Genomic DNA, 57,671 nt, shown 5'->3' on the forward strand with positions numbered 1-57,671 from the left:
GAAAGACCGTCGTCGTGACGGGAGCCGCGCGCGGGGTCGGCCGGGCCTGCGCGCTGGCGTTCAGCCGGGAGGGCGCCGACCTCGCCCTGCTCGACGTGTGCGGTGACGTGGACGGCGTGCCCTACCCGCTCGGCACCGTCAGCCAGTTGGACCACACCGCGCGGCTCTGCCGCGAGCAGGGTTCCGCGGTGCTCACGGCCACGGCCGACGTCCGCGACGGCGCCGCCCTGCGCGCGGCCGTCGACGAGACGCTCGACCGGTTCGGCGCCGTGGACGTGCTCCTCAACAACGCGGGCATCGTGGCGCCGTCGGGCCGTACGACGCACGAGATCACCGAGGACGAGTGGCAGGTGATGATCGACGTCAACCTGTCCGGCGCCTGGCGCATGATCTCGCTGGTCGGTCCCCACATGGTGGCCCGCCGCTCCGGCAGCATCGTCAACGTCGCCTCCACCGCCGGACTGGTGGGCTACCGCCACTTCGCCGGATACACCGCCTCCAAGCACGGACTGATCGGGCTGACCAGGGCGACCGCCCTGGACTACGCCCCGCTCAAGGTCCGCGTCAACGCCCTGTGCCCGGGATCCATCCGGGACGACAGCGCGGCCGAGGGCCGGATGCTCGCCGAGATCGCCAGGTCGCTGAGGCTGCCGGTCGGCGAGCACGAGCAGGCCTTCGTCCAGTCGCAGCCGATGAACGCGCTGATCGAGCCGGAGGACGTGGCGGGCGCCGCGCTCTGGCTGGCCTCCGACGAGTCCCGGCAGGTGACCGGCTCCGTCCTGACCGTCGACGGCGGCTTCACCATCCGCTGAGCCATCACAACCATGCCTAAGGGACCAGTCGTGTCGATCTCTGAACAGGACGCCGCCGTGGCGGTGTTCACGCCCGAGCGGGCCGCCGCCCCGGCGGGCGCGGCCTGCCACGCACTGCGCGTACGCCTCACCGCCGCCCCCGCGGCGGACGGACCGGACGCGTACGCCGCCCGGTTCACCGCCCTGGCCGCCGCGCTGCCCGCGGCCGGCGGCTCGGGGGCCGCCTTCCCCGGCACCGCGCGGCTGTGGACCGAGCGGGTGCCGTGCGGCGCCGACGCGCCCGCCGCCGCCCGGTGGCGGGCCCGCGAACTCGCCCGCCCGCTCCTCGCCCACCGGGACGCCCCGGTGCGTGCGGTGCGGCTGCGGTACGCCGACGGTGTCACGGACCTGATCGTGGTGGCCCACCGTGCCGTCCTGGACACGACGGCGCTGCACGCGTTCACGGCCCGACTGCTGGGATCCGCCGTCGACTTCGCGCCCACCGCCGCCGAGCCGCCGCGCGACGACCGGGGGCAGGGCGGGTCCGCGGCGCGGCCCGACTGGGGGCTGGGCCGGCCGCACGGCCCGGACACCCCCGTGAGCCGTGTGCTGCCGCTGCCCGCCGGGCACCCCGCGACGGACGCCGAGAGCTGGGCCACCGCGCTCGGCGTCGTCCTCGCCCGCTACGAGGGCGTCGTGCGGCCCGCACTCGCCCTGCTCGTCCCCGACTCGGGCGCCTCGTCCCAGCCGGTCGTCACGGCGCCGGTCGTGGCGGACGGCGGGTGCACGCTCGGCACCGTCGACAAGGAACTGCGCACGGCCGTCGCCGCCCGCCGGGACGGGGCCGGGCGGACGGCCGCCGCCGTGGACCGGGACGGGGCCGGGCCGACGGCCGCCGCCGTCGGACTGGTCTTCGCCGACCGCGACCCGGCCGCCGGGCTGCCCGGCGCGGACCACGCCGAGTACCTGCCGTACCAGACGCCGCCCTTCCCGGTGACCGTCACCGTGATCCGGGACGACGCCGGTGCGCGGGTACTGCGCTGCGACAGTTCCCTGCGCACGCTCTCGCCCGAGATCGCAGAACAGCTCCTGCGGCACGTCCGCCGGGTGCACCACACGCTCGCCGAGACCCCGGACACCCTGGTCGCCGACGCACGCCCGTGGGACGAGGAGGAGACCGCACGCCTCGCCGCGCACCGGCGCTCCGCGCCGCTGCCGTCCTTCGTGCCGCGCCGCATCGACACCGCCGTGGCGGAGGTCGCCGCCGCTCGGCCGGACGCCGTCGCCGTCCGCTGCGAGGACACCCGGCTGACGTACGGCGAACTCGACCACCGCGCCGACCGGCTGGCGCACGCGCTGCACGCCCTCGGCGTGACCGGCGGCGACCGGGTCGGGGTGTGCCTGGAGCGCTCCGCCGAGCTGGTCGTCGTCCTGCTCGCGGTCCTCAAGGCGGGCGCCACCTACGTACCGATGGACCCCGCCCACCCCGACGACCGACTCGCCCACACGACCTCGGACGCCGGACTGGTCGCGGTCCTCACCGACCGCGCCGACTTCCCCGGCGGTGACACCGTCCGGGTCCTGACTCCGGCCGGACTCGAGGAGCTGGCCCCCGAGCGCTGCGACGGGCCTCCGCCGTCGGAAGCCGGCGCGGACGACCCGGCGTACGTCATCTACACCTCCGGCTCCACCGGCCGTCCCAAGGGCTGTGTCATCCCGCACGTCAACGTGCTCAGCCTGATGGCCGCCACCACCGGCGACTTCGGGCTCGGTCCCGACGACACCTGGACGCTGTTCCACTCCAGCGCGTTCGACTTCTCGGTGTGGGAGATCTGGGGGTGCCTGCTCACCGGGGGGCGGCTCGTGGTCGTGCCGTACTGGGTGACGCGCTCCCCGGAGGACTTCCACCGGCTGCTGTGCGAGGAGCGGGTGTCGGTGCTCAGCCAGACCCCGTCGGCCTTCGCCCACCTGGTGGAGGTCGAGCGGGACGGCGCCGGCCCCGCGCCGGTCCGGCTGGTCGTCTTCGGCGGCGAGGGGCTGGACCCGCGGATGCTCCTGCCCTGGTTCGACCGGCACCCCGAGAGCGGGTGCCGGGTGGTCAACATGTACGGCATCACCGAGACCACGGTGCACGTGACCGCGCAGACGGTCACCCGGGCCGAGGCGCTCGCCGGGTCCAGGTCGGTCGGACACGCCCTGCCCGGCTGGTGGGTGAGGGTCGCCGACCCCGAGGGAAGGGCGCTGCCCGCCGGTGTCGCCGGTGAGATCTACGTCGGCGGCGCCGGTGTCGCCGCGCACTACCTGAACAGGCCCGAGCTCACCGCGCAGCGGTTCCTGACCGACGCGCACACGGGGGAGCGGCTGTACCGCAGCGGCGACAAGGGCCGGCTGCTGCCCGACGGACGGCTGGAGCACCTGGGCCGGCTGGACAGCCAGGTCAAGCTGCGCGGCTTCCGTATCGAACTGGACGAGATCCGCTCGGTCCTGCTGGACGACCCGCAGGTGACCGCCGCGGCCGTGGTGCTCAACCGGACCGACCCCGACGACGCGGCGACCGCCCAGCTCGACGCCTACGTGGTGATGGACGGCGACGACACCGCCTCCGTGCGGCAGCGCGCCTCCCGGTTCCTGCCCGAGTACATGGTCCCGTCGACGGTCACCGCCCTCGACCGGATGCCGCTGACCACCAACGGCAAGCTGGACACCGGGCGGCTGCCCCGGCCCGCCGCGGCGGCCGTCCCCGCCGCGCCCGCGGCCCCCGCAGCCCCCGCCGTGACCGGCGAGCCCGCGGCGCCGCGGGGCGACACGTTCGAGCAGGTGCTGCTCGAGGTCTGGCGGGAGGTGCTCGGCGTGCCGGTGGGCCCGGACGACAACTTCTTCGACCTGGGCGGCAACTCGCTGCTCGCCATGCGCGTGGGCGCCGCGCTGCGCCGACGCGGCGGGGACACGGTGCCCATGCGTGACCTGTACCTGCGCCCGACGATCCGGCAGCTCGCCGCGGACCGCGCCGGATGACCCGCGCCGCCCCCGGCCCCGACGGACGCGGGACCCGCAGCACACGCAGCTCAGGCAGGACACGCAGGAGACGTACGTGACGCACGAGGACACCACCATGACTGCCCCGACCCTTGTCGACCTCTTCCAGGCGCAGGCGGCGCGCACCCCGCACGCCGTCGCCGTGCACAGCGGCGGACACGACCTGGACTACGCCACACTCAACCGCCGGGCCAATCTGCTCGCGCACCGGCTGCTGGCCCGCGGCACCGGCCCGGAGGACGTGGTCGGCGTCCGGCTGCCCCGCTCGGCCGACCTGCTGGTGGCCCTGCTGGGGGTGCTCAAGACCGGCGCCGCCTACGTGCCGGTCGACAGCGACTGCCCGGCCGGGCGGCTGGCGTACATCGTCGAGGACACCGGCCTGGAGCTGATGCTCGTTGCGGACGACGACGACGCGCCCGGGACGGCCGCAACGGGCCCGCGGACGCTGGCCGTCCCCGCCGAGACCGCCGCCGCCGAGGCGGCCGGGGGGCCCGCGCACGACCCCACCGACGCCGACCGGCGGGCCCCCTTCACGGCCCGGAACCTGGCGTACGTCATCTACACCTCCGGCTCCACCGGCCGCCCCAAGGGCGTGACGGTGCAGCACGACACCCTCCTGCGCTACCTGGAGTTCGCCTGCGCCGCCTACCCCGGCCTCGCGCAGAGCGCGCTGCTGCACTCCCCGGTGGCGTTCGACCTCACGGTCACCGCCCTGTACGGGCCGCTGCTGCAGGGCGGCCAGGTGCGCGTCGGATCGCTGGACCGGGAGCCCGAGCCCGGCACGGCGGCCGTGCGGCCCGCGTTCGTCAAGGCCACCCCGTCGCACCTGCCGCTGCTCACCGCGCTGCCCGCCACGCTGTCGCCGACCCGGGACCTGGTGGTCGGCGGCGAGATGCTGATCGGCGACGTCGTCGAGCGGTGGCGGCGCACCCACCCCGGCGCGACCGTGGTCAACGAGTACGGCCCGACCGAGGCGACCGTCGGCTGCTGCGTCTTCTCCATCGGACCGGACGACTCGGTCGAGCCCGGCGCCACGCCCATCGGCCGTCCCACCCCGGGCACCGCCCTGCACGTGCTGGACGCGCGGCTGAACCCCGTCCCGGCCGGCACCGAGGGCGAGCTGTACATCGCGGGCGGCCAGGTCGCGCGCGGCTACCTGGGCCGGCCCGGGCTGACCGCCGAGCGGTTCGTGGCCGCGCCCGGCGGCGGGCGGATGTACCGCACCGGTGACATCGCCCGGATGCGTCCCGACGGGCTCCTGGAGTACCTGGGCCGCACCGACGACCAGGTCAAGATCCGCGGCTACCGCATCGAACTCGGCGAGGTCACCGCGGTGGTGGCCGCCCAGACCGGGGTCCGGCAGGCGGCCGTGATCGCCCGCGAGGACCGCTCCGGCGACCGCTACCTGGCCGGCTACGTCGTGCCCGAGGACGGCGCGGCCCCCGACCCGGCCGCGATCCGCGAGGCCGTCGCCCGTCTGCTGCCCCCCTACATGGTCCCGGCGGCCGTCGTCGTGGTCGGCGAACTGCCCCTGACCTCCAACGGAAAGCTCGACAAGGACGCCCTGCCCGAGCCCCCGGCCGAGGACGCCCCGGCGGGTGCCGCGCCGGGGACCGAGGCCGAGGCCCGGCTGTGCGCCCTGTTCGCCGAGATCCTCGGCCTGCCCGCCGTCTACCTCGACGACGACTTCTTCGACCGCGGCGGCAACAGCCTGCGTGCCGCCCGGCTGGCCACCAAGGCCCGCAGGGCCGGCTGGAGCTTCGGACTGCGCGACGTACTGGAACTGCGCACCCCGCGCGCCCTGGCCGCACAGGCCCCCGGCGCCCCGGTCGAGGGAGCCGTCTCGTGACCGCGGGACACGTGGTGGTCGTCGGCGCCTCGGTCGGCGGCAGCCGCCTCGCGGCGGGCCTGCGCGAGGCCGGCCACACCGGGCGGATCACCCTGGTCGACCCGGACCCGGACGCCCCGTACGACCGGCCGCCGTTGTCCAAGCAGATCCTCGCCGGTGACTGGGACGCGGAGCGCGCCTCGCTCGGCGACCCCGCGCAGTGGGACGCCCGGCGCCACGTCGCCGCGGCGGCCGGACTGGACACGGCCGGCCGGGTGCTGCGCCTCGACGACGGCACCCGGCTCGGCTACGACCGGCTGGTCCTCGCCTGCGGCGCCGCGCCCCGGATCCTGCCCGGCATGCCGCGCGACGGCGTGCACGTGCTGCGCACCCTCGCCGACTGCCACCGGCTGCGGGCCGGCCTCGACCGGATCGGTACCGGCCGGCTGGTCGTCGTGGGCGGCGGCTTCGTCGGCGCCGAGGTGGCCTCCACGGCACGCGCCCGAGGGATCGACGTGACCGTGGTGGAGTCCCTGCCCGCGCCGCTGGCCGGGCTGCTCGGCGAGGACGTGGCGGCCGAACTGGCGCTGCTCCACGCCGACAACGGCGTACGGCTGCTCACCGGCACCGGCGTCACCGCGCTCGTCGGCGAGCCGGCCGTCACCGGTGTGGCCCTCACCGACGGCAGCGTGCTGCCCGCCGACGCGGTCGTGGTCGGCATCGGCGTCCGCCCCGGCACCGGCTGGCTGGTCGGCTCCGGCGTCCCGCTGGACGACGACGGCGGCGTCCTGTGCGACGCCTACGGCGCCGTCGACGCCGCGCGGACCGTGTACGCCGTGGGCGACGTCGCCCGCTGGTACGACCCGCTGCTGCGCCGGCACGTCCGCGTGGAGCACTGGACCAACGCCGTCGAGCAGGCCGACGCCGTCGCCCGCAGCATCACCGGGCCCGAACCGGTGCCCCGCGACGGCGAGTTCTTCGTCTGGTCCGACCAGTACGGCGGCAAGATCACCCTGCTCGGCCGGCCCGGCCCCGGCGACGAGGTCACCGTGGTCCGCTCCGGCGGCGAGCGCCGCCGGTTCGCCGTCGCCTACCGGCGCGGCACGCGTCTGTCGGCCGTACTGACCGTCAACTGGCCGAAGGCCCTGGTGACGGCCCGGCGGGCGCTGGCGGCACACGCCGGCGCGGACGACGTCGTCGCCACGTGGAAAGAGCTGTAGTCGCAGCTTGCTGAAACGGCCCTTTCGGCGGGCCGCAATTCCTGGATGATTTGAGTGTGCGGCGCGCCGATAAAGCGCGCCGGTGCGGCGGATTGCATATCGCTGCAAAAACACCGGCCGACCGTCTGGCGGTACGGGAAAGGTTGCTAGCGTGGCGGAAGTTGGCCCGGGGGACCTGCCAAGGGAAAGGAATTCCCTTGCCCCGGCCCTATTCTCCGCTGCCCGAATTTCTTCGGAAAGGGATGTCCGGTGCTCCGACAAGGCGATGTCGAGCCGCTCGTGCTCCGGCAGCGGACCGCGTCCGGCGAAGCGGGCCGGCGTGCGCTGCTGCTGCACGGCCTCGGCAGCAGCGAGAGCTGCTGGGACGCCTTCGTCGCGCACCGGCCGCCCGGCCTGGACCTGTGGACCGCCGGCCTGCCCTGGCGGGCCGGCGGCGCCTACGCGGTGGCCGAGCGCGACGACAGCGCCTGGATCACCGAGGCGATACGGCGGATCCCCGGCGGCGTCGACGTGGTGATCGCCCATTCCTACGCGACGGTGCTGCTGCTCACGCTGCTCGCCGACCTCGCGGAGGCCGGCCGGGACCCGCGAGAGGAACTCGGCGTCCGGGGCGTCGTACTGGTCTCCCCGTTCCACCGGCAGCGTCCCGAGGACTTCACCTGGGGCGAACTGCCGGGCTTCCTCGACCTGTTGCGGCAGGGCGCGGAGGACGGCATCAACGCCCGCTCGCGCAAGCCGCTCGCCGCGGACCTGCGGGCCGAGATGGCCGAGCGCTCCTGCGAACAACTCGGCCCGCACTGGGTGGTCCGCCACCTGCACGCCTATCTGCGCACGCCCTTCCTGCCCCTCGGCCGGGTGGACCTGCCGGTCCACGTCGTCGTCGGCGGCCAGGACCCGATCGCACCACCGTCCGAGGGTGCGACCCTCGTGGCCCGCCTCGGCAACGCCTCGATGGAGCGCCTCGACGGCTGCGCGCACACACCGATGGCCGAGCGGCCCGAGCTCTTCTCGCTCGCTGTCCAGCAATTCCTCACCACGCTGCCGGCGGGGCACCGCCCGGCGGCGGTCAACTGAGTACGGGAGTACACCGATGGCCACCGTGACCGATGTCGACATCAAGAAGCTGCTGACCGAGCCGAGTTCGGTGACCATGCGCCCCTCCTACGAGGGCGGCAACATCAACACCGCGATCGGCTTCAAGTGTGACAACTACCTGCTCGAAGCCGCCGTCCTCGACCACTTCCGGGCCATCGGTCTCGGCGCCACCGAGCTGTACCTGGTGCACGGGGTCAACTTCGACGTCGTCGGTGTCGACACCCGTCTGCACACCGTGCTCACCCTCGACGACGACGTGACCCTCGAGGTCACCCCGAAGACCAAGGACACCGACCGCGAGATGGTGTTCGCGGTGGCCGCGATCGTCGAGCGCGACGGCGCCCCGAAGAAGGCGGTCACGTCCAAGTTCCGCGTGCTGCTGCGCCGTGACCCCAACATCGCCGACCCCGCCCCGCTCCCCGCGGCGCTGGAGCGCTTCGTGGTCGACCGGCTCGCCACCGCCGAGCCCACCGAACTCGCCTCCACCCCGGTCGACGACCTCCACGGCGCGTTCCACCGCGGTGAGGACGCCGCGGCCGACCCGGTGCTCACCGAGATCATCGGTGACGACAACGCCATCGGCTGGAAGTGGCGCATCCCCTACTACTACTGCCACTTCACCGAGCGCATGCAGATGTCCGGCTACCTGCGCCAGATGGAGGAGGCCAAGCACCTCTTCGTCGCCTCCCGCGGCATCAGCATCAAGCGGCTGCTCGACGAGCGCGGCTGGATCCCCGTGGTGACGCAGAACAAGCTGCACTTCACCGACGAGGCGATCATGGAGGAGGACCTCTACACCGTGTACACGGTGGAGTCCGTCTTCAAGGACATGCTCTACACCTCCCGCCTGGACTTCTACGTCGTGCGGGACGGCGCCCTCGTCAAGACCGCCACCGGCGAGATCACCCACGGCTACTGCCACAAGGAGTCGCCGGACGCCGAGTGGCAGATGGCCGTCTTCGACGACGAGGTCCTGCGCGCGCTGCGCGGCGAGTGACCCCCGATCCCACAGCCCGGAGGACCCCATGGCTTCCCGCCGCCGGCCGCGCTGGTACTTCTCCCTGCGCAGCCCCTACTCCTGGTTCGCCTACCGCGACCTGATGAGCACCCGTCCCGAGGTGCTCGACGCCATCGACTGGCTGCCGTTCTGGGAGCCGGACGAGGAGACCGCACGGCTGCTGGCCGACGAGGGCGTCACCCTGCCGATCGTCGCCATGAGCCGGGCGAAGAACTTCTACATCCTTCAGGACACCCGCAGGCTCGCCACCGAGCGGGGACTGGAGAACATCAGCTGGCCCATCGACCGCGACCCCTGCTGGGAGGTGGCCCACCTGGCGTGGATCGCCGCCGACGACGAGGGACGCGGCAAGGAGTTCGTGGCCGCCGCCTACCAGGCGCGCTGGCAGGACGGCAAGAACATCTCCGATCCGGAGGTGATCGCCGGCATCGCGGACGGACTCGGACTGGACGCCGCCCGGCTGTCCACCGCCGCCCAGGACCCGGACCTGCGCAAGCGGGGCGCCGCCCTGCTCGCCGAGTCCGCCCACGACGGGCTGTTCGGGGTGCCGTTCTTCATCCACGGCCGTGACAAGTTCTGGGGCGTGGACCGGGTCGCGCCCTTCGTCCGGGCGGTCCTCGGCGAGGAGCCCGCCGCCGGAGCGGACCGGCCGGCCGCCGACGCCCCCGACCCCGCCACCCACGCCGACCTCTTCCCGGCCGGCGGCGACCAGGGCCACGCCGGCGGCTGCGGCTGACCCGCCCCGCCCCGGCCGGTGCGACGGCCGGGGCACCCCACCCACCCCACGGCACATGACGAGGAGACGACTGTGGACAGCGACGCGCACGGCACCGGGCGCGGCCCCGACTGGGATGCCGTCGTGGTCGGTGCCGGCCTCGGCGGCCTGACCACCGCCGCGTATCTGGCCGCCGCGGGCAAGCGCGTCCTGGTACTGGAGCAGTTCTCGATCGTGGGCGGCAACAGCCATGTGTTCCGGCGACGCCGCACCTACGAATTCGATGTGGGCGTCCACTACCTGGGCGACTGCGCACCCGGAGGGGTCATCCCGAGCATCCTGTCCGGCCTCGGACTCGGTGACCGGGTGGACTTCCTGGAGATGGACCAGGACGGCTTCGACCTGATCCGGGTGCCGGGCGTCTCCGTCGACATGCCGGCCGGCTGGCAGGAGTACCGGCGGGTCCTCACCGAGGCCATGCCCGAGGAGGCCGACGGCCTGCACACGTTCGTCGACATCTGCTCGGCGCTCGGCGAGGAGCAGCGCGCCGCGCTGTTCGAGGCCCACCGGTGGGCGCCCCAGGACATCGCCGCCCGTACCGCCGTCATCCGGCAGTGGGGCAGGCGCACCCTGGACGACCTGTTCCGGCACTGCCGCCTCTCGCCGCGGGCCCGTACCGTGCTCGCCGCCCAGGCCCCCAACTACGGGCTCACCCCCCGGCAGGCCACGGTGGCGCGGCACACCAGCGTCACCGACCACTACCTGCGGGGGGCCTACTACCCGGCCGGGGGCGGGCAGATGCTCGCCGCGGGCCTGGTCGAGGTGATCGAGGCACACGGGGGACAGGTCCGTACCCGCAGCCGCGTGACCCGCATCCTCGTCGAGGACCGCAAGGTCGCCGGCGTCCTCCTGGACGGCGGCGAGGTCGTCACCGCGGACCTCGTGGTGTCCAACGCGGATTACCCGCGCACGGTGCTCGAACTGGTCGGCGCGGAACACTTCGGGAAGTCGGTCGTCGACCGCACCGCCCGGGCGAAGATGGGCATGCCGTGGCTGGTGCTCTACCTCGGCCTCGACACCGATCTGCGGGAGCGGCCCAACGCCAACCTGTGGTGGTACGACACCGACGACATCGACGGCTACTTCGACCGGGTGAGCGGCGGTGAGACGGGCGACGTCCCGTTCCTCTTCTGTTCGTTCGCCTCGCTCAAGGACCCGGACAACCGCACGCTGTGCCCGCCGGGACACGCCAACCTCCAGGTGATGACGCTGTGCCCGCCGGACTACGCCTGGTGGGGCGTCGACGAGGGACCGGCCGGCGGGGGCGCCTACCGGCGCAACCCCACCTACCTGCGGCGCAAGCAGGAACTCACCGAGGCCACGCTGAACGCCGCGGAGAAGGCCCTCGGCCCGCTGCGCCCGCACATCACGCACCTGGAGGCGGCCACCCCGCTCACCCACGAGCGCTACACGCTCTCCACCGGAGGCACCCCCTTCGGCATGGCGGAGTGGGGCGGCACCACCCGCCCGGGCACCGCGACCGCCGTACGGGGCCTGCACGTCGTCGGCGCCAGCACCCAGGCCGGCAACGGCATCGCGGGCGTCATGCTCGGCGGGATCGGCTGCGCCGGCGACATCCTCGGCGAGCCGCTCCTGGCCGCCGCCCGCGCCGGAACCGTGTACGGCGACCCGGACCTGCTGCCCGAGCGCCCGCCGGGCTGGGACCCCCGGGAGGCCTGCCGCGGCGGCGCCCGGCGCACCGCCTCCCGCGGCCCTTCCGGCTCCCGCCCGGCGGTCACACCGGCGCGCGCGTGACCACCCGTGCACCCCGCCGGTGACACCGGCGGAACGCGCACGCGCCCGCCCCCGAGAAACGTGCGGCCCGCAGGGCTCAGGCCCGCCGGCCGCCACGACCCACCCCACACACCGAACCACAGGAAGAACAGAGGGATTCACATGACCACCGCCATCGACACCGACAGCCAGGCCCGCATCAAGGAGATCGTCTGCGACGTCCTCGAGCTCGAGGAGGACGAGGTGACCGACAGCAGCCTCTTCAAGGAGGACCACGGCGCCGACTCGCTGCGGGCCATCGAGATCCTCGCCGGTCTGGAGAAGGAGTTCAAGGTCACCATCGAGCAGTCCGAGCTGGAGCGCATGGTCAACCTCGACGGCGTCTACGCCGTGGTCGGCGAGGCCCTCGCGGCCCAGAAGTAACGGCGACGTGCCGGGCGGCCGGAGGGCCGGGCAGCGTGCCCCGGCCCTCCGCGGCCCGGCCGGCGTCCCGGCACACGTCCTCATCCAAGGCGACCACGCCGTACCGAGGGAGATTGATGTCAGTGAACGTTTCCGACGCGACGCGTGACGACGCGGCCACCCGGGTGGTGCTGACCGGGTTCGGCGTGTTCTCCAGCATCGGTGTGGGCGCCGATGAGTTCGCCGAGGGGCTGCGGGCCGGCCGCAGCGGCGCCAAGCCGATCACCCTGTTCGACACCGAGGGCTTCGCGCACGCCAACGGGTGCGAGATCACCGGCGCCGAACCGGAGCGCTGGATCCACAACCTGCCCACCGAGACCCTGGGCCGCGCCACGCAGTTCTCCGTGGCCGCCGCCCGCATGGCCGTCGAGGCGGCCGGCGCCGACCTGGACGATCTGCGCGCCCGGCGCGGCATGATCTCCATCGGCACCACCGACGGGGAGTCCTACGAACTGGACCACCTGGTCGGCACCGAGGTCGCCTCCGGACCCGCCGCCATGGACCCCACCGTCACCCGGCGCGTCTCGCCGAACCGCCTCTCCATAGCGGCCGCGCAGGAACTGGGCCTGTCCGACGTCGAGGCGGTGACCATCGCCACCGCCTGCTCGGCCGGCAACTACGCGATCGGCCAGGGCTTCGACGCCATCCGCAGCGGAGAGGTCGACTACGCCCTCTGCGGCGGCGCCGACGCCATGTGCCGCAAGACCTTCACCGGCTTCTACCGGCTGGGCACCATCGCCCCGGACGTGTGCCGCCCCTTCGACTCCGACCGCAAGGGCATCCTCACCGGCGAGGGCGCGGGCGTCCTGATGCTGGAGAGCCTCGCCTCCGCGCGGGCCCGCGGCGCCCGCGTCTACGCCGAGGTGCTCGGCTACGGCATGAACTGCGACGCCTACCACCAGGTCGCCCCGAACCAGTCCAGCGTCGCCCGCTGCATGGAGATCGCCCTGGAGAACGCCGGCGTCAAGCCGTCCGAGGTCGACCTGATCTCCGCCCACGGCACCGGCACCAAGGCCAACGACGTGACCGAGTCGCGAGCCATCCACGACGTCTACGGCGACACCGTGCCGCGGACCGTCTCCCTCAAGTCGATGCTCGGCCACACCATGGGCGCGGCGAGCGCGCTGGCCGCCATCGCGTGCGCCCTGTCCATCCACCACGGCTTCATCCCGCCGACCATCAACCACCGCGAGACCGACCCGGAGTGCGAGATCGACTGCGTGCCCAACCAGTCGGTCGAGGCCGACCTCAGGGTCGTGCAGAACAACGGCCTGGCCTTCGGCGGCAACAACGCCATCGTGATCCTTGGCAAGTACCAGGAGGGTGTCCGATGAAGGTGCCCATCATCGGCGTCGGGGCCGTCGCGAGCATCGGCCGGGACGCAGACGAGATCTTCGCGAGCCTCTGCGCCGGCCGCGGCGGACTCGGTCCGCTGCGCGGATTCGACAGCGACCTGTACAACGGCAAGCAGCTCTTCGAGATCGACGACCGGCCCGAGGGCGCCGACCGCACGTTGCGCGCCACCGAGTTCCTGCTGGACGCCGTCGGCCAGGCCGCCGCGGACGCCGGTCTCGGCGACGACCTCTCCGGCGTCCCGGTGCTTGTCGGCACCGGACTGCGCGAGCTGCGCTCCGCCGAGCTGTGGTGGCGGGACGGCGTGCCGTTCGACGCCTCCCGCCTGCACTTCGGCACCGCGCTGCGGGAGCGGTTCGGCACCGCCGACACCCTCACCGTCTCCAACGCCTGCTCCGCCTCCCTGTACACGCTCGCGCTCGGCGCGGACCTGCTGGCGCTGGGCGAGGCGGACACCGTCATCGTGGCGGGCGTGGACTCGATCACCGAGTCCATGCACGGGCTGGCCGACCGGGTCCAGCCCAACCCGCCGACCGCGCTGCGCACCCTGGACGTCGACCGCCGGGGCACCATCCTCGGCGACGGCGCGGCGGCCGTCGTGCTGCGCGGCGAGCAGGTCAAGTGGCCGGGCGGCCGGCTGTGGGGCAAGCTGCGCGGCGTCGGCATGACCTGCGACGCCAAGCACCCCACCGCCCCGGACCCGGCCCAGGTCGCCGAGGCGATGCGGCAGGCGCACCGGCTGGCGGGCACCCGCCCCGAGGACATCGACATGGTCCTGCTGCACGGCACCGGCACCCCGCTCAACGACCTCGTGGAGATCACCGCCTACGGCGAGGTCTTCGGCGAGGCCGCCGGCGGTCCGCTGCTCACCGGGATCAAACCGATGACCGGTCACACCAGCGGCTCGGCGGGCCTGATGAGCCTGGTCACCACCCTGCAGGTGATGGCCACCGGCAAGGTGCCGCCGCTGGTCGGTCTGGACCGGCCCATCGAGGAGGCCGATGGACTGCGCCTGGTCCGCGGCCGGGAGACCAAGCACGAGGTGGCGCTGGCCCAGGTGCACGGGTTCGGATTCGGCGGGGTCAACGCCGTAGCGATTGTCGAGGGATCATGATGATGACCGTCACGGGAGTCGGCGTCGCCCTGCCGGGAGCCGACTCCGCCACCGCCCTGGCCGCCGCCCGGCGCCCGGAGGGCACCGTCGAACCGGCCGCCGTCCTGGGCAAGAAGGGCCTGCGCTACAAGGACCGCGCCACCCAGCTCGGGCTGTGCGCCACCCAGCGCGTGCTGACCGACGCCGGACTGCTGGTGGACGGCGAACTGACCGTCGACGGCACCCGTACGGCGGTGCTGGTCAGTTCCAACCTGGGCAACGTCGACACCGTCTGCCGCGTCGTGAAGACCATCGCCGACGAGGGCACCCACGGCGTGAGCCCCATGGACACCCCGAACGCCTCCAGCAACATCATCGCCTCGGAGATCGCGATCAGATGGGGGCTCAAGGGCCCCAACCTGATGCTGTGCAACGGACCCGCCTCCGGGCTCGACGCGATCCGCTGGGGCGCCGCCCTGCTGCGCTCCGGCCGCGCCGACCACGCCGTCGTGGTGGGAGTGGAGCCGGACAACGAGATCGCGCGCGGTCTCGTCGGCGGCCCGCTGGCCGACGGCGCGGCCGCACTGGTGCTGGAGCGGGCCGAGTCCGCCGAGGCCCGCGGCGCCACCGTCCGGGCCGTGATCGGCGCGCACACCAGGGGCCTGGACGTGGCGGGCACCATCGCCGAACTCGCCGAGGCCGAGCGCGAGCCGGCCGCCTGGTACGCGCCGGCCGCCGCCGCCCCGGCCCTGTCCAAGGGGCTGCCCGTGCACGACCTCGCCGCGGTGTGGGGCGAGTTGTCCGGTGCCCTCGGGGTCGTGCAGTGCGCGGCGGCGATCGGCGCCTTCGACGCGGGCGCCGACGGACCGATGTGGCTGGTGGCGGGCACCGACTCCGACGACGGCGTCGCCACGCTGGTGCTGCGCCCGCCGACGGCGGCCGGCGCCCGGCCCGCCGCGGCCTGAGCGGCCCCACCGCACTTCGACCACACCGAGCACCACCGAGCAGAACGGAATGTGACCATGACCCTCTCGGCGAGCGCGTCGGCGACCGCGACCCGGCCGGTGATCACCGCCTGGTCCGCGGTTTCGCCGTACGGCATCGGCAAGGACAGGTTCGTGTCCGGCGTGCTGGCCGGACAGGACACCAGAACCCCGCTGAACCCCGGGAAGTGGGCCGCCCCCGACGACCACGCCTGCCTGATCCCCGCGTTCGAACTGCGCGAGGTACTGGGCAAGAAGGGCACCCGCTCCATGGACCGGGTGACCGGCCTGGCCGTCACCGCGGTCCGCGACCTGCTCACCGACTCCGGGGACCGGCGCACCGCCTCCGACGAGGAGACGGCGCTGGTCCTGGGCACCACCACCGGCAGCGCGCAGAGCATGATGGACTTCACCCGCGCCTCGCTCGAGGGCGACAAGCCGTTCTACGTCGACCCCTCGCTGATGCCGAACGCGGTGATGAACTGCGCCGCCGGCCAGTGCGCCATCCGGCACAGCCTCAAGGGCCCCAACACCACCATCGCCGGCGGCCGGGTCGCCGGACTGTCCGCGCTGAGCTACGCCACCGGGCTGCTCGCGTCCGGCCGCGCCCGGACGGTACTGGCGGGCGCGGCCGAGGAGTTCTCCGACGCCCGCGCCTGGCTGGAGCACCACCGGCGCGGCGAGGACGGCGCGGGCGCCCTCCTCGGCGAGGGATGCGCCATGTTCATGCTGGAGTCGGCCGACACGCCGGGCGCACGGGACCTGGCACTGGCCGATGTCCTGGCCGTGCAGTCCCGGGTGTACGCCGACGACCCGCGCGAGGCCCTCGGCGCGTGCGTGGACGCCGTCCTGCGTCGCGCCGAGGTGGCGGCCGGGGACGTGTGGGCGGTCTCCGCCGCCGGCCCGTCCGGCACGGTCGGCGACCAGGAACGCGAGGCGCTCACCGCCCGCTTCGGCGCCGAGGTCCTCGACCGGGCCCCGGCCATGACCTCCGTGGGCGACACCGCCGCGGCCTCCGCCGCCTTCCAGATCGGAGCGCTGCTGGCCGCCGCCGAACGGTCCGCGGTCCCCGACGGCGCCGTCGCCCTCGTCTCCTCGGTGGACGACAACGGCGTCGTCGCCTGCGCCGCCCTGCGTCTGCACGCGCACTGACGCCACCTCACCCGCCCCAGCAAAGGAAGCCAGACATGCCGATCGACGCGGACGCCGGACTCGACCGCGAACACCTGCGGAACCTGCTCGCCGAGACCATCGACGCCGACGTCACCGACGTAGGGGACGACACCGACTTCGTCCAGAGCCTCGGGGTCGACTCCCTGATGGCCCTCGAAGTGGTCGTCGTGCTGGAGCGCACCTACGGGATCAAGTTCGCCGAGGCGGAGATGAGCACCGTCCGAACGCTGGACAGCGCCTACGACGTGGTCCGCCGCAAACTGGTGGAGCGTTCGTGACCACCGCCGTCCTGGCCACCGCTCGGCCCGTGCGCGAACCCGCCCATGACGAGGACTCCGGAGCGTGGACGGCCGGCTTCACGGTGGCGATCACCGAGCAGGAGCCGGTCTTCGCCGGCCACTACCCGGACTTTCCCATCTTCCCCGGCGTCTGCGTGATGGAGTGCGTCCGCCGGGCGGCCGAGTCGGTACGGCCGCCGCAGGCCGGTGACCTGCGGCTGGCCGCCGTGGAGTCCACCCGCTTCACGGCCGCCGTCCACCCGGGCGACGAACTGGCCGTCGAGGTGGCCTGGACCCCGCGCGCCGGCGGATGGCGCTGCACCGCGAAGGTGGCCACGCAACGCGGCAAGGCGGCCTCCGTCCGTCTGCGCTACCGGAGTGAGGAGGCTTCGTGCTGACCCCCGCGCAGGTGCGCGCCGCGCTGCCGCACCGCTACCCCATGCTGCTGGTCGACCGCGTGCTCGAGGCGGCGGAGGACCGCATACGGGCGGTCAAGGCGGTCACCCTCAACGAGCCCTGGTACGCCCGTCTCGGTCCGCGGCCGGCACCGGACGAGTTCGCCTACCCGGACTTCCTGCTGATCGAGTCCTGGACCCAGACGGCCGGGATCCTCGCGACGCGTCTGGCCGGCGGCACGGCCGACGGGCAGGTGATGCTGTTCGGCTCGATGAGCGGCATCGAGTTCCACCGGCGAGCCTTCCCCGGCGACACCGTGGAACACCACGCCCGCCTGCAGCGGGCCGTCGGCGACACGATGATCTTCGAGGGCGAGAGCACGATCGGCGGCGAGCCGCTGCTGACCGTCGGCGGCATCACCATGGCCTTCCGCCCGGGCGAGGCGCTCGCGCCGCCCTCTTCTTCCTGAACCGCACCCTCGAACACAACCTACGGAGTGTCATGACGGAGAACACAGCGCCGGTCGCCCTGGTGAGCGGCGGATCGCGCGGGATCGGCCGGGCCGTCGTACTGCGGCTCGCGGCCGAGGGACACGACGTCTCCTTCTGCTACCGGTCCGGCGAGGAGGCCGCGCTGGAACTGGAGAAGGAGGCCGGTGAACTCGGCCGGCGGGTGCTCGCCGTCCGTGCCGACGTCACCGACGCCGCTTCGGTCCGGGACTGGGTCGCCCGTACGGAGTCCGAGCTGGGCCCCATCGACGTGGCGGTCAGCTCGGCCGGCATCACCCGGGACAACCCGCTGGTCCTCATGTCCGACGAGGACTGGCACGGGGTCCTGGACACCAATCTCGACGGCGTCTACCACGTGTGCCGTGCCGTGATATTCGAAATGATGAAGCGTAAATCCGGCACGATCATCAATATCTCCTCCATCGCCGGCGTCTACGGAAACGCCACCCAGTCCAACTACTCCGCCTCCAAGGCCGGCATCATCGGTTTCTCCAAGGCGCTCGCCAAAGAGGTCGGCCGGTACAACATCCGGGCCAATGTGGTGGCACCCGGATACATCGAGACCGATATGACCGCCGAACTGGCGGAAAAGGTCAAGAAGGACGCCGCGAAGAGCATTCCGCTCCGGCGCTTCGGACAGGCCGACGAGGTCGCCGATCTCGTCGCCTACCTGGCGAGCGAGCGGGCCGCCTACATCACCGGTTCGGTCTTCCAGATCGACGGCGGCCTGACGGTCTGATGCCCGGGGAGACCTACCTCAGGCTGCGCGCCCTCGCCGACCACCACGGCGCCGAGTACCGGATGATCGAGCACCCGCCCGAGGGCCGCACCGAGGTGGCCAGCGCCCTGCGCGGGCACGCGCTGGAACAGAGCGCCAAGTGCCTGGTGGTCGCGGTGCGGCCGACCAAGCGGACCTGCCGTTACGTGCTGGCCGTCATCCCCGGCGACCGGCGCCTGGACCTGGAGCGGGTCGCCGCCTGCGCCGGCGGGCGCAAGGCGGGATTCGCCGACCGGGAGACCGCGGAGCGGCTCGCCGGTTCGGTCAGCGGATCGATCATCCCCTTCTCCTTCCACCCCGACCTCGACCTGATCGTCGAGGAGGACCTGCTCCGCAGCGACACGCTGTTCTTCAACGCGGCCCGGCTGGATCTGTCCATGGCCCTCGCCACCGAGGATTACCTGCGCATGGCGCGGCCGCGTATCGCCCGGATCGCCGAACAGGACAGCGTGCCGACCGCCGTATTTCAACAACCTGCAGGCAACCCCTCTCCGTTCTGATATCACCTCTAGCATCACGAGGCAGCGCTTGCGGAATTTCCCGAGAAAATAAACGAACCATGGCCTGCCACCGGGCCGCCGGAGAGAGCAACGGAGGCCCAGCACGTGGCCAATCCCATGATTGAGGCAATCGACGTAACGAAGTCGTTCGGTGACGTCACCGCGCTGGACGGTGTGAACGTCTCGGTTCCCGAGGGTTCGATCCACGGCCTGCTGGGCCACAACGGGGCCGGCAAGACCACGCTGGTCCACATCCTGTCGACGCTGCTGGTCCCGACCGCCGGCACCGCCCGCATCGGCGGCCTCGACGTGACCACCGACGGCCAGGAGGTCCGTCGCCGCATCGGCCTGACCGGGCAGTTCGCCTCCGTGGACGAACAGCTCTCCGGCCGGGAGAACCTGACGCTGATCGCCCGGCTGCTCGGTGCCGGCAGGCGCCAGGCACTGGCCCGCGCGGACGAACTGCTGGAGATGTTCGACCTGACCGAGGCGGCGAAGCGGCCTGCGTCCCAGTACTCGGGCGGCATGCGCAGGCGGCTGGACATCGGCGCGAGTCTCGTGGGCTCGCCGCAGGTCATCTTCCTCGACGAGCCGACGACCGGGCTGGACCCCACCTCACGCATCGCCGTGTGGGAGGTCGTCGAGCGGCTGGCCAAGGACGGCGTCTCGGTCCTGCTCACCACGCAGTACCTGGAGGAGGCCGACCGGCTCTGCGAGCGGATCACCCTGCTCTCCAAGGGCACCGTGGTGGCGGAGGGAACCCCCGCGGAACTCAAGGCGGCCGTCGGCCAGCGCATGGTGACCGTGTCGCTGTCGGCGGAGTCGGAGGCGCCGGCCGCGGAGCGCGCCCTGGAGACCGCGGGATTCCGCGCCACGCGCTCCCCGGACTCCCCGGCCGCCCTCGGCGTCCCGGTCGCCGCCTCCGCCGACCTGGCGGTCGTCGTGCGCACCCTGAACGAGGCGCACGTCGAGATAGCCGAACTCGGCTTCTCCGAGCCCACCCTGGACGACGTCTACCTGAGGCTCACCCAGGAGCCCGCCGGAGCGCCGGTGCCCGCGTGACCGTCCCGACCATCCCCACCGCAGAAGGAGCACAGATGACGGTCGTCGAGGCCGGGGCCGGTCCCCGGCGGACACCACCAGGACGGCGGGACGCCGCGACCGCCCAATGGGGCACCAGCGGCCTGGTCACCCAGACCGTCGCCCTCACCGGCCGCTCGCTGCGGCCCTACATGAACGCCGGCGTCATCATCGTCACGTTCGTCGAACCCCTCGTCATGCTGCTGATGTTCGCCGGCGTGCTGAAGGTGCTGGGCGAGGCGCCCGGGATGTCGACGGACATGGCGTACATCGACGGCCTGGCCCCCGCCATCATGATCATCACCGCGGTCGCCGCGGGCGCCCAGGCGGGCAACGGTCTCATCAACGACCTGCGCAACGACGTCATCACCCGCTTCCACACCTTGCCCATCAACAGGTTCAGCGTGCTGCTGGCGCGCAGTTTCGCCGACGCGGCCCGCTCGCTCTACCAGCTGATCGCCGTGGCCGTGCTGGCCGCCATCATCTTCGGGTTCTCGCCCCCCGGCGGGATCCTCGGCGTGCTCGGCGCCATCCTGATGAGCCTGCTCGTCGGCTGGTCCATGAGCTGGATCTTCATCATGATGGCCGCGCTGCTGCGCAACGGCGACGTGCTGCGCATGATCACCACACTGCTCACCTTCCCGCTGCTGTTCGCCTCCAACGCCTTCGTGCCGCCGGAGTCGATGCCGACCGGCCTGCGCGTCATCGCCCAGGGCAACCCGATCTCGTACGCCAACGACGCCGTGCGGAGCATGGTCGCCGGGGACGTCAGCGCGCTGGAGATCCTCACCACCGTCGGGGTGTGCCTGGCGCTGGTGTGTGTGTGCGCCCCGATCTCGAAGCGTTCGTTCCGAGTGATGTGACCCCCATGACCCCGGTCATCCGGCCACGGACCGGATGACCGGTTGTGCCCTCATCCCGCCCACCGCCCGCGTGCGGTGGGCGGGATGTCCTGTCCTGGTGGCACCAAGCTGTCGAACCCGCTTCCGAAAACTCCAAGCCGTTCTTGCCGCGCCTAGGTTTGCACCGCGAAAGGGCAATACCTGCCCCTGGGGTGACACCATCCGAGAGGTTGACGTGGCGCAATCCGGAATCGGTCTCGACGAACGTTCTGAGCTCCTCTACCGGAGGCTGCTCCGGCGGACGAACTGGCGGACGCGGGAATTGGCGCAGGCCTTGAACTGGCCGGAGCCCGAGGTCGTACGAGCGATGGAGACACTGCTGGCCGAGGGCCTCGCCGCGGTCGCGGCGGAAGAACCCTCCGCCTTCCGCGCGGTCGAGCCGTGCATCGCCCTCCCGGCCCTGCTGGCCCGGTCCATGCACGAGGAACGCTTCCCGCAGCCCCGCCCGGTCGAGATCGACCGGTTCATCGCCCTGCACGAGCGCATCGAGGAGTCCGCCGACGGCGGCAGGCACCGCAACGACGCGTGCACCGTGGTCGAACGGATGGTCGCCAAGGCCGAGAGCGAGGTAATGTTCCTCGTCCCGCGGCACGTCGAGGGCGGCTTCGCCTTCTCCCGCCCCATCGTGGACATGGCGCTGCGGCGCGGTGCGCGGCTGCGGGCCGTGTGGGGGGCCTCGGTCTTCCACGCCCGTCCCGCCATGGGCCACGCGCAGTGGCTGGCTCAGCAGGACGTCCCGCCCCGCACGGCCGACTCGGTACCGGTTCACGCCATGATCATGGACGGGGCGGCGGCCGTGGTGATCGACGACGCCGGGACACCCCGGGTGGTGCGCTCCGCGGCGGAACTGGACTCCCTGTGCGCGCTGTCGGAGCGGCTCTGGGAGCGGGGCTCGGTCGTCCGGCAGCTCAGACGCACCGTCGGCACCGCGACCACGCGCAGACCCCGCACCGAGATCGTCCTGCGTCTCCTGGCCGAGGGCCTCACCGACGACGCCATAGCCCGCCGGCTGGGATGCAGCGTGCGCACCGTCCGCAACGACGTGGCGGCCGCCATGGTCGTACTCGACGCGCGCAGCAGGTTCCAGGCCGGCGCCCGCGCCATGCAGGTCGGCCTGATCTGACCCGTCCTCCAGCACATGGCACCGGGAGCCGTCGACGCGTGGGTGCGGGGTGTGCCACCGAGGCCGGCGGCTCCGGGAGGGCGAGGGCGCGGCGCGGGCCGTCGCGACCGGCCGGGGCCGTTGACGCGGTGCCGCCGGGGAGCGGTCCGTCGTGGCTCGCGGGGAGGTCCGCCGCCCGTGCCGGCGTGCGTCGGGGGCGGCGGACGCCGTGGACTCCGGTTCCGGGCGGGTTGCCCGGCCGGCGGGCGGTCGTCCCGTGCGTCGCCGCGTGGTTCGTCCAGGTGCCGGGCGGCTCTCGCGCGGGCGGGCTCGTGGGCACGCCCGGGTGGGGGCCGTCGCCCGGGCCGGCGTGCGCCGTGGCCGCGTGCCGGCCGTGGTTTCCGGTGCGGGCGGGACCCGGCTGCCGGCGGCGGTCGGAGCGGGCGGGCAGACGGGCGGTCACCTCATCCCTTGTTTCCCCGTCCGTCCCCCGCCGGACGACCGTCGCACGCCTCGGCCGGTGCCGTCGCCCCGCCGTGCGGAGGGCAGGCGGGGGGAGGAACCGCGCGGACCAGAAGGGCGGCGGCGGTCGCCAGCTCCTCCGGGGACAAGCCGGTGTGGAGCAGCTTCGCCACGGCGGGGCCCAGCGGCCCTGCGAGCACGAGCACGGATGCGGACACGGCATCTCCTCACGGGACGGGTCGTCGTGCCTGGCTGCCCGATACGGCGCGGGTCACCCGGTGCGCACGGCCACGAAGTCGCAGAGCGCGTCGAGGGTGTCGCGCGCGGGCAGCGGCGGCAGGGGGGCGAGCGCCGCCCGCGCCAGGGCCAGCCTCTGGTGCATGAGCGCCTCCGCGCGGGCCATGGCCCGGGACACCGAGAAGAGGTCGAGGGCGCGACGGTGCCAGTCCGGCCCCGCCGCGGGCCCCGCCGCCAGCAGCTCACGCAACTCGGCGTCGCACGCGTCCGTTCCCTCCCGGGCGAGCAGCACGGGAAGGCTGGGCACCCCGACGAGCAGGTCCTTGCCCTGTTCCTTGCCGCTGGACGCCTCGGGGGAGCGGAGGTCGAGCAGATCGTCGGCGATCTGGAAGGCGATGCCGAGCTGCTCGCCGTACTCGACGAGGGTGTCGGCCACCGCCCGGGACGCCCCGGACTGGAAGGCGCCGACCCCCAGCGACATGGCGAGCAGCGCGGCGGTCTTGCCGGCGGTGACCCGGAAGTAGTGGGCGAGGGGGTCCTCGCCCGGTCTCGGGCCGGTGAGTTCGCGCATCTGGCCCGTCACGATCCGGTTCGCCGTCCGGGCGTTGAGGGCGAGAGCCTGCGGCACGAGGCCGGCGGACAACCGGGCGGACCTGGCCAGCAGCCAGTTCCCGCCCAGGGCGGCGAGCCGGTTGCCCCACCGGGCGTTGACGCTGGCGGCCCCGTGCCGGGTGGTGGCGCGGTCCACGACGTCGTCGTGGTAGAGCGAGGCGAGGTGGACGAGCTCGGCGACGACGGCCGCCCGGGCCAGGCCCTCACTGCCGGGATCACCGAACTCCGCGGCGAGCAGCACCAGCAGGGGCCGCATTCTCTTGCCGCCCGTGGCCGCCAGGTGCCCCGTGATGGCCCGCACCCGGTGATCGGAAGGTTCGAGCGTGCACTCCCGCAGCAGGCGCTCCGCATCGGCCAGCGCACCGCCCAACCGGTCCTGGAAACCGGGGGCGTCGGGACCGAGGTGCCGCAGCAGCGCGGCGGCGGCCGTCGGGGCCTCGTAGAGCTGCTCTGCCGTCACGAGAGGAACTCATTCCGTCGGGGCGGCCCGCGAGATGGAGCCACGGTCGTGGGTCGTCCGCTGTTTCCGGCCGCAACCATTGCAGTCCACCCCAAGACCGACAACGGGCCTGGCATGAAGGTGTCATGACGCCCGGTGTCCGCGCCTACCGCGACCCGTGGCCGGACGCCGCCCGGAACGGGCGGGGAGGGATTCCGCCCCGGTGCCAGGCAGGTTGATGCCAGGTTCCCGCCGCGAACCGACGGCGCGGAACACACGCGTCCGACAATCGGTGCGCCCATGCACCCCTGAGAAGGAGCTTCCCCCCATGTTCGGACGGGTCGGACGGTCCGCCGTCAAACACCCCTGGTTGACCATACTGGCGTGGGTGATCGCGGCGATAGGCGTGGCCTCCCTGGCCCCGCCCCTGAAGCCGGTCAGCGACCAGGCCGAGTTCCTGCCCTCCCACTACGAGTCGGTGCAGGCCGGGGAACTCCAGCAGCGGGCGTTTCCTGAGCAGGACCAGCCGGCGTCCGTCATCGTCTTCCGCCGCACCGACAACGGCCGGCTCACCGACGCCGACCTCGCGGACGTGAAGAAGGTCGCCGCCGGTCTGGAGAAGGCCGGCCTGGAGAAGGTCGCCGCCGTCCGGACGGACCCCCGAGCCGTCTCCGACAACGGTGAGATCGCCCTGGCCAGCATCCTGGCGACGACCGACAACCCGTACGACGAGACCCTGATGGAGTCCGTCGGCGAGATGCGGGAGGAGGCCGGACCGCTCCTGAAGGGCACCTCGCTGCACATGGGCATCACCGGCTCGGCCGCGACGGCACTGGACACCAAGGAGTCCTCCGGCGACACCGACGCCATGATCATGATGGCGACGCTCGTGCTGCTCATCGTGCTGCTGGCCGTCATCTTCCGCAGCCCGCTCATCGCGGTCCTGCCGGTCGTCGTGATTGCCCTCGTCTTCGTGCTCGCCACCGGCCTGATCTCCATCGCCTCCGAGGTCGGCGGACTCCAGGCGGACGCCTCGATCGGCTCGATTCTGATCGTGGTGCTCTTCGGGGTCGGCACCGACTACCTCCTGTTCCTGCTCTTCCGCTACCGCGAGTTCCTGCGCAAGGGCCGGGAGCCGAAGGAGGCCATGACCGAGGCCGTCACCCGGGTCGGGGAGACCATCGCCTCGGCCGCCGGCGCCGTCGTCGTCGCCTTCCTCGCCCTGCTGCTGTCCAGCCTCGGCATGCTGAAGGCCCTCGGCCCCGCGCTGGCCATTTCCGTCGGCGTCACCCTGGTCGCCGCGCTGACTCTCGTGCCGGCGGTCTTCTCGTTGCTGGGCACCAAGGCCTTCTGGCCGTCCAAGGCGTGGAGCAGGGAACCGAAGCACACGCTCGCGGCCCGGACCGGCGCGCTCACCGCCCGCCGTCCCGGCCTGGTCGCCGCCGTCTCCGGCGGGGTCCTCGCCGTACTCGCCGCGGGTCTCCTCAACCTCAACACCGTTTTCGACAGCAGCAGTTCGCTGCCGAAGGACCTCGAGTCGGTGCAGGCGGCGAAGGAACTGGAGCGCGGTTTCGCGGCCGGCCAGACCGACCCGACCTGGGTGTTCCTGGAGGCCGAGGACGGCGCCAAGCTGGACAAGGCCGGCCTCGACGCCTACGGCGAGAAGCTGGCCGCCGCCGACTTCGGACGCGTGATGCCGCCGGCACTCGCACCCAAGGGCGACGTCGCCAAGTTCGGTGTGGTGCTGGAGCACAAGCCGGACAGCGACCGGGCCGTCGAACTGCTCGCCGGACCGCTGCGTGACGCGGCGCACGAGGCCGCACCCGACGGCACCCGCGCCCTCGTCGGCGGCACCTCCGCCGTCCTCGCGGACATCCAGCACGCCACCAACCGCGACTACTCCGTCGTCTTCCCGGCGGCCGGCCTGGCCATCATGCTGATCCTCGGCCTGCTGCTGCGCAGCGTCGTCGCGCCCCTGTACCTCATGGTCGCGGTCGGGCTCGGCTTCGCCGCCACCCTGGGCGCCACGGTGCTGCTCTTCCAGAACGTCGCCGGCGAGGCGGGCCTGCCCTTCACCCTGCCGGTGATCGTCTACCTGTTCGTCGTCGCCATCGGCACCGACTACAACATCCTCATGGTGGCCCGGCTGCGCGAGGAGGTCGGCCGCGGCAGCAGCCCGGCGCAGGCCGTCCGCCAGGCCATCACCCACTCCACGTCCACCGTCGGCACGGCGGCCGTCATCCTCGCCGGCACCTTCGGTGTCCTGCTGCTGGCCCAGAACTCCATGCTCCGGCAGATGGGCTTCGCCGTGGCCTTCGGCATCCTGCTCACCGCCTTCGTGATGGCCGTGCTGCTGGTACCCGCAGTGACCACGCTGCTCGGGCACCGGACCTGGTGGCCCGGCCGCGTCCGCACCGAACCCGCGGAGCAGGCCGACGACGACCCCACGACGCGGGAACCCGTCGCAGCGAACCGGACGTGAGCAGCTTCCTCCTGGTCGCCGGGGCCACAGCCCTGCTCGGCCCCGTGATCATGGCCGTACTGGCCCGCAGGGTGCTCGGGCTGCGCATCGGCGCGGCCCGGGCCCTGCTCACGGGCGTCGCCGGGCTGCTGGCCGCCGGCGTGGTCGGCACACCGATGGGCCCACAGGCCAGCCGCACTCCGCTGGTGACCCTGCAACTGGGCGCGGCCCTGCTCGGCGCGATGATCTTCCTCGTGCTCTCCGAGGCGGCGGTGGGCGGCGGCCCCGTGCGCGGAATGGTGCGCTGGCCCGGTGCCCTGCGGCGCAGGCTGGCGCGCAGCCGCCGCTACACCCGTCTCAGCAGGATCGCCGTACGCCACGGACTGCGCCGCTTCCTGACCGGCCGCTCCCGGCACGGCACCGCGAGCCCCCAGGAGCAGGCGGCCCTGGCCAGGTCGCTGCGGCTGGCGCTGGAGGAGGCGGGAGCCACCTTCGTCAAACTGGGCCAGGTCCTCTCGTCACGGCACGACCTGCTGCCCGACGTGTTCACCGCCGAACTCAGTGCGCTGCAGCACGAGGTCGCTCCCGAACCCTGGCCCGACATCGAACGCGTCCTCGCCGAGGAGCTCGACGCCCCGCCGGACAAGGTGTTCGCGGAGTTCTGTACCGACCCGCTCGCGGCCGGCTCCATGGCCCAGGTGCACCGGGCCCGGCTGCGGGACGGGCGCGCCGTGGCCGTCAAGGTACAGCGGCCCGGCGCACGGCAGGTGGTCGAACGAGACCTCGACATCCTGTTCCGGATCGGCGAGATGCTCGAACGGAGCACCACCTGGGGCCGTACGGTCGGCTTCCGCGAGCTGGTGCGGGGATTCGCCGACTCGCTGTACGAGGAACTGGACTTCCGCACCGAGGCCCGCAACACCGCCGCCGTGGCCGCGAACACCGCGCTCGCCGGCACCGACGGTCGGGAGGCAACCGGCGAGGGGGACCCGCCCGCCGCCCCGCGGGTCGTACTGCCCCGGGTCCATCAGGAGCTGTGCACCGAACGCGTGCTGGTCGTCGAATGGCTCGACGGCGTCACCCTGAACCGGGCCGGCCCCGTCATCGACGCACGGGGCCTCGACCGTCAGCGGCTCGCCCGCGACCTGTTCGGCTGTCTGCTGGGCCAGATCATGATCGGCGGAGTCTTCCACGCCGACCCGCACTCCGGCAACGTCCTGGTCCTGAGCGACGGGCGGCTCGGGCTGGTGGACTTCGGCTCGGTGGGCCGGATCGACCGGATGCTGCGCGCCAGTCTGCGCGAGCTGCTCATGGCGATCGACCGCAACGACCCCCGGGCACTGTCCGACGCCCTGCTGGACCTGGTGGAGCGGCCCGACGAGATCGACGAGGAGCGGTTCACCCGCGCCCTGGGCCGGTACACGGCACGTCACCTCGCCTCCTCGGGGCCGCCGGGCCGCGAGATGTTCTCCGACCTGTTCCTGCTCGTGGCGCAGTACGGTCTCACCGTACCGCCCGAAGTGGCCGCGGCCTTCCGCGCGCTCGCCACGGTGGAGGGCGCGCTGGCCCGGCTGGTGCCGGGCTTCGACCTCGTCGAGGAGGCACGTGTCTTCGCCTCCACCGAGCTGGCCCGCAGGCTCTCCCCCCGGCAGCTCACCCGCTCCCTGGCCGACGAGGCGGCCGCCGTGCTGCCCATGCTGCTCCGGCTGCCGCGCCGGGCCGAGCGCATCAGCAGCGCACTGGAACAGGGCAGGCTCGGCATCAACGTCCGGTTGCTCGCGGACGAACGGGACCGCCGCTTCGTCCGCGACATCGTCCGGGACGTGCTGCTCACCTTCCTCGGCGGACTGACCGGCCTGCTGGGCATGCTGCTGCTGTCCACCCGGGGCGGCCCGCGGGTCGGAGACTCGCTGCGGCTGTTCGACGTCTTCGGCTACAACCTGCTGCTCATCAGCTCGGTGCTGGTGCTGCGCGTGCTCTTCACCCTCACCAAACCTCAGCGCTGAGGAGACCAGGCCCCGGGAACCGGGACGCGGCCACGGGCCGTCGGGCGGCCGGGCCGGCGGGCAAGGGCCGTCCCCCGGACGGTCTCCCGGAGGGCACCGCGTGGGCGCGGCCCAGGGCGTCGGCCAGGGCGGCGGCCGAGTCGAACACGGTCGCGCCCAGCCACCGGGCCGGGATCGTGTCCATCCGGTCGGGCGGCCCCGACACCGTCAGCGCGGCGATCACCCGGTCGTCCCAGCACCGCACGGGCACGGCGTAGGCGATGTCGCCCGGCAGCATGACGTCCGACCCGCGCGCCCAGCCGCGGCGGCGCACCTGGGCGAGGTGCGCCGCGGTGAACCGGGCGCCGCGCAGCCCCGCGTGGATCTCCTCCGGCTCCTCCCAGGCCAGCAGCACCAGCGCGACCGGGCCCGCGGTGGCGGGCCGGGACGTGCCGACCGGCACCGGCTCGGTGCCGTCGGGCCCCAGGACCCGCTCCGCACAGGTCGCCACACAGGTCTGCGTCCGGCCGCGCCGCCGCAGGACCCGGGCGTCCAGCCCCGTGCGCTCGTGGAGTTCGGCCAGCACCGGGCCCGACGCCTGGGCCAGCCGGTCGTGGCGCGCCTCGACCGACATGCTGCCGAGCCGCGGACCGAGCACGAACCGCCCGTGGAAGTCCCGGGTCAGCATCCCGAGGCGTTCCAGTGCCACGGCGATCCGGTGCACGGTGGGCCGGGACAGCCCGCTGCGGGAGACCAGTTCGCTCAGGGGTGCCGGCGCCTGCTCCACGATCTCCAGCAGGGCGGACGCCTTGTCGAGCACGCCGATACCGCTGCTCCACTCCCGTGGCGCGGTCGCCGGCACGGGGCCCGCCGCCGTGAGCGGCCCGGTGCCGTGGGGAGCAGGTGCCATGGTGTCCCGGTCTCTTCCGATCGCGCGGGCCGTCGTCATCCCAGGGCGGCCGGGCCGTCCACGGAGACCACCTCGACGTCCGGGTCGATACGGCGGATCAGCCCCGCCAGGGTCCGCCCGGGCCCGAGTTCGATCAGCCGGCCGCAGCCCAGCGTGCCCGTGAGCGTCCGCACGCTCTCCTCCCACAGCACCGGTGAGGTGAGCTGGCGGGTGCCGAGCTCCGTCCACCCGCAGTCGCCGTCGTACGGCCGGGCGTCCACGTTGGCCACCACCGGCAGATGCCGGGGGGCCGACGCCGTGTCCTTCAGCGCGGCCGCGAGGGACTGTGCGGCGGGAGCCATGTACGGGCTGTGGAACGCGCCCCCGACCTGCAGGCGGATGAACTTGGCGCCGATCCCGCCGGCACCGTCCGCGACCCGCGCGACCGCCTCGGACGAGCCCGAGACCACGGTCTGACCGGGGGCGTTGACGTTGGCGACCCACACGTCCCCGCCCTCCTCCCGCACGCTGCCCACCAGTTGCTCCACGCTCTCCAGCGGGGCGGCGACCAGGACGCCCATGGTGCCTTCGCGGGCGGCGGCAGCCTCCCGCATGGCGCGCCCGCGCGCGGCGACGAGGGCCGCCGCCGCGGACAGGGTGAACGCCCCGGCCGCGGTCAGGGCGGCGTACTCACCCAGACTGTGTCCCGCGCAGGCCACCACGGGCCCGTCGAAGGCCCCACGGCGTACGGCCTCCGCATGGGCGATCATCGCGACGGAGAACACCGACAACTGCGCCAGGTCCGTGCGCCGGAGCCGCTCCGCCGGCGCGTGGAGCAGCAGATCGGCGACGTCCTCTCCCGCGGCCTCGGAGATCTCCGCGGTGATCCCCCACGACGGGGTGTCCCGCCAGGGCGCGCCCATTGCCTGCCGCTGCGTTCCCTGACCGGGAAACACCAGACCGATCGGTCGCCCACCCATGGATAACACCTTCCGCAAAGGACTTCGTCCGGAGCGCGGGGGCCCCGTACCGGACCGGCCGGGTACAGGGCCCCCGCGACCGGTGGCTACGGGGGAGGCCTCCGGCGACGGGAGGCGTCCGGTGACGACGCACCCGTAGCCCGGGAACCATCGAACTGCGCGGCCCCCGCCGGGGCAACGCGCGTTACAGGAAGCTGCGGCCCGCCCCGCGCGGGCGGTTGGTGCCGTGCCGCTCGGGCGGCGGCCCCGGCTCCGCGGCCCCGCCCGGACCGGGAGCCCGCACCGAGCAGCGCCGTGCTCTCGGCGACGCGGCGCCGGTACGGCCGTCCTGGGACGGTCGGTTCACGCGAGCGCCGCGCGCACGTACGAGCCGCTATAGGGAGTCGGCGGTCACCTCGGTGTCCAGGTGCGTCCCGCCACAGGCCGCTGCCCGGCGTTCGCGGTGCGGGGAGGCGGTGGCCCGATCAGGGCGCGGGCCCGGAGCAGGGTCTGCTCCACGTGTGCGGCGTGGTCCAGGACGAGGTTTCCGCCGAGGCCCGCCGACGGGCCGGCGTGCGTGGCAGCAAGATGCAGGGCGGAGGAGGAGACGTCGCGGCTGCCGGGCGGGACACCGCCGCGTCCAACACCTTCCCCGCGGGGCCGGCGGAAAACGGGGGGCCTGCACCCGGCCCGGGCCGGATCTCGGGATGACAGGCCCCCGCGCGTCGGAGCGCCGCGGGCCAGGGGCGGGGGTCCCCATGGCCCGCGGCGCACCGGATCACCGGCGGCGCGGGGGATGTGTAGGCCGCCGGAGCTCTCGGGTCGGGGCGTCCGGCCGTCCGCGGAGCGCGGCGGCCGTTCGTGTGATCCCTGTCTAACGGGCTCCGGCGGGCGGGTGCAACGACGGCTACAGGAAGCTGCCAGGTCCGGGCCCGCCGTCGCGGGGCGGCGGGCCTCCCGTGTCCCGTAAGTCCCGCAGCGTCTGCTGGTTGGGCGCCTCCGGCCGGCGTGCGCCGCGCCGGGGGGCCGGCCCGGCCGCGTCCTGCGCCGGTGCGGCCGACGGCGGCCCGGAGCTCTTGCGGCTCTTGGGCAGCAGTCCCAGCTCGGCCGCCCGTACCCCGGCCTGGAAGCGTGAACTCGCCCCGAGCAGCGCCATGATCTCCGCGACGTAGCGGCGGTAGGTGCGCACCGAGACGGAGAGTTCACGCGCGGCGACCTCGTCGGTGATGCCCATCTGCAGGCGGCTCAGGATCTGCCGGGCCACGTCGGCGCGGTCGGGATCACCGAAGTCGATCCGCTCCTCGACCGGGACCGCGTGGCGCCAGAGCCCGTCGAAGAGGGTGCCCAGCGTGCCGACCACGGTGGCGACGCGGATCACCGAGCCCTGGCGCCCGATGACCGCCTGCGAGGTCACCAGGGCGGCCGCGCCGTCGACGAGCATCACCTGGAGCATCGGCACGCGGGCCACCCGCACCTCGTACGGAAGGTTCTTCAGCATGTGCGGCTGGACCACGCCGTCGTCGAGCATCGCCTGGGTGCACAGCAGCCGCAGCCGGACGTCCTTCCGGCTCGTCTCCAGCTCCCAGTACACGGAGTTGATCGCCTCGACGTGCTCCGCGTCGGCCAGCACGATGTCGATGGTGCGCTCGGCCTCGGCGACGAGCCGGAGGGCGGCCGCCGCCACCTCCGCGCCGCACGCCCCGACGTTGGTGATCAGCGAGTCGCGCACGACGCGGTCGCGGTGCTTGGCGACGGTCGCCTCGATCAGCCGGCGGACCTCCATGAGCGTCTGCTCCAGGTCGTCCGCCGGCTGATCGCCGGGGTGCCCGGTGTCCTCCTCCTGGCCCGGGAGGTCCTTCGCCGCCGCGCGCCGCGGCCGTCCTGCGGGAGGGTGGTCAGCCATCGCGCCGCGACCCCCCGTGGGAGGCTCCGGCGGAGGCGGTGGCGCAGGTGCGCTGCGGGAGCAGTGCCATCTCGACGGCCCTGACACCGGCCTGGAAGCGGGAGTTGGCCCCCAGCGCCTGCATGATCTCGGCGACGTGACGGCGGTAGGTGCGCAGGGACACCTGGAGCTCGCGGGCCGCCACCTCGTCGGTGCGGCCCTCGCACAACTGCTCGAGGATGCGTCGTACCGACTCGGTCCGCATCCGCGCGCTGGTGCGTTCGTACTCGGCGAGCGAGCGGGCGTTGGCCCAGGAACCGGCGAACATCAGGTCCAGTACGCGTGCCGACGCGGTGTCCTTGATGATCGCCGCCCCGGGCTTGCCGGGGGCGGCCGGCATGAGGGCCACCCGGCTGTCGACGATCAGCATGCCGCGCAGTTCCCCCTCGTCGACCCGGATCTCGCACCGGGTGTCCCGGAAGGCCTCGGCGCTCGGCCGGCAGTGGTTCACCGCCTGCGGCGAGCACAGCAGCCGGACGGTCGGCCCACCGCGCGACGCCCGGCCGCCGGACGGCGACGCGTGGGCGGCGAGTGCCTCGAACACGGCGGCCACGTTCTCGCCGCCGGCCAGCGACACGGAGACGGAGTGGCGGGCCAGTCCGACGAGCCGGGCGACCGTGCTGCCGATGTCGGCGTCGTCGGCGCGCAGAACGAGGGATTCGCGGACCGGCCTGGTCCGGTGGAGCGTCATCGTCGATTCGATCAGAGCGCGTGCCTGGAGCAGTGCGCTTTCCATCCTGTTGATGCCGTCGGCGCTGTCGACGGTGTCGCCGGTCGGCCCGCCCGGTGAAGGGGCGCCGAGCATGACCGGCACAACGTCTTCACCATGGGTTTTCAACGTGGAAGTATTCATTACACCGATCATTCCCCGTAATGCTCAGCGATATATCCTCGCCCCGGTCGAGGATTGAATTATCGAACTCGATGGCAGGAATTGTATTCCTGCCAGAATGGGTGCTGGGATCTGCTGCTGTAGAACTTCGCCCGAAAAGCACCCATTCATCGTCAATTCACCTGCCGTGGTAAAGCGGTTCACGACGCGGCGGACAGGGCTCCGGAGGGGCCGAGTCCGCTCGGCTTCGAAGCTCAGACATTATGGGCTGGCTGCGAGCCAGTCAACGTCGGGGCGTTGGCATAGTCCAGGTAAAGTCCCACCCCTGGCAAGCGCCTCGCCAGGCAATGCGCCCGAAACATCCGGCCGGGCTGTCAGTAAGTTGCAGCAATTCTGTCGGTCGTCACGGAACCGACCCCGGCGTCGGCCACTTATCGCATCCGGGCGGTGACAGCCAGTCGCGCGCACGGTGTGTCGCTGTCCACTTACTGTCAACATGCGCCGCTCCGGAGCGTGGCCGGCCCGGCGTTTCGGGGGGTGACGCGCGTCCCGCGCCCGTGCGGAACCGGCCAGGAGCGCACCGTCGTCCAAGGTGAGGGAGGAGGTCGGGTCGCGGGGCGGCTTCCCGTGCGGGTGGGCGCCCCGGGGCGCCTGGGCGCCGTCGGGGCGCCGGGGAGGATCCGGCCATGAACGGCCCGGCCGCGCCGCCGCCCGGGTGTGCGTCGTGCCGGAGGACGCCTGGTCGTCGGCCTGCGGCGGTTCCGGGCCCGCGGTGAAGGGGAGTCGGGCACAGGAAAGTTACTTACCGGTATGGATAAATGGAGCGCGGATTCAGTTCGCCGCGCGAATCACTGTCGGTGACATTTACGTTTAATTTTGAATAACTTAGTCAGTCCTTCCATGGAGAGTTCCCACGAGTAACATCGATGCCCTTCCCGCGGTCCGACCAGGACTTCCCGGCGTCCTCGCCGGAGTCCGCGGCGCGGCTCTCCGGGGGCGCCGGGCCGGGCCGACGCGAGAATCCCGGCAGGGATAACCCTGACCGACCGGCCGGCGCGGGCGAGTCTTACGGGCCGCCTCTCGACCGGGACGCATGAGGAGATCCTGTGAAGGTCGGTGGGCCGCTATAGGCCCTGCCCGCGGTGGTCTGAACCTGTGGCGGGCGTCGTCGTCACCCGGTACGAACCGGTGGGCCGTCGGCAACGGGCCGTACCCACACATCGCCGGGCGCCGGATGGAGTGCGTCCACATGTCGGCGCCCCGTGTCCTGCCCCTACGGTGCCCGAACGGCGGGTGGGCGGTCGCCCCGTCCGACGGCCCGCCGCGTCAGGGCCCTTCGTCCTGGCCGGGCCCGCCGCACCGGCCCGGCGCACGCCGGACGGGGAGCCCCGGCCCGCACGACCGTCCCGTCCCCCCACGTCCCGGAGGTACCCCGTGCGCCGCCCCACCCTCCTCGGCCGCCTCGCGCGCCGGATCGGGCACATCGTCCTGTCCGGCCTGCTCACCGCGACCGCGGGCACCGTCCTGCTCGCCCAGCCGGTCTCCGCCGCGGGCGGACTGACCCAGGTCACCGGCTTCGGCTCCAACCCCGGCAACCTGTCCATGTTCAGCTACGTCCCGGCCGGGCTGCCCTCGGGCGCCCCGCTCGTGGTCGCGTTGCACGGCTGCACCCAGAGTGCCGCCGACTACCACGCCCACAGCGGATGGGCGGAACTGGCCGACGCCTACGGATTCGCCGTCGTGTACCCGCAGACAGGCCCCGCCAACAACGCGCTCTCCTGCTTCACCTGGTTCGACCCCGCCGACTCCACGCGCGGCAGGGGCGAGGCCGAGTCCGTCGCGCAGATGGTCGCCGAAGCCCGGACGCGGTACGGCTCGGACGCGGACCGGGTGTTCGTCACCGGCCTGTCGGCGGGCGGCGGCATGACGGCGAACCTGCTGGCCGCCTACCCGGACGTGTTCGCGGGTGGCTCCGTCGCCTCGGGCCTGCCGGCCCAGTGCGCGACCAGCCAGGCGGGCGCGTCGCGCTGCCAGTCCGGAAGCGTGAACCTCACCCCGGCCCAGTGGGGCGACAAGGTCCGTGCCCAGTACCCCGGTTACCCGGGACCGTGGCCGCGCGTGGCGATCTGGCAGGGCACGTCGGACTACACGGTCCAGCCCGTCAACGCCACCGAGCTGCGCGACCAGTGGACCGACGTCCACGGCATCTCCCCCACCCCGTCGAGCACCGTCACGCTGCCCGGCAACACCACCCTGACCGACTACGACGACGCCTCCGGCAGGCCCGCCGTGCAGCTCTACCAGATCGGTGGCATGGGCCACGGACTCGCCGTCGACCCGGGCACCGGCGACCAGCAGTGCGGATCCACGGCCGCGTACTTCCTCGACAGCATCTGCTCCAGCCGCCACACGGCCCGTTTCTGGGGCCTCGACGTGGACGCCGGCCCCGGTGAGGGCGGCGAGAAGCTGCCCGCGCCCTCGGGTCTGGCGGCGGGCGCGACGAGCGACACCTCGGTCGCGCTGAGCTGGTCGCCGGTGGAGGGCGCCACCGCCTACCGGGTCCACCGCGACGGCACCCCGGCCGGGGCTCCCGCCGGCACCTCGTTCACCGACACGGGCCTGCTCCCGGGGACTTCGTACACCTACTCGGTCGCCGCCGTGGCCGCCGACGGCACGACCGGACAGATGTCGCCACCGCTCACGGTGACCACCACCGGCCACACCCCGTCCTGCACGACGGCCGACAATTACACGCACGTCGCCGAGGGCCGGGCCCACACCAGCGGCGGTCTCACCTACGCCAACGGGTCGGACGAGAACATGGGTCTGTACAACGTGTTCGTCACCCACACCCTGAAGCAGACGTCGCCCGGCCACTACGTCATCGCCGACTCCGGCTGCTGAACCCCTGCGCCGGGCGGGCCGACGGCTATTCACCGAAAGGGGCTGACGGCCTCTCAGGAAAACAAGTCCGGAAGACGCGCGGAAAGGAAAAAGGGGCGCCGGTGATCACACCGGCGCCCCTTTTCGCGCATCCCCGCCTCGCGGGCGGCTGCGAGGAGGAGCCGCGCCCGCCGACCCCGCCCGTCGCGCGGGAGGTGCGGCCTCCCGCGCGGCGGGCCACGGCGGACCGGTGTCAGCCGCCCGCGCCGCGGGTCAGGACGCGGGCGCTCCGTAGACGGCCAGCTCGTGGATCGAGTAGCCCCACGTGGTCCTCCGCTCGACGCCCTGCATGCGGACGTACCGCACGGCCTCGGCGGCGGGGAGCCGGACGACGTCGTTGCCGCAGGTCTCCGGGCGCTGGGTGGACACGGTGGTCCAGGCGACGCCGTCCGGGGAGGTCTGCACGGTGTACTGCTTCGCGCAGGCGCTCTCCCAGGCGAGGGTGACCGCCGCGACCCTCGCGGGCGCGGCCAGCTCGATCTGCACCCACTCGTCGTCCGAGTACCCCGACGCCCAACGGGTGCCCATCAGACCGTCGTTGACGTACCGCGGGGCCAGCCGGTCGAGGTTCTGCTCCACGCTGGACGCGGACGCCGTGCCCTTGAGGGCCAGGTTCTCCCCGCCGCCCGCGGTGTCCCACAACTGCAGCCGGACGCCCGCCTGGACGAGGAACGAGTCGAGCACACCGTCGCCGACCTTGGGCTGTACCGAGCCCCAGGTGTTGCGCGGCGGATCGACCCGCACGGCGCGGGCCCGCCGCTGGAGGTCGTCCGACTCCGCCAGCAGCCGGGCGGCGGTCTCCGCGTCGCCGGACTGCCGCGCCGCGAGGGCGTCGAGCATCCTCACCATCGCCCGCCCCCACAGTTCGGTGGCGTCCAGCCAGGGACCGGCGTCGGCCGTGAAGCCCTTCTCCACCGCGCCCGCGCGGATGGTGGCCGGCGCCCCCTCGACGGCGGTCGCGTACGGGCGCAGGTCCTTGAGGGCACCGGCCCGGTCGCCCGCGTCCCACGCCGTCCAGAACCGCTCGACGCGCGCGGCCAGTTCGGGCGCCTGCGGCTGCCAGGGCGTGGCGCCGAAGGTCGGGGCGAGGTGTTCCAGGTCGCCGAAGACGAGCAGGGCGTCGGTGGCCTCGCGGTCACCGCCGGCGAGGTACGCCATGGCCCGCGGCCAGTTCGCCCGCGCGTCGTAGGCGGCGTCGTTCCACGTGAAGTCGGCGGTGCCGAAGACGGCGACCTTGCTGGCGTAGGGCTGGTTCATGGGGTTGGCGACGATGCCCGACAGGTGCGCGGACAGCCCGGCCTCGCGTTTGTCGTACGGCGCGAGCAGCAGCCGGCCGCTGGTGTTGCCGAAGTCGTTGACGGGATAGTTGTCCCACACGAACACCTTGCGCCCGAACAGCTCGGACACCTGGCCGGCCTCGGCGTTGGTGATCCTCGGCGGTACGACGTCGGTGCCGGTCCACATCACCACCACCGCCGGGTCAAGGGTGTCCCGCATGGTCCGCTTGTACGCGGTGTCGGTGAGGTCGCCGTACTCGGTGGGCACCATCTGGAGCGGCCGGGTGCCCTCGTGCGTGGCGACGAAGGTGCGCTGCACGTCGTTGAGCAGGTCGACCTGGGCCCGCGCGGCGGCCTCGCGGCCGGGTGCGCCGAAGGCCGCGCGGTCGCCCTCGCAGTTCCAGCGCGTGTAGCTGATGTCGTCGAGCGGGATGGAGAAGGCGCGGGTCCCCAGGTCGTACAGCGCCCGCAGCTTGGCCTTGAGCGCCTCGCGGTCGGCGGGGTCGGAGTAGCAGATCGACTCGCCGGGGGAGACGGCGAAGGTGAAGCGGACGTGGTTCGCGGTGGCCCGCCGCACCAGTTCGCCCAGTTCCGCGAGTTTGTCGGCGGGGTAGGGCTCGCGCCACTTGCCGCGGTGGTACGGGTCGTCCTTGGGGGCGTACACGTAGGTGTTGGCCTTGACGTCCCCGTAGAAGTCCATCTGGTCGAGGCGTTCCGCGTGCGTCCACGGCTGCCCGTAGAAGCCCTCGATCGTGCCCCGCAGCGGCATCGACGGGAAGTCGCTGATCTCGACGCCGGGCACGCTCCAGCCGTCCGGGTCCGCGTGGACGAAGAGCTGGCGCAGGGTCTGCACGGCGTAGAACTGGCCCGCCGCGTCCTTGCCGCCGAGCGTGATCCGGGGACCCTGCGGGTCCGCCGAGACGCGCAGCGCGTAGCCCTCGGCGTGGTCGGGCACGGCCGTGTCGCCGAGGCCGGCCGCGACGTCGGGCCGCGTGGCCCCGCCGAGCCGCACGGTGAGCAGCCCGGCGGCGGCCGCGGGGACCTTCCCGGGGCCGACGACGTCGACCCGGTCGGCGCCGTGCGCCTTCAGCTCCTCGACGAGGCGGGACCGGGCGGCGGCGTCCGTGTCCTCCCCGGCCACGACGAGCACCCGGCCGGTGACCGCGGCGTCGCGGCCTGCGCGGGTGAGGGACTGCGGGGTGGGCGAGACCGGCGGCACGGCCGAGGTCCCGGGCGCACCGGCCGCCGTCGGGGGAGCGGCCTGCGCCGAGGCGGCGACCGGCACCGCCTGTACGGTCATGGCGCTTGCGAGTGCGAAGCACACACCTGCCGCCGCGAGGGTGTTCGCGCGTCTTCCCATGAGATCTCCACACATGGTCTGGACCATCAACTGGGCTTGTCCCCCTGATGATGAGGGGGCGAGCCGCGCGACCGTAAGACGTATGGGGTCTAGACCTCTGTGTCCATCGCCTTTACTCTGGCCAACGCGCCGGACGCCGCTAGCGGGCCAGGACGGTGCACCCCAGCGCGATCAGCGCCAGGACCTTCACGATCTCCAGCGCGACGTAGTGGAGATGGGCGCGGGAGCGGTGCAGCGCCGGGTCCTCGCCGGCCAGGACGGCGTCGGAACGGCGGTTCAGACGGGGGCGTACGGCGGTGAGCTGGACGGCGAGCACGGCCGCGGCGACCGCGGTGAGCACGAGGACGGCGGTGGAGGGGCCGCCCGTGGCGACCACGGCGATCAGGACGACCGCGAGCACGGTCTCCGCGAGGTTGAGGGCGCGGAAGACCAGCCGGCCGATGCCGAGTCCGAGCGGGATGGTCACGCCCGGGGCGCGGAACTTCAGCGGCGCCTCCAGGAAGGAGATGGCCAGCACCATGCCGAGCCAGAGGAAGGTCACGGCGCCTGCCACGGCCGCCGACGTCGCGTGCATCGTCGTGTCCTCTCCTCCTGATCGCCCCGGTGAGTATTCTGCGCCGTGGCCCGGTGATCGGGGCACGCGGGCCGGGCTCCGGCGCACCCGGGCGATCGCGGACCGATCCTGACCGCGACGGATGCCACAGTGGTTCACGCCACGATCCGCACGGACCCGCTGCGAACGGAGAGACCCGATGAGCCGCCACCTCCAGATCACCTTCGACGCCCATGACCCGCGGGCGCTGTCGAGCTTCTGGCGCGACGTCATGGGCTACGTCCACCCTGGCCCGCCCGGGGTCGACCTGCCCGAGGGGGCCGATCCGCTCGCCGCGTGGGACGAGTTCCTGGAGCGGATCGGCGTGCCGGAGGAGGAGCGCAACGGCAGGTCCGCGATCGAGGACCCCGAGGGGCGGGGGCCGCGGCTGTTCTTCCAGCGGGTGCCGGAGGGCAAGACCGCCAAGAACCGCGTCCACCTCGACGTCCGCGCGGCGCCCGGACTCCGGGGCGAGGAGCGGATGGCGGCGCTGGAGGCCGAGTGCGAACGGCTCGTCGCGCTGGGGGCGACGCGGGTGCGCCGCTTCGAGCCGGACCCCCCGATGAGCACCGGGTTCCTCGTGATGGCCGACCCGGAGGGCAACGAGTTCTGCCTGGACTGAGGGGCCGGGGGCGGGTCGGCCGGTCACCGGCGGCCCGCCCCCGGGGCCTCGCTGCCGGGCCGGGGCCACCGGGCGGGGAGCGCCCCGCGTGCCAGAATGGACGCCCGCCGTGCCGCCCCGTGACCCTCCGCACCGCTCACCGATCCGCCGCCGATCCACCGAGGTTCCACCGTGTCCAAGCCCGTGGCCCGCGAGCCGCAGCGACGCAACGCGCGCTCCAACCGGGCGCGCATCCTGGCCACGGCCCGCCGCGAGCTGGGGCGCGACCCGGACACCACCCTCGAGGAGTTGGCCCGGGCCGCCGGGGTCGTACGGCGCACCCTCTTCGGCCACTTCCCCGGGCGCGCGGCGCTGCTGGAGGCCCTCGCCGAGGAGGCGTCCGAGGTGCTGCGCAGCACGATGGCCTCGGCGGCCGAGGGGCCCGGGCCCGCCGAACCGGCCGAGCGCGCGCTCGCGCACTTCATGCTGCTGCTGTGGCCCGTCGGCGACCGCTACCGGATGCTGCTGGCGCTGGCCCGGCACGACCTGGGCGCGGAGCGCGTCGCCGACATCCTCGCCCCGGCCCGCGCCGAGGTCACCGCCATCCTGCAGCGCGGCCAGCGGGACGGCGCCTTCCCCGCCCATCTGCCGCCCGCCGTGCTGAGCGCCGGGCTGGAGGCGATGATCGTCGCCCTGCTGGAGCAGGTCAACACCGGCGCCCTGGAGGACGACGGCACCCGCGCCACGGTCGCCACGCTGGTCGCGGCGGGCGTCCCCCGGGAACGTGCCGAGAAGGTCGTCGAGTCCGTGTCCCCCACGGTCCCCGGCCCCACCACCCCGGAGGACTGACCCCCACGGCCGGACGCCGCGGCCCGCGCTTGCGCCGGACACCGCCGTCCGCGTTTCGGCCGGACGCCGCTGCCTGCGTCGGGGCGCGTCGCCCGTGCTCGCGTCGCACGCCGCCGCCCGTTCTTCGGCCGGACGCCGCTGTCCGGCGCCGCCGCTGTCCGCTCCGCCCGCGCTTCCGTAGGGCGCCGCCCGTGCATCCGTCGGACGCTGCTGCCCGCGCACCCCGCGTGCCTGCCCGGCCTTCCCCACCCGACGCGTCGGCCCCGGGGCTGCTGCCGCCCTCCCCGCAGCCGCGCACGCCCGGCCGCGCACGGCCCGCCCCGCACCGGCAGTGCGGCCGACCGGCCACCCCCGCGAGCCCCGGCGACCACGGACCCCGCACCCGTCGTCCCGCCCTCCCGGCGCAGCGCACCAGCGTGTTTGCACATGGATGGGCAAGAAACTACCCTGGCAGTACTCTGCACACCGATGGGCAATTAACCTGCCTTCGTTCCCGGGAGCCCTTCCATGCCCCTACTGGCCACCACACCCGTCGAGAAGATGACCGGGCCGTACCCACGGCGCTGGTGGGCCCTGATCGTTCTCTGCCTCAGCCTGCTCATCGTCGTCATGGCCAACACGTCCCTGATCGTGGCCGCCCCGGACATGACCACCGACCTGGGCCTGAGCAGCAGCGACCTCCAGTGGGTCATCGACGGCTACACCGTCCCGTACGCCGCGCTGATGCTGGTGCTCGGCGCGATCGGCGACAAGTACAGCCGCCGCGGCGCCCTGATCGCCGGCCTGGTGGTCTTCGCGGGCGGCTCGGTGATGGGCAGCCTCGTCCACGAGACCGACCTGGTCATCGCGGCCCGCGCGATCATGGGCGTCGGCGCCGCCGTCGTCATGCCGGCCACGCTGTCCCTGCTGGTCGCCATGTTCCCGAAGGGCGAGCGGGCCCGCGCCATCACGGCCTGGACGGCCACCTCCGGACTCGCCATCGCCGTCGGCCCGCTGGTCGCCGGCTGGCTGCTCGGCGACCACTCCTGGGGCTCGACCTTCCTGGTCAACGTCCCCATCGCGGTGCTCGCCGTCATCGGTGCGCTGGTCCTCGTACCGCCGTCCCGCGCGACCGGAATGGGTCGCATCGACTACGTGGGCGGCCTGCTCTCCATCGTCTCCGTCGGCAGCCTGGTCTACGCGACCATCGAGGGCCCGCACTTCGGCTGGGGCGCCGGCCCCGTCACCGCCGCCGCCGTCGCGGCCGTCGGCCTGGCCGCCTTCGTGGCCTGGGAACTGCGCCACCCGCAGCCCATGCTCGACGTGCGCAGGTTCCTCCAGCGGCCGTTCAGCGGTTCCATGCTGGCCGTGCTGTTCTTCTTCTTCGGCACCTACGGCGCCATCTACTACTCCACGCAGTTCCTCCAGTTCGTCCTCGGCTACGGCGCCCTGGAGACCGGTGTACGTCTGCTGCCGCTGGCCGGCGCCGTGTTCGTCGGCGCCGCGGTCACCGGACGGCTGACCCCGAAGCTGGGAGTGAAGGCCCTGGTCGGCGCCGGCATGGTCATCGGCACCGTCGGTGTCTTCCTGCTCGTCCTCGTCGAGAAGGGCTCGACGTACGGCGACTTCCTCGCCCCGATGCTGCTGCTCGGCCTCGCCATCGGCCTCAGCGTCTCCCCGGCCACCGACACCATCATGGGCTCCTTCCCGGAGAGCGAACTGGGCGTCGGCGGCGGTGCCAACGACACCGCCCTCGAACTCGGCGGCTCGCTCGGCATCGCCGTCCTCGGCTCCCTGCTCGGCACCGCCTACCGCGACGAACTGGCCGACCTCGCCGGCGGCCGGCTCCCCGCCGCCGCGCTGGACACCGCCCAGGACTCCGTCGGCGCCGGACTCGCGGTCGCCGAACAGGTCGCCAGGACGCCCTCCGGCGGACCGCAGCAGGCGCAGGCCCTCGCCGACGCCGTCCACGAGGCCTTCGCCCACGGCGTCTCCACGACCAGTCTCGTCGGCGGGATCATCATGGCCGCCGGCACCCTGATCGTCCTCGCCGTCCTGCCCGGCCGCCGCGCCCTCGACCGGCGCCGGCCCGCCGAAGGGACCGCGCCGGCCAAGGACCTGGAGACCAGCGACGCGGCGAGCTGAGCGGCGCGGCCCCCGGCCCCGCCCGGTCTAGCCGGCCGGGGCCGCCAGGGCCGCCAGCTCCTCCGCCGTGCGCGGACCCTCGGCCGGGTCCGTCAACAGCCCCCGGGCGCACAGCAGTCGCGCCGCCGCCACGCCCCACGGCAGACGCAGCCCGGCCCGCCCGAGCAGATCGGTGCGGGCCAGCGTCGTCGCCGTGGGGCCGGTGTGCACCCCGGACCCGGTGAGCAGCGCCGCGTCGTCGGACCAGCGCAGGGCGAGATCCACGTCGTGCGTGGCCATCACCACCGTCGTGCCGCCCGCCCCGAGCCGGCCCAGGGTGTCGAGCAGGCGCTCCTGCCCGTCCGGATCGAGCCCGGCGGTCGGCTCGTCGAGGATCAGCACCCGGGGCCGCATGGCGACCGCGCCCGCGATCGCGGCCCGCTTGCGCTGCCCGTAGGACAGCAGGTGCGTCGGCCGGTCGGCCAGCGCGGAGATGTCCAGCGCCGCGAGGGCCTCCTCGACCCGGCAGCGGACCTCCCGGTCCGGCAGCCCGAGATTCAGCGGCCCGAAGGACACGTCCTGGGCGACGGACGCCGCGAACAACTGGTCGTCCGGGTCCTGCACCACCAACTGCACGGTGGTCCGCAGCCGGGTCAGCCCCGCCCGGTCGTACGTCACCGGCCGCCCCTCGACGCTCAACCGCCCCTCGCGCGGCCTCAGTCCGCCGCTCAGCAGCCGCATCAGCGTCGTCTTGCCGCTGCCGTTGCGGCCCAGCAGCGCGAGCGCGCGCCCCTCGCGCACCTCGAAGTCCAGACCGCTCAGCACGACCGGCCCCTCCTCGTACGCGAAGGACGCGCCCCGCAGGGCGATCAGCGCCGGTTCGGCGGTCTCGCTCATGTCAACGGCCTTTCCAGTACGAAGGTGAGGGCGGCAAGTGCCGCGAGCAGCGCGAGGCTCGCCGCCGTGAAGGGCACGGAGACCCGGGCCCCGGGCACCAGCACGCGCAGCGTCCCGTCGTAGCCGCGCCCGGCGAGCCCGGCCTGCAGCCGGGCCGCCCGGTCGAAGGCCCGTACGAACGCGGTGGCTCCGAGCCCACCGAGCGAGCGCCAGGCGGCGGCCCGCGTGGTGTGCCCCAGCCGCGCGGCCTGTGCCTCGCGGATCCGGCGCACCGAGTCCAGCAGCAGGAAACTCATGCGGTACGTCACCAGCGCCACGTCCACCACCGGCGCCGGCACCCCGGCCCGCACCAGACGGGGCAGCAGATCGGACATCGGCGTGGTGAACGCGAACAGCAGCACCCCGAGCGACGCGGCCGACGTACGCAGCAGCAGCTCCCCGGCGCGCACCGCCCCGCCGTCCGCCACGCCCACGACACCACCGGGACCCCCGACCCGCACCAGCAGCGGCAGCGCACCGGTCACGCAGAAGCCGAGCGGCACCCGGTACGCCCGCCACAGCCGCCGCCCGGGCACACCCGCCGGTCCGAGCAGCACCACCAGCGCCGCGAGCAGCACGAGTGCCGCGCCCGGCCAGGGCGGCAGCGAGATCGCGAGCACGGTCAGGCCCAGCCCGAGCACCGCCTTGTCCACCGGGTGCCGGTGGCGCCACCGGCTGCTGTGCGCCGCCGCGTCGATCGGCAGCACTCAGTCCCCTTCGGACGCGGGCGCGTCCCGCCGGGCGGCCCGGGCCGCGCGTTCCTCACCCTGGCGCCGTCCCCGGCGCAGGCCGAGGCAGTACGCCAGCACCCCCGCGCCGAGGGCCGCCTGCGCGGCGAACAGCGCGGACTCGATCTCCCCGGACGGCGGCTCGAACAGCGGCGAGAACCACGGTTCGTAGTCCGGCTCGATCTCCGTGATCGTCTTCTCGGCCTCGGCGTCGGACCCGGTGAACGGCTCCTCCTTGTGGTCGCCTAGGCCGAGCACCAGCGGCAGCACCGCGAGCGCGGCCACGGCGAGCAGCAGCAGGACGTTGATCTTCGTGTTGCGGCTCACCGGGCCATCGCCTCCCCGCGCTCGCCGGCGCCGGCCGGCAGCACGCCCAGCCGGGTCAGTTCGCCCTTGCTGGACTGCACCAGCAGGCGCGTCACGACCACCGTGAGCAGGCCCTCGCTCACCGCGAGCGGGATCTGCGTGACGGCGAAGACGGACCCGAACTTGCCGAGCGCGCCCAGGAATCCGCTGCCCGGGTCCGGGAAGGCCAGCGCGAGCTGCACGCTGGTGACGCAGTAGGTGGACAGGTCGGCGACGAACGCCCCGAAGAACACCGTGACCATCAGCGGCACTCCGGATCGGCGCAGCAGCCGGTAGGTGCCGTACCCGGCCCACGGCCCGGCGATCGCCATGGAGAAGACGTTGGCGCCGAGGGTGGTCAGGCCGCCGTGCGCGAGCAGCAGCGCCTGGAAGAGCAGGGTGATCGTGCCCAGTACCGCCATGACCGGCGGCCGGAACAGGATCGCGCCCAGGCCCGTCCCGGTGGGATGCGAGCAACTGCCCGTGACGGAGGGCAGTTTCAGGGCCGACAGGACGAACGTGAAGGCCCCGGAAGCCCCGAGCAGCAGCGTGCTCTCGGGATGCTCCCTGACCTCACGGGTGAGTGACCGGACTCCGTGGACGACGAACGGCGCGGACGCGACGCCCCAGGCGATCGCGTGCGCCGGAGGCAGAAAGCCCTCGGCTATGTGCATGACTCGGCAGACCCTCTCCAGCACCTCGTGGATGGACGACGCGCCTTGGCCGGTCTCCTGGCTGACGGGTACCACCGCCCGGACTCCGCCTTCCCGGGTCACGAGGACCCAGTGGCTGCCCGCGAGGGCCGGAGCCGGACTTCCCGATTCACAGTGGCGAGGGCCGCACCGGCATCACACCGGATTTCCCGTTCACCAAGGCGTGGTGACAGTAGTGCGCCCACCGGGGCGGTGACAAGCGGCCCCACCCTTCGGCACGGGCGTCGCCGGGCCCGCCGAAAGGCCTCGGAGCTGCGGAAACGCCCGCAGCTCCGGTTCCTCGTCCGCCACCCGTGGCATCGGTCACGCGCCCCGCGGCCGACGGCTCACCGCAGGGCGGAGCCGGCCAGGTGCGCCAGGTCCCGCGGCCCGGCGGGCAGCGGGTCGTGCCGGACGTGCTCGGCGGGCAGACCGGCGTGGGCGAGCGCGGCCGTCACCGTGCGGACCATGTCCGGCGGCCCGGCGAGCAGGGCCCGGTCACCCGGTACGGGACCGCTGCGGGCCACCGCCCGCGCGAGCCGGTCGTACGGCCCCTCGTCCGGCGAGCCGCCCGCCACCGGGACCACCGTCAGCCAGGGGCAGCGCTGTTCGAGACCGGTCAGGTGGTCGGTGTCGTACAGGTCGGCCACGGCGCCCGTGCCGAGGAACAGCCGCACCCGGCGTGCCCGTTGCCCGGGTGCCGAGCGCGCACGGCGGTCGACGTCCCGCAGCACCGCCTTCATCGCGGCCCAGCCGGTGTCCCAGGCCACCAGCAGCAGCGCGCCCGCGGAGTCCTCCCCGAGCGCCAGCTCGCCCTTCGGCGGACCGAGCCGCACCTCGTCGCCGGGTCCGGTGCCGTGCACGAGGGCCTCGCTCACCCCGCCGGGGCCGGTGCACCTGACGTGCAGCTCCACCTCCCCGTCCTGGCCCGGCGAACCGGCCAGGTAGTACGGGCGCCAGGTGTGCGGCAGCCGGGCGGACTCCACGGCCGTGTACTGGCCGGCCCGGTGGCGGAAGGTCTCGTGCGGCAGGACCCGCAGGACCGCGAGATCCGGCCCGCACATCCGGTGGTCCGTCACCGTCGCCCGCCAGAAGGGGGGTTCGCGCAGGGCGGCGTCCGCGCCCCGGACCATCGCGTCGACGCCGAGCCGCAGCATCCGCGTCCAGGCCCGGTCGAGCTCCACGCTCCAGTGGTCGCCCGCCCGGAGGCGCACCGCCTCGCGCAGCGCCTCCTCGAACGCCGTGTACTGCGCCGGGCGCACCCCGAGCTTGCGGTGGTCGCGGCCCAGTTGCGTGAACCGCTCGGTGATCTCCTCGGGCCGGTCCAGATGCTCGATCTGGTACCAGAACGCCCGCGCCAGATGAGCCTCCTGGAACGCCATCGTGGCCGGGAACAGCGACCGCAGCGAGGGATGCCGGGCGAACAGCACCTGGTAGAGGTCCCTGATCAACTCGTCGAACGGGCCCACCAGATCGAGGTCCCGCATGATGATCCGCTGGTCCGCGGCCCCGTCGTACGACTCCTCTGCCGCGGGCCGCCCGCCGGTGTCACCGCCCGAGGAGAGCAACTGCCGCCGCAACCGCATCGCGTCGTGCCGGGCGAGGAGTGTGTGGTACGTGGTGCCGTCCTTGCTCATGGTCAGCAAACGCTCCGCTTCTGACGGACGCCTCTGGGCATGTCTGTGCTCCTTGCGAAAGGTGTCGCTGGGGTAAAAGCGCAGGTCAGTATGGCATTGAGGGCAATTGCCCCAAGGTCCCCGGGTGGCGGGGACGTTGGGCCCTCGACAACGGGAGGCGGATGTGCTTGCCGCCCTGCCGGTCAGGGCCGCCGTTCCTGTTCGGTGCGCCGCAGCACCGTGGCGCGCACCCGCTGGGTCAGCGCGGTGCCCGCGGCGGTGAGGAAGACGAAGCTGTAGAGGATCTGCAGCATGGTGACGATGCGCGCGCTCTGCCCGCGGGGCGTGATGTCCCCGTAGCCGACGGTGGCGAGGGTGACCACGGTGAAGTACAGGGAGTCGACGCGGGTGACCAGGCCGCGGAACTCACCGGGCTGCTTGGCCATCGCGTAGTAGGTGGCGGCGAAGACGTGCACGGTCAGCAGGATCAGCAGCGCGATGACCACGCCGGGATGGCTGTCGCGGCGGTCGGTGAGGACCTGGTGGATCTGCCGGAGCAGCAGTGCCGCCACGGCGCTCAGGACCAGGCCGAACAGCACCCAGCTCAGCACGGGCCGGTGGGGACCCAGGTGATCGAGGGGGAGCAGGAAGTAGGCCACGACCGTGCCCACCGCCGCGGCGGCCCGCAGCAGCCAGGCCCGGACCGTACCCGCCCCGGGACGCCGGACCCCGCGGGCGTCCCGGGGCGTCACCGGGCCGCCTCCGGTCCCGCCTTCGCCGGTGCCCCCGCCTTCGGCTCGCCGCGGCGGACCACTTGGGCCACGACGAACGAGACCACCGACGCGACGACGATCAGCGGCATCTGGTCGTGCGCGTCCTTGCCCACCAGCAGCACCGCCAGCACCGAGCTGGCCAGCGGCAGCCCCGTCACCGCGGCCGCTGCGGCGGAGATGCCGAGGGCGAGGGCCGGGGTCGCGCCGAAGCCCGGAAGTCCCGCACAGGCCATGGCCGTCGCGGCGCCCAGCAGTACGGCGGGGAAGATCGGACCGCCGCGCAGACTGCCCAGGGCGATGCCCCAGGCGAGGCCCTTGCACGCGACCAGCGCGACCAGCGCGCCCACGGACAGGGCGTGCGGGTGCGCGGCCAGTTCGGCGAGGGCGGCCTGGCCGGACAGGGCCGCCTCGGCGGGGGAGCGGCCGGTGATCAGCGCGTACGCGGCGACGCAGACGCCGACCGCCGTGGCGCACAGCACGGTGCGCGGGGCGGTGCGGTGCTCCGTCCAGGTGACCGTGCGGCGGCCGAGCGCGCGGGCCAGCGTGATCAGCACCGCGATCAGTGCCGCCGTCGGGACGCCCCACAGGAAGTCGCCGGCGTCCGGACCGGTGTTCGGCGGCACGTCCGGCAGGCCCAGCGCGCCGATCCTCAGGCCCGTCCAGTGCCCGAAGCCGGTGAAGACCAGGGCGCCCGTCGCGCTGGCCAGCAGACAGGGCAGCAGCAGGGTGACCATCTGGGCGCCGGCCAGCCCCGCACCCTCGATGAGCAGGACGGCTGCGGCGACCGGACCGCCGAGGATGGTGGAGATCGCGGCGGTGGAGCCGGCCGTCGCCAGGACCGCGCTCGCGCGGGGATCCACGTCGGGGCCCGCCCGCTGCAGCGCCAGCAGGGCGAGGCCGCTGCCGACCGCCATCAGGGGGGCCTCGGGACCGAGGACCACGCCGAGGGGCAGGGTGGCCAGCGCGGCGAGGACGGCACCGGGCAGCGCCTTGGGCCCGACGGGCGCGCCGCCCAGCCCGTTCACCGGCAGATGGCCGCCGCGCCCCGGCATCCGGGTCACGATCGGCGCCAGGATCAGCCCGGCCACCACCAGGGCGGGCAGCGGCCACCACCAGGGCGGGGTGCCGTATCCCACGGCCTTCGGCAGCGACGTCCACACCCAGTGTTGCAACTGGTGCTGGAGGCCGACGAAGAAGAAGCAGGCCAGCGCGATGGGGATGCCGAGCAGTACGCACAGCAGGAGCAGCCGCAGATAGCCGGTGCTGAGCAGTGTGCTCCGCAGGGACCGCTCGGCCCGCTCCGGTACGGCGTTCGCGGCGTTCGCGCCCGCCGAGCCCCGCGGCGCCGTCACGGGACCGTCGGCCCGGCGGCCGGCGACGGGGGGTGCTTCGACACGGGCCCTCCTCGGTCCGCCACCTCTGCGGCGCCGGCCCGACGGCCCGTCAGCGCGCCCACGCGTGCGTTTGCTGTGCGCCCCAGTAAACGCGAGCTCCGTCCCCACCGCATGCCACACACCCCCGCCGGAGTCAGGCCCCGCGCGCACCGGGCGGTGGGGGACGGGGGTTGCCGAGGCGCGTCGCCCCCCGGCCGACGGCGGGACCGCCTCCCGGCCCGGCCGCCGCGGCACGCGGCCCGCCGCGCGGTTCCGGGCCGTCCCGGGCGGACCGCCGGCGCGCCGCGCGCTCGGCGGCACGGCACCGTCCCCCCGGCTCAGCCGCGCTGGTGCGCGCACCGCACGCGCACCCGTGCGCCGCGTCCCCCCCGGTGGGGTGACGCACGGTCCGTTCACCCACGCGGTGAAGACGCCGCGTCCCGGGCGGACGACGTACGACAGCCCCGCTCCGTCGCGGCCGCGCCACGCGCGTCCTCGGTTCAGCGGCGACCCCGTCGGACCCGCGCCAGCAGTGCCGCGGCCCCCGCGAGGGCCAGCCCCGTGCCCGCGAGGGCCAGGGCGCGGGCGCGGGGGCCCGGAGGGGCGGGGCGGGCGCCCGGTGCGGTGGCGTAGGCGCTGCCCGGTGCGCCGGCCGGGCCGGGCAGCGCCGAGGCCAGGAGTTCCGCCAGGTGCACCCCCTCGTGGCCGCCGCTGTCGAACTCGTGGATCTGGGTGCGGCAACTGAAGCCGTCCGCGAGGACGACCGTCGTCTCGTCCTCCTCCCGCAGCCTCGGCAGCAGCACCCGCTCCGCGCACGCCTCGCTGACGTCCAGGTGGCCGCGCTCGAAGCCGAAGTTGCCGGCCAGCCCGCAGCAGCCGGAGTCCAGCCGCTCCGCGTCCACCCCGGCCCGGCGCAGCAGTTCCCGGTCGGCCTCCCAGCCCATGACCGCGTGCTGGTGGCAGTGCACCTGCGCCAGAGCCCGCGCCGACCGCTCCGGCACCCGCGGCGGCTCGTACCCGGGCGAGTGCGCGGTGAGCAGCTCCGCCAGCGTCACCGTCCGCTCGGACAGCCGGGCCACATCCTGGTCGCCGGGGAACAGCTCCACCGCGTCCGCCCGGAACACGGCCGTGCAGCTCGGCTCCAGCGCCACCACCGGCCCGCCCGCGCGCACATGGGGGGCCAGGGCGCGCACGGTCCGGGCGAGGACCCGTTCCGCCGTGCCGAGCTGCCCGGTGGAGATCCAGGTCAGCCCGCAGCACAGTGCCTCGTCGGGCAGCTCCACCCGCCAGCCCGCGTGCTCCAGCACCCGCACGGCCGCCCGCCCGATGTGCGGGTGGAAATGGTCGGTGAAGGTGTCCGGCCACAGCATCACCGTGCCGCGCCGCCCGTCGCCCTCCGGTTCGTGCCCGGCGAACCACTGCCGGAACGTCCGCTCGGCGAACAGCGGCACCTCCCGGTCCGCCGTCCCCGCGACGGCCACCGCGGCCCGCGACAGCAGCGGCGCGTGCGTGAACGCGTTGACGACCGGGCCGAGCCGGGCGCGGCCCACGATCCGCGCGAGCGCCGGCAGCCAGCCCATCGTCCAGTCGGAGCGGGGCCTGCGCCAGGGCCGGCCCGCGTAGTGGTGGGACAGGAACTCCGCCTTGTACGTGGCCATGTCCACGTCCGCCGGGCAGTCCCTCTTGCAGCCCTTGCAGGCCAGGCACAGGTCGAGGGCGTCCTTGACCGCCTTTGACCGCCACCCGTCCCGGACCGCCGCGTCACCGTGCCCGTCGAGCATCTCGAACAGCAGCCGTGCCCGGCCCCGGGTGGAGTGCTCCTCCTCCCGGGTCACCTGGTACGACGGGCACATCACGGTGCCCTCACTGGTGTGCTGGCGGCACTTGCCGACACCGACGCACCGGTTGGCGGCCTGCGCGAACGACCCTCCGTCGTGCGGGAAGCGGAAGTGCAGGTCACGGGGCTCGTGCGGCGCCCAGTCGGCGCCGAGCCGCAGCTTCTCGTCGAGACCGTACGGCGCGACGACCTTCCCGGGGTTCATCCGGTCCAGCGGGTCGAAAATGGCCTTCAGCCGCCCGAACGCCTCCACCAGCCCGTCGCCGAACATGCGCGGCAGCAGCTCGCCCCGGCTCTGTCCGTCGCCGTGCTCGCCCGACAGCGACCCGCCGAACTCGACGACCAGGTCGGCCGCCCGCTCCATGAACCTGCGGTACGTGGCCACCCCCTCGGCGGTGTACAGGTCGAACGGGATGCGGGTGTGCACGCAGCCGTGCCCGAAGTGGCCGTACAGGCTCGGCCCGGTGTCGCCGAGATAGCCGAACTCCTCGAACAGCGCCCGCAGCCGCCGCAGGTAGTCCCCCAGCTTCTCCGGCGCGACCGCCGAGTCCTCCCAGCCCTCGAAGGTGTCGGGCCGGCCAGGAACGTGCGCGGTGGCGCCGAGCCCGGCCTCACGGACCTGCCACAGCTCCTGCTCGCGCGCCGGTTCGTCCATGAACGCGCAGTCGGCGTCGTGCTCCGAGCGGTGCACCGCCTCCAGCATCCGGTGGGCCCGCGCGTCCGCCTCCTCGACGGTGTCGCCGCCGAACTGCACCAGCAGGAACGCCTTGCCCCCGGGCATCTCGGCCAGCGCCTGCGGATTGAGGTGCTTGATGCGCTCGTCGCGTATCAGCCGGGCGTCGACGCCCTCCAGCGCGATCGGCTCGTGCGGCAGCACCTCGGGCACCGCGTCGGCGGCCCGCTCGACGCTGTCGAACCCCAGCACCACCAGGGTGCGCTCCTTCACCACCGGCACCAGTTCCAGCTCCGCCCGCAGGACGGTGACCAGCGTCGACTCGCTGCCCACCAGCAGCCCGGCGACGTCGAAGCCGTACTCGGGCAACAGCGAGTCCAGGTTGTAGCCCGACACCCGGCGCGGGATGTCCGGGAACCGGCGGCGGATCTCGTCGGCGTACGTGTCGCGCAGGGCGCGCAGCCGCCGGTAGACGGTCGCCCGCAGATCGCCGCACCGCTCGATCTCCGCGTACTCCTCGTCACCGGTCTCCCCGCACCAGAAGCGGGTGCCGTCGTAGAGCAGCACCTCCAGGCGGGCGATGTTGTCGACGACCTTGCCGTGCGCCTGCGCCGTGGCGCCGCAGGAGTTGTTGCCGATCATGCCGCCGATGGTGCAGTTGGCGTGGGTGGCGGGCTCGGGCCCGAAGCGCAGGCCGTACGGCGCCAACCGCCGGTTGAGGTCGTCCAGGACGATGCCGGGCTGCACGACGCAGGTCCGGGCCTCGCGGTCCACGGACTCCAGGCGGGTGCAGTACTTCGACCAGTCGATCACCACCCCGGCGTTCGTGCACTGACCGGCCAGGCTCGTCCCGCCGCCCCGCGACAGCACGGGCGCCCCGTGCTCCCGGGCGACGGCCACGGCCTCGGCGGCGGCCTCCGGGGTGCGCGGCACGACCACGCCGATCGGCGTCTGCCGGAAGTTCGAGGCGTCCGTCGAGTACGCGGCCCGGCTGCCGGCGTCGAACCTGACCTCGCCGTCGACCCGCTCCCGCAGCGCGTCCCGCAGCGCGGCCGTGTCGACCGGCGGCGCCTGAGCGCGGACGACGGGCTCGGGCAGGTCCAGTGCGCCCATGGGTCCTCCTCGGCGGGATGTACGGTGCGACGGCGGACGAGGGGGCCGTGCGTGCCGCACGACGGCCGCCGGGTACCCTCCGCCGGTCACGGCAACCACGGGGCCGCCGGTGCGCGCAGGCAGGGGCGCGTCTCGTGTCGTTGTTGGGCCGAACGGGTGAGTTGACGTAAGAATTGGCTGGTGCACGCAATGAAGGCGAGTGGAATCGGGGGAGCCGGTGAACAGCTACGACGTCACCGATGAACAGTGGGAAGGGCTCGCCCAGGTCGTTCCGTTGCGCGGGCGCGACGCCTGGCCGTCCTCGGTCGGCCATCGCGCGCTGCCGGAGGCGGAGACGGAGGCACGCCGCCGTTTCGTCGTCCTGAGGGTCAACGTCTTCGCGGATGCCCGCGAGGTCGCCGAGACGCTGATGTCCGGCATCCCGGTGCTGCTGGACCTGACCAATGCCGAGTCGGAGGTCGCCAAGCGCGTCCTGGACTTCAGTACGGGTGTCGTGTTCGGCCTGGCCAGCGGTATGCACCGGGTCGACCGCAACGTGTTCCTGCTGACTCCGGCGGGGACCGAGGTGAACGGCCTGATGGAGGGCGCCGCCCAGGTGCCCGGGATCTGACGGGCCGGACGGGGCCGGGCACCGGCGTGCGACGGGCGTCGCGCGCCGCCCGGTCCCGTCGCCCGATCGTGGGAACGTCCGGCGGACGGAACGGTTCCCCGCGACGGCGGCGGCCTACGGTCCGCACATGGCCGTGTCACTCGCGTCGACGGCGTCCGCACAGGCCGCCTCCGCCCCGCCCCTTCCTTCGCCCCAGGACCGACCTCGCGTCACGCGACTGCGGCTGTCCGCCTTCGCCAGGCACCGGCGGACCGAGATCCCGCTCGCGCCCCTGACCCTCCTCGCCGGCCCCAGCGGCTGCGGCAAGACCAGCGCGCTGCGGGCCTACGAGGCGCTCGCGCGGCTCGGCGGCGGCGCGCGGCTCGACGCGGTCTTCCCCGACCCGGCCGCCTGCGTCCCCGAGCGGGCCCGCCCCGACGCCCAGCGGCGGCGGGGCTTCCGCATCGGCTGCACGGTGGACGGACCCGAGGGCCCGGTCCGGCTCGACCTGGCCGTGCAGGCGGAACCCGAGCTGCGGATCGTGGGGGAGCGGCTGTCGGCGAACGGGGTCGTCCTGCTGGAGACCGCCCTGCGCGACCCCGGCCGGCGTACGGTGCAGGCGGCCTGGCACACGGCCGGCCCGGCACAGGTCACCCGGGCCCCGCTGCCCGACGACCGGCTCGGCACCGCCCTGCTGCCGCTGCGCGTGGCCGGCACGACGGACGGGCAGCGCAGGGTGCTCGCGGCGGCCGAGCAGACGGTGGTCGCCCTGCGGTCCGTCTTCTCCTGCGACCCGCTCCCCGAGCGGATGCGCGCGCCCGCGCCCACCGGCCCCGGGCGGCTGCTCGGCGGCTGCGACAACCTCGCCGACGTGCTGGGGCGCACCCGGTCCGAGTGCGGGCGGCGGCACGCTCAGTTTGTCGCCGCCGTACGCGAGGGATGCGCGGACCCGGTCGAGGACGTCCTGGCCGAGCCCGCGGGCGGGGTGACGCGCGCCCTGCTGGACCGGGGCGACGGCGTGCGCACGGGCCTGGCGCGGCTCGGCGACGGCGAACTGCGCTACCTCGCCCTCGCGCTCGTGCTGTTCACCGGCCCCGGGGTGCTGGAGGTCGACCCGGCCGGCGAGGTGCCCGCCGCGCTGCAGACGCTCACCGTCCTCGCCGACGGCCTCGACCGCTGCCTCGACGTGCGCCAGCGGGCGGGACTGCTCGCCCTCGCCGCCCGGATGTGCGACCGCGGCCACATCCGCCTCGTCGCCTCCGTCGCGGACGCCTCCTGGGCCGCCGGGGCCGAGGGCGTCACGGTGGTACACCTGGAGCCGTGACCGATCATCCCCGCCCCGCCCCCGACCTGACGGCGCTGCGGCGCCGGCTGGCCGAGTTCGCCGCCGCCCGGAACTGGCAGCCGTACCACACCCCGAAGAACCTCGTCGCGGCGCTCAGCGTGGAGGTCTCCGAACTCCAGGAGATCTTCCAGTGGCTGACGCCCGAGCAGTCGTCCCGGGTCATGGACGACCCGGACACCGCGCACCGGGTGCGCGACGAGGTCGCCGACGTCCTGGCGTACCTGCTCCAGTTCTGCGAGGTGCTCGGCGTGGACCCGCTCGCCGCCCTCGACGCGAAGATCGACCGCAACGAGTCCCGCTTCCCCGCCCCAGGGGAGCGAGGGCCGCACGGGGACTGAGGAGACGGGCGCCGCGAACAAGGAGTTGGAGACTCCGCTATCACTCTCCGAAGTCGATTTCCGGTCCGAACTCCCTTTGTTGTCCGAAGATTTCCGCCTAGCTCTGGCTTTTCGCCCCACTCACCTTCACTCTGGGTAGTGAACAACGGAGTTCGGGCGGACGCGCCACGGCGCGTCGGGACAGACGGGGGCAGCGCATGGACGCGGTGCGGCTCATCGTGACGAGCGGGCGTGCCCTGGCCGCCGGCGGCGAGGTGCCTGAGATCCTGACGGAGGTGTGGCAGTCCCAGGCCCTCGCACAGGCGATAGGCAGCAGGCTGGCGGTCCACGGGCCGCCCGAACTGCGCGGCGAGGCACTGGGACTGACCGAACTGGCGGGCCGGGGCTGCGGAGTGCTGAGCACCCCCGAGCTGGCGCCGGGCGAGCTGCGCGCCGCCCAGCTCACCGAACTCGGCGACGCCCGCCAGGCCCTGATGTGCCTCGGCACGCTCCTCGGCGAGATCGGCATCGCCCTGGTCGGCATCGCCTGCGGGGTGGACGACGAGGGCACCTACTGGCAGTGCATGGAGGCCATCGACGCGGCGGACGAGTCACGCGACCGGGTCCTGGAGATGCTGCGCCGGCTCGCGGACCGGGACGCCGCGGCGCCGGTCCCCGAACCTGCGCCGCCGCAGCGGGCGGCGGGTTAGGGGGACATCCGCCGCGGCGCACGGCGGCCTGACCGGGGCACACCCTGCCACCAGGCAGGATGGAACGCATGGAACTGCGTATCTTCACCGAGCCCCAGCAGGGGGCGACCTACGACACCTTGCTCACCGTGGCGAAGGCCACCGAGGACCTCGGCTTCGACGCCTTCTTCCGCAGTGATCATTATCTGCGCATGGGATCCGTGGACGGCCTCCCCGGCCCCACCGACGCCTGGATCACGCTCGCCGGCCTCGCCCGTGAGACCAGCCGCATCCGGCTCGGCACCCTCATGACCGCCGGCACCTTCCGGCTGCCCGGCGTGCTCGCCATCCAGGTCGCGCAGGTCGACCAGATGTCCGGCGGCCGTGTCGAACTGGGCCTGGGCGCGGGCTGGTTCGAGGAGGAGCACAAGGCGTACGGCATCCCCTTCCCCAAGGAGAAGTTCGCCCGCCTCGAGGAGCAGCTCGCCATCGTCACCGGCCTGTGGCGGACCGAGGTCGGCAAGACCTTCGACTTCCACGGCACCTACTACGACCTCACCGACTCGCCCGCGCTGCCCAAGCCGGCCCAGGCGAAGGTCCCGGTGCTCATCGGCGGCCACGGCGCCACCCGCACCCCGCGCCTCGCCGCCCGGTACGCCGACGAGTTCAACATCCCCTTCGCCTCGATCGAGGACACCGAGCGCCAGTTCGGCCGGGTGAGGGCCGCCGCCGAGCAGGCCGGGCGCGGCGCCGACGCGCTGACCTACTCCAACGCCCTGGTCGTCTGCGTGGGCAGGGACGACGCCGAGGTCGCCCGCCGCGCCGCGGTGATCGGCCGCGAGGTGGACGAGCTGAAGGCCAACGGCCTGGCGGGCTCCCCGGCCGAGGTCGTCGACAAGATCGGCCGCTACGCCGCCGTCGGGTCCCGGCGGATCTACCTCCAGATCCTCGACCTCGACGACCTGGACCACCTGGAGCTGATCTCCTCCCAGGTCATGGGGCAACTGTCCTGACCCCGCCGCCGCGATAAAGGAAAGCGCCGGTCCCACGCGCTGTGCGATGGTGTGACCGTCGTCCTGCCGGGCCCCCGGGATCACCGTCCCCGGGGGCCTTCGCGTACGGCGGCCCCCGTCGTGTCCGTCCAAGCCGGAGAGGCCCTCCGCATGTTCCTGTCCCTCACCACCACCGGTACCCCCGAGCGCCCCGCGACCGACCTCGGCTTCCTGCTGCACAAGCATCCCGACCGCGCGCAGGCGTTCTCCACCTCCTTCGGCACGGCCCACGTGCTCTACCCCGAGGCGGAGGAGCAGCGCTGCACGGCGGCGCTGCTGCTGGAGACCGACCCGGTGGCGCTGGTCAGGCGCGGCAAGGGCAAGGGCAAGGGCCGGGGCGGCGCCCCCGACGCGGCACTCGCGAACTACGTCAACGACCGCCCCTACGCGGCCTCCTCACTGCTCGCCGTCGCGCTCGGCAACGTCTTCTCCAGCGCGATGCGCGGTGTGTGCAAGGCCCGGCCGGAGCGCGCGGCCGAGCCGCTCCCGCTGCGCGTGGAGGTGCCCGTCCTGCCCGCACGCGGCGGTCCCGACCTGGTCCGGCGCCTGTTCGAGCCGCTCGGCTGGGCGGTGACCGCCACCCCCGTACCGCTGGACACCGCGTTCCCCGAGTGGGGCGACTCCCGGTACGTGCGGCTGACCCTGGAGGCGGACACGCTCACGCTGTCCGAAGCGCTGCGCCACCTCTACGTCCTCCTGCCGGTGCTCGACGACGCCAAGCACTACTGGGTCTCCGCGGACGAGGTCGACAAGCTGATGCGGGCCGGCGGCACCTGGCTGTCCCGCCACCCCGAGATGAAGCTGATCACCAGCCGCTACCTGACCCGCCGCTGGTCGCTCACCCGCGAGGCGATGGACCGGCTGGAGCTGGTCCGGCTGGCCGAGACCGACGACAGCGAGGTCGAGGAGATCGACAACGCCGTCGCCGAGGAGGCGGAGCACGA

General features: G+C 73.6%; 48 protein-coding genes, 1 pseudogene and 1 riboswitch (2 of these 50 only partly in view). Of the genes and pseudogenes, 33 read left to right on the forward strand and 16 right to left on the reverse strand.

Features of this window, described 5'->3' with window-relative positions; translation table 11 throughout:
• The 21 genes from ACH499_RS12755 to ACH499_RS12855 form a co-directional block, all read left to right on the forward strand.
• On the forward strand, positions 1-812 hold the 3' portion of the coding sequence (locus ACH499_RS12755) for a mycofactocin-coupled SDR family oxidoreductase (RefSeq protein ID WP_356205580.1). Its footprint begins 13 nt before the window's first position; the window shows 812 of its 825 coding nt (coding positions 14-825); its start codon lies beyond the left edge, outside the window; it ends in the stop codon at positions 810-812.
• A gap of 30 nt (positions 813-842) precedes the next feature.
• On the forward strand, positions 843-3,806 hold the full coding sequence (locus ACH499_RS12760) for an amino acid adenylation domain-containing protein (protein ID WP_399015373.1): 2,964 nt from the start codon (positions 843-845) through the stop codon (positions 3,804-3,806).
• Between the two features lie 97 nt (positions 3,807-3,903).
• Positions 3,904-5,676, forward strand: coding sequence for a non-ribosomal peptide synthetase (locus ACH499_RS12765; RefSeq protein ID WP_356205578.1), 1,773 nt, complete (start codon positions 3,904-3,906; stop codon positions 5,674-5,676).
• Positions 5,673-6,875, forward strand: coding sequence for an NAD(P)/FAD-dependent oxidoreductase (locus ACH499_RS12770; RefSeq protein ID WP_399015375.1), 1,203 nt, complete (start codon positions 5,673-5,675; stop codon positions 6,873-6,875). Before ACH499_RS12765 ends, ACH499_RS12770 begins: the two co-directional genes overlap by 4 nt.
• Positions 6,876-7,124: 249 nt before the next feature.
• Entirely contained in the window at positions 7,125-7,949 is an 825-nt protein-coding gene (locus tag ACH499_RS12775; protein WP_356205576.1) for an alpha/beta hydrolase, read from the forward strand.
• Between the two features lie 16 nt (positions 7,950-7,965).
• Complete coding sequence (locus ACH499_RS12780; RefSeq protein ID WP_356205575.1) at positions 7,966-8,967, forward strand: hypothetical protein; 1,002 nt, start codon at positions 7,966-7,968, stop codon at positions 8,965-8,967.
• Positions 8,968-8,995: 28 nt separating this feature from the next.
• Entirely contained in the window at positions 8,996-9,724 is a 729-nt protein-coding gene (locus tag ACH499_RS12785; protein WP_356205574.1) for a DsbA family protein, read from the forward strand.
• A 72-nt stretch (positions 9,725-9,796) separates the two neighbouring features.
• Complete coding sequence (locus ACH499_RS12790) at positions 9,797-11,518, forward strand: phytoene desaturase family protein (RefSeq protein ID WP_399015378.1); 1,722 nt, start codon at positions 9,797-9,799, stop codon at positions 11,516-11,518.
• 141 nt (positions 11,519-11,659) lie between these two features.
• Positions 11,660-11,920, forward strand: a complete 261-nt coding sequence (locus ACH499_RS12795; RefSeq protein WP_356205572.1) for an acyl carrier protein — start codon at positions 11,660-11,662, stop codon at positions 11,918-11,920.
• Between the two features lie 116 nt (positions 11,921-12,036).
• Positions 12,037-13,293, forward strand: coding sequence for a beta-ketoacyl-[acyl-carrier-protein] synthase family protein (locus ACH499_RS12800; RefSeq protein WP_356205571.1), 1,257 nt, complete (start codon positions 12,037-12,039; stop codon positions 13,291-13,293).
• Complete coding sequence (locus ACH499_RS12805; protein ID WP_399015380.1) at positions 13,290-14,426, forward strand: beta-ketoacyl synthase N-terminal-like domain-containing protein; 1,137 nt, start codon at positions 13,290-13,292, stop codon at positions 14,424-14,426. The genes ACH499_RS12800 and ACH499_RS12805 overlap by 4 nt, the downstream gene beginning before the upstream one ends.
• Positions 14,427-14,428: 2 nt before the next feature.
• Positions 14,429-15,370 carry a beta-ketoacyl synthase N-terminal-like domain-containing protein gene (locus tag ACH499_RS12810; RefSeq protein ID WP_399015382.1) on the forward strand — a complete coding sequence of 314 codons (942 nt, stop codon included), beginning with the start codon at positions 14,429-14,431 and terminating at the stop codon, positions 15,368-15,370.
• Between the two features lie 57 nt (positions 15,371-15,427).
• On the forward strand, positions 15,428-16,540 hold the full coding sequence (locus ACH499_RS12815; protein WP_399015516.1) for a beta-ketoacyl synthase N-terminal-like domain-containing protein: 1,113 nt from the start codon (positions 15,428-15,430) through the stop codon (positions 16,538-16,540).
• 35 nt (positions 16,541-16,575) lie between these two features.
• The gene (locus ACH499_RS12820) at positions 16,576-16,839 is read left to right on the forward strand and encodes an acyl carrier protein (protein ID WP_356205567.1); all 264 of its coding nucleotides are present in this window, start codon (positions 16,576-16,578) and stop codon (positions 16,837-16,839) included.
• Complete coding sequence (locus tag ACH499_RS12825) at positions 16,836-17,237, forward strand: 3-hydroxyacyl-ACP dehydratase FabZ family protein (protein ID WP_399015386.1); 402 nt, start codon at positions 16,836-16,838, stop codon at positions 17,235-17,237. The genes ACH499_RS12820 and ACH499_RS12825 overlap by 4 nt, the downstream gene beginning before the upstream one ends.
• Positions 17,231-17,704 (forward strand): hotdog domain-containing protein, encoded by a 474-nt coding sequence (locus ACH499_RS12830; RefSeq protein ID WP_356205565.1) that lies wholly within the window; start codon positions 17,231-17,233, stop codon positions 17,702-17,704. The genes ACH499_RS12825 and ACH499_RS12830 overlap by 7 nt, the downstream gene beginning before the upstream one ends.
• Before the next feature lie 32 nt (positions 17,705-17,736).
• Positions 17,737-18,483: a 3-oxoacyl-[acyl-carrier-protein] reductase gene (gene fabG, locus ACH499_RS12835; RefSeq protein ID WP_356205564.1), complete on the forward strand. Its 747-nt coding sequence runs from the start codon at positions 17,737-17,739 to the stop codon at positions 18,481-18,483.
• The gene (locus tag ACH499_RS12840; RefSeq protein ID WP_356205563.1) at positions 18,483-19,022 is read left to right on the forward strand and encodes a YbaK/EbsC family protein; all 540 of its coding nucleotides are present in this window, start codon (positions 18,483-18,485) and stop codon (positions 19,020-19,022) included. Before fabG ends, ACH499_RS12840 begins: the two co-directional genes overlap by 1 nt.
• Positions 19,023-19,139: 117 nt before the next feature.
• On the forward strand, positions 19,140-20,084 hold the full coding sequence (locus ACH499_RS12845) for an ATP-binding cassette domain-containing protein (protein ID WP_399015389.1): 945 nt from the start codon (positions 19,140-19,142) through the stop codon (positions 20,082-20,084).
• Positions 20,085-20,119: 35 nt separating this feature from the next.
• Entirely contained in the window at positions 20,120-20,965 is an 846-nt protein-coding gene (locus tag ACH499_RS12850; protein WP_356205561.1) for an ABC transporter permease, read from the forward strand.
• A 34-nt stretch (positions 20,966-20,999) separates the two neighbouring features.
• Positions 21,000-22,127 (forward strand): helix-turn-helix domain-containing protein, encoded by a 1,128-nt coding sequence (locus ACH499_RS12855; protein WP_356205560.1) that lies wholly within the window; start codon positions 21,000-21,002, stop codon positions 22,125-22,127.
• 443 nt (positions 22,128-22,570) lie between these two features.
• Here the strand turns inward: ACH499_RS12855 and ACH499_RS12860 are convergent, their stop codons facing one another.
• Both ACH499_RS12860 and ACH499_RS12865 read right to left on the reverse strand, forming a co-directional pair.
• Positions 22,571-22,786, reverse strand: a complete 216-nt coding sequence (locus ACH499_RS12860) for a hypothetical protein (protein WP_399015391.1) — start codon at positions 22,784-22,786, stop codon at positions 22,571-22,573.
• 53 nt (positions 22,787-22,839) lie between these two features.
• Entirely contained in the window at positions 22,840-23,877 is a 1,038-nt protein-coding gene (locus ACH499_RS12865) for a polyprenyl synthetase family protein (RefSeq protein ID WP_356205559.1), read from the reverse strand.
• Between the two features lie 349 nt (positions 23,878-24,226).
• Between ACH499_RS12865 and ACH499_RS12870 the strand changes: the two genes are divergently transcribed.
• Both ACH499_RS12870 and ACH499_RS12875 read left to right on the forward strand, forming a co-directional pair.
• Entirely contained in the window at positions 24,227-26,338 is a 2,112-nt protein-coding gene (locus ACH499_RS12870) for an MMPL family transporter (RefSeq protein WP_356205558.1), read from the forward strand.
• Positions 26,335-28,323, forward strand: a complete 1,989-nt coding sequence (locus tag ACH499_RS12875) for an ABC1 kinase family protein (protein ID WP_399015394.1) — start codon at positions 26,335-26,337, stop codon at positions 28,321-28,323. Before ACH499_RS12870 ends, ACH499_RS12875 begins: the two co-directional genes overlap by 4 nt.
• Before the next feature lie 106 nt (positions 28,324-28,429).
• On the opposite strand, the pseudogene ACH499_RS12880 reads toward ACH499_RS12875, so the two are convergent.
• The 4 genes and pseudogenes from ACH499_RS12880 to ACH499_RS12895 form a co-directional block, all read right to left on the reverse strand.
• Positions 28,430-29,212 (reverse strand): annotated as a pseudogene (locus ACH499_RS12880) (IclR family transcriptional regulator); the annotation flags it as partial.
• Between the two features lie 35 nt (positions 29,213-29,247).
• Entirely contained in the window at positions 29,248-30,171 is a 924-nt protein-coding gene (locus tag ACH499_RS12885; RefSeq protein WP_356205556.1) for an ACP S-malonyltransferase, read from the reverse strand.
• An 886-nt stretch (positions 30,172-31,057) separates the two neighbouring features.
• Positions 31,058-32,053: a transcriptional regulator gene (locus tag ACH499_RS12890; protein WP_399015396.1), complete on the reverse strand. Its 996-nt coding sequence runs from the start codon at positions 32,051-32,053 to the stop codon at positions 31,058-31,060.
• Positions 32,046-32,897, reverse strand: coding sequence for a helix-turn-helix transcriptional regulator (locus tag ACH499_RS12895; protein ID WP_356205554.1), 852 nt, complete (start codon positions 32,895-32,897; stop codon positions 32,046-32,048). Before ACH499_RS12895 ends, ACH499_RS12890 begins: the two co-directional genes overlap by 8 nt.
• Positions 32,898-34,358: 1,461 nt before the next feature.
• Between ACH499_RS12895 and ACH499_RS12900 the strand changes: the two genes are divergently transcribed.
• Complete coding sequence (locus ACH499_RS12900; protein WP_399015398.1) at positions 34,359-35,828, forward strand: PHB depolymerase family esterase; 1,470 nt, start codon at positions 34,359-34,361, stop codon at positions 35,826-35,828.
• A 252-nt stretch (positions 35,829-36,080) separates the two neighbouring features.
• Here ACH499_RS12900 and ACH499_RS12905 read toward each other — a convergent pair whose 3' ends face one another.
• Positions 36,081-38,504 (reverse strand): beta-N-acetylglucosaminidase domain-containing protein, encoded by a 2,424-nt coding sequence (locus ACH499_RS12905; protein ID WP_399015400.1) that lies wholly within the window; start codon positions 38,502-38,504, stop codon positions 36,081-36,083.
• 139 nt (positions 38,505-38,643) lie between these two features.
• A complete protein-coding gene (locus tag ACH499_RS12910; protein ID WP_399015402.1) occupies positions 38,644-39,078 on the reverse strand; it encodes a hypothetical protein in 435 nt (144 codons plus the stop codon).
• Positions 39,079-39,256: 178 nt separating this feature from the next.
• Between ACH499_RS12910 and ACH499_RS12915 the strand changes: the two genes are divergently transcribed.
• The 3 genes from ACH499_RS12915 (at position 39,257) to ACH499_RS12925 (ending at position 42,670) form a co-directional block, all read left to right on the forward strand.
• Positions 39,257-39,718, forward strand: a complete 462-nt coding sequence (locus tag ACH499_RS12915) for a VOC family protein (RefSeq protein WP_399015404.1) — start codon at positions 39,257-39,259, stop codon at positions 39,716-39,718.
• 171 nt (positions 39,719-39,889) lie between these two features.
• Positions 39,890-40,546 carry a TetR/AcrR family transcriptional regulator gene (locus ACH499_RS12920; RefSeq protein ID WP_399015406.1) on the forward strand — a complete coding sequence of 219 codons (657 nt, stop codon included), beginning with the start codon at positions 39,890-39,892 and terminating at the stop codon, positions 40,544-40,546.
• Positions 40,547-41,053: 507 nt separating this feature from the next.
• Positions 41,054-42,670: an MFS transporter gene (locus tag ACH499_RS12925; RefSeq protein WP_399015407.1), complete on the forward strand. Its 1,617-nt coding sequence runs from the start codon at positions 41,054-41,056 to the stop codon at positions 42,668-42,670.
• Positions 42,671-42,697: 27 nt separating this feature from the next.
• On the opposite strand, the gene ACH499_RS12930 is transcribed toward ACH499_RS12925, so the two are convergent.
• The 8 genes from ACH499_RS12930 to ACH499_RS12965 all read right to left on the reverse strand — a co-directional run bounded on the left by ACH499_RS12930 (position 42,698) and on the right by ACH499_RS12965 (position 52,735).
• Entirely contained in the window at positions 42,698-43,546 is an 849-nt protein-coding gene (locus ACH499_RS12930; protein WP_399015410.1) for an energy-coupling factor ABC transporter ATP-binding protein, read from the reverse strand.
• The gene (gene cbiQ / locus ACH499_RS12935) at positions 43,543-44,292 is read right to left on the reverse strand and encodes a cobalt ECF transporter T component CbiQ (protein WP_356203485.1); all 750 of its coding nucleotides are present in this window, start codon (positions 44,290-44,292) and stop codon (positions 43,543-43,545) included. Before cbiQ ends, ACH499_RS12930 begins: the two co-directional genes overlap by 4 nt.
• Positions 44,293-44,640, reverse strand: coding sequence for an energy-coupling factor ABC transporter substrate-binding protein (locus tag ACH499_RS12940; protein ID WP_356203484.1), 348 nt, complete (start codon positions 44,638-44,640; stop codon positions 44,293-44,295).
• On the reverse strand, positions 44,637-45,332 hold the full coding sequence (locus ACH499_RS12945) for an energy-coupling factor ABC transporter permease (protein WP_399015413.1): 696 nt from the start codon (positions 45,330-45,332) through the stop codon (positions 44,637-44,639). The genes ACH499_RS12940 and ACH499_RS12945 overlap by 4 nt, the downstream gene beginning before the upstream one ends.
• Before the next feature lie 29 nt (positions 45,333-45,361).
• A riboswitch (cobalamin riboswitch) is annotated at positions 45,362-45,547 on the reverse strand.
• A gap of 150 nt (positions 45,548-45,697) precedes the next feature.
• On the reverse strand, positions 45,698-46,987 hold the full coding sequence (locus ACH499_RS12950) for a globin domain-containing protein (protein WP_356203481.1): 1,290 nt from the start codon (positions 46,985-46,987) through the stop codon (positions 45,698-45,700).
• A 182-nt stretch (positions 46,988-47,169) separates the two neighbouring features.
• Positions 47,170-47,658, reverse strand: coding sequence for a potassium channel family protein (locus tag ACH499_RS12955; RefSeq protein WP_399015519.1), 489 nt, complete (start codon positions 47,656-47,658; stop codon positions 47,170-47,172).
• Between the two features lie 56 nt (positions 47,659-47,714).
• Complete coding sequence (locus tag ACH499_RS12960) at positions 47,715-49,091, reverse strand: chloride channel protein (protein ID WP_356203479.1); 1,377 nt, start codon at positions 49,089-49,091, stop codon at positions 47,715-47,717.
• 521 nt (positions 49,092-49,612) lie between these two features.
• Positions 49,613-52,735: an FAD-binding and (Fe-S)-binding domain-containing protein gene (locus ACH499_RS12965; RefSeq protein WP_399015417.1), complete on the reverse strand. Its 3,123-nt coding sequence runs from the start codon at positions 52,733-52,735 to the stop codon at positions 49,613-49,615.
• A gap of 217 nt (positions 52,736-52,952) precedes the next feature.
• On the opposite strand from ACH499_RS12965, the gene ACH499_RS12970 reads away from it, so the two are divergent.
• The 6 genes from ACH499_RS12970 to ACH499_RS12995 all read left to right on the forward strand — a co-directional run.
• Complete coding sequence (locus ACH499_RS12970; RefSeq protein ID WP_356203476.1) at positions 52,953-53,345, forward strand: cell division protein SepF; 393 nt, start codon at positions 52,953-52,955, stop codon at positions 53,343-53,345.
• Positions 53,346-53,472: 127 nt separating this feature from the next.
• Complete coding sequence (locus ACH499_RS12975) at positions 53,473-54,648, forward strand: ATP-binding protein (protein WP_356203475.1); 1,176 nt, start codon at positions 53,473-53,475, stop codon at positions 54,646-54,648.
• Entirely contained in the window at positions 54,645-55,007 is a 363-nt protein-coding gene (locus ACH499_RS12980; protein WP_356203474.1) for a nucleotide pyrophosphohydrolase, read from the forward strand. The genes ACH499_RS12975 and ACH499_RS12980 overlap by 4 nt, the downstream gene beginning before the upstream one ends.
• Before the next feature lie 197 nt (positions 55,008-55,204).
• Positions 55,205-55,696: a DUF6099 family protein gene (locus ACH499_RS12985; protein ID WP_356203473.1), complete on the forward strand. Its 492-nt coding sequence runs from the start codon at positions 55,205-55,207 to the stop codon at positions 55,694-55,696.
• Between the two features lie 68 nt (positions 55,697-55,764).
• On the forward strand, positions 55,765-56,688 hold the full coding sequence (locus ACH499_RS12990; protein WP_356203472.1) for an LLM class F420-dependent oxidoreductase: 924 nt from the start codon (positions 55,765-55,767) through the stop codon (positions 56,686-56,688).
• A 150-nt stretch (positions 56,689-56,838) separates the two neighbouring features.
• Positions 56,839-57,671, forward strand: the 5' portion of a protein-coding gene (locus tag ACH499_RS12995; RefSeq protein WP_356203471.1) for a 3' terminal RNA ribose 2'-O-methyltransferase Hen1. Its footprint extends 709 nt past the window's final position; 833 of the gene's 1,542 nt are visible here — the first part of the coding sequence; its start codon is at positions 56,839-56,841; its stop codon lies off the right edge, out of view.

This window comes from Streptomyces sp. NPDC018947 (assembly GCF_044390505.1).
Lineage (GTDB): Bacteria > Actinomycetota > Actinomycetes > Streptomycetales > Streptomycetaceae > Streptomyces.

Excerpts from the sequence above, each read along its gene's own strand:
- ACH499_RS12975 (WP_356203475.1), top strand. The coding sequence starts at position 53,473 with ATGGCCGTGTCACTCGCGTCGACGGCGTCCGCACAGGCCGCCTCCGCC.
- ACH499_RS12965 (WP_399015417.1), bottom strand. The coding sequence starts at position 52,735 with ATGGGCGCACTGGACCTGCCCGAGCCCGTCGTCCGCGCTCAGGCGCCG.
- ACH499_RS12915 (WP_399015404.1), top strand. The coding sequence starts at position 39,257 with ATGAGCCGCCACCTCCAGATCACCTTCGACGCCCATGACCCGCGGGCG.
- ACH499_RS12950 (WP_356203481.1), bottom strand. The coding sequence starts at position 46,987 with ATGAGCAAGGACGGCACCACGTACCACACACTCCTCGCCCGGCACGAC.
- ACH499_RS12945 (WP_399015413.1), bottom strand. The coding sequence starts at position 45,332 with ATGCACATAGCCGAGGGCTTTCTGCCTCCGGCGCACGCGATCGCCTGG.
- ACH499_RS12985 (WP_356203473.1), top strand. The coding sequence starts at position 55,205 with ATGGACGCGGTGCGGCTCATCGTGACGAGCGGGCGTGCCCTGGCCGCC.
- ACH499_RS12930 (WP_399015410.1), bottom strand. The coding sequence starts at position 43,546 with ATGAGCGAGACCGCCGAACCGGCGCTGATCGCCCTGCGGGGCGCGTCC.
- ACH499_RS12910 (WP_399015402.1), bottom strand. The coding sequence starts at position 39,078 with ATGCACGCGACGTCGGCGGCCGTGGCAGGCGCCGTGACCTTCCTCTGG.
- fabG (WP_356205564.1), top strand. The coding sequence starts at position 17,737 with ATGACGGAGAACACAGCGCCGGTCGCCCTGGTGAGCGGCGGATCGCGC.
- ACH499_RS12810 (WP_399015382.1), top strand. The coding sequence starts at position 14,429 with ATGACCGTCACGGGAGTCGGCGTCGCCCTGCCGGGAGCCGACTCCGCC.
- ACH499_RS12805 (WP_399015380.1), top strand. The coding sequence starts at position 13,290 with ATGAAGGTGCCCATCATCGGCGTCGGGGCCGTCGCGAGCATCGGCCGG.
- ACH499_RS12780 (WP_356205575.1), top strand. The coding sequence starts at position 7,966 with ATGGCCACCGTGACCGATGTCGACATCAAGAAGCTGCTGACCGAGCCG.
- ACH499_RS12890 (WP_399015396.1), bottom strand. The coding sequence starts at position 32,053 with ATGGCTGACCACCCTCCCGCAGGACGGCCGCGGCGCGCGGCGGCGAAG.
- ACH499_RS12840 (WP_356205563.1), top strand. The coding sequence starts at position 18,483 with ATGCCCGGGGAGACCTACCTCAGGCTGCGCGCCCTCGCCGACCACCAC.
- ACH499_RS12845 (WP_399015389.1), top strand. The coding sequence starts at position 19,140 with ATGATTGAGGCAATCGACGTAACGAAGTCGTTCGGTGACGTCACCGCG.
- ACH499_RS12815 (WP_399015516.1), top strand. The coding sequence starts at position 15,428 with ATGACCCTCTCGGCGAGCGCGTCGGCGACCGCGACCCGGCCGGTGATC.
- ACH499_RS12895 (WP_356205554.1), bottom strand. The coding sequence starts at position 32,897 with ATGCTCGGCGCCCCTTCACCGGGCGGGCCGACCGGCGACACCGTCGAC.
- ACH499_RS12855 (WP_356205560.1), top strand. The coding sequence starts at position 21,000 with ATGACCGGTTGTGCCCTCATCCCGCCCACCGCCCGCGTGCGGTGGGCG.
- ACH499_RS12925 (WP_399015407.1), top strand. The coding sequence starts at position 41,054 with ATGCCCCTACTGGCCACCACACCCGTCGAGAAGATGACCGGGCCGTAC.
- ACH499_RS12795 (WP_356205572.1), top strand. The coding sequence starts at position 11,660 with ATGACCACCGCCATCGACACCGACAGCCAGGCCCGCATCAAGGAGATC.
- ACH499_RS12785 (WP_356205574.1), top strand. The coding sequence starts at position 8,996 with ATGGCTTCCCGCCGCCGGCCGCGCTGGTACTTCTCCCTGCGCAGCCCC.
- ACH499_RS12905 (WP_399015400.1), bottom strand. The coding sequence starts at position 38,504 with ATGGGAAGACGCGCGAACACCCTCGCGGCGGCAGGTGTGTGCTTCGCA.
- ACH499_RS12990 (WP_356203472.1), top strand. The coding sequence starts at position 55,765 with ATGGAACTGCGTATCTTCACCGAGCCCCAGCAGGGGGCGACCTACGAC.
- ACH499_RS12820 (WP_356205567.1), top strand. The coding sequence starts at position 16,576 with ATGCCGATCGACGCGGACGCCGGACTCGACCGCGAACACCTGCGGAAC.
- ACH499_RS12850 (WP_356205561.1), top strand. The coding sequence starts at position 20,120 with ATGACGGTCGTCGAGGCCGGGGCCGGTCCCCGGCGGACACCACCAGGA.
- ACH499_RS12800 (WP_356205571.1), top strand. The coding sequence starts at position 12,037 with ATGTCAGTGAACGTTTCCGACGCGACGCGTGACGACGCGGCCACCCGG.
- ACH499_RS12885 (WP_356205556.1), bottom strand. The coding sequence starts at position 30,171 with ATGGGTGGGCGACCGATCGGTCTGGTGTTTCCCGGTCAGGGAACGCAG.
- ACH499_RS12765 (WP_356205578.1), top strand. The coding sequence starts at position 3,904 with ATGACTGCCCCGACCCTTGTCGACCTCTTCCAGGCGCAGGCGGCGCGC.